At 60.3% G+C, this 57671-nt stretch carries 47 protein-coding genes and 2 pseudogenes (1 of these 49 only partly in view); 10 read left to right on the top strand and 39 right to left on the bottom strand.

The features are described from left to right. The 6 genes from AB8B20_RS29205 to AB8B20_RS29180 all read right to left on the bottom strand — a co-directional run. Positions 1–50, bottom strand: partial view of an acetyl-CoA C-acyltransferase gene (locus AB8B20_RS29205; RefSeq protein ID WP_439070654.1) — the 5' portion only. 1138 nt of this gene lie to the left of the window's left edge; only the first 50 of its 1188 coding nucleotides appear in the window; it begins with the start codon at positions 48–50; the stop codon falls past the left edge of the window. 41 nt (positions 51–91) lie between these two features. Continuing rightward, the gene (locus AB8B20_RS29200; protein WP_439070653.1) at positions 92–1222 is read right to left on the bottom strand and encodes an acyl-CoA dehydrogenase family protein; all 1131 of its coding nucleotides are present in this window, start codon (positions 1220–1222) and stop codon (positions 92–94) included. A gap of 21 nt (positions 1223–1243) precedes the next feature. Then, on the bottom strand, positions 1244–2425 hold the full coding sequence (locus tag AB8B20_RS29195; protein ID WP_439070652.1) for an acyl-CoA dehydrogenase family protein: 1182 nt from the start codon (positions 2423–2425) through the stop codon (positions 1244–1246). 6 nt (positions 2426–2431) lie between these two features. Then, positions 2432–3175: an SDR family NAD(P)-dependent oxidoreductase gene (locus tag AB8B20_RS29190; RefSeq protein WP_089267531.1), complete on the bottom strand. Its 744-nt coding sequence runs from the start codon at positions 3173–3175 to the stop codon at positions 2432–2434. A 51-nt stretch (positions 3176–3226) separates the two neighbouring features. Next, a complete protein-coding gene (locus AB8B20_RS29185) occupies positions 3227–4780 on the bottom strand; it encodes a class I adenylate-forming enzyme family protein (protein ID WP_439070651.1) in 1554 nt (517 codons plus the stop codon). Between the two features lie 61 nt (positions 4781–4841). Further along, the gene (locus AB8B20_RS29180) at positions 4842–5516 is read right to left on the bottom strand and encodes a 2-hydroxychromene-2-carboxylate isomerase (protein ID WP_439070650.1); all 675 of its coding nucleotides are present in this window, start codon (positions 5514–5516) and stop codon (positions 4842–4844) included. 144 nt (positions 5517–5660) lie between these two features. Here AB8B20_RS29180 and AB8B20_RS29175 point away from each other — a divergent pair, with 144 nt between their 5' ends. Continuing rightward, complete coding sequence (locus tag AB8B20_RS29175; protein WP_439070649.1) at positions 5661–6200, top strand: winged helix-turn-helix transcriptional regulator; 540 nt, start codon at positions 5661–5663, stop codon at positions 6198–6200. 45 nt (positions 6201–6245) lie between these two features. On the opposite strand, the gene AB8B20_RS29170 is transcribed toward AB8B20_RS29175, so the two are convergent. The 6 genes from AB8B20_RS29170 to AB8B20_RS29145 all read right to left on the bottom strand — a co-directional run bounded on the left by AB8B20_RS29170 (position 6246) and on the right by AB8B20_RS29145 (position 12706). After that, positions 6246–7445, bottom strand: a complete 1200-nt coding sequence (locus tag AB8B20_RS29170) for an ABC transporter substrate-binding protein (RefSeq protein ID WP_439070648.1) — start codon at positions 7443–7445, stop codon at positions 6246–6248. A gap of 531 nt (positions 7446–7976) precedes the next feature. Further along, positions 7977–8960 (bottom strand): Bug family tripartite tricarboxylate transporter substrate binding protein, encoded by a 984-nt coding sequence (locus AB8B20_RS29165; protein WP_439070647.1) that lies wholly within the window; start codon positions 8958–8960, stop codon positions 7977–7979. Between the two features lie 158 nt (positions 8961–9118). Further along, positions 9119–9763, bottom strand: coding sequence for a glutathione S-transferase family protein (locus tag AB8B20_RS29160; protein WP_176454722.1), 645 nt, complete (start codon positions 9761–9763; stop codon positions 9119–9121). Beyond that, the gene (locus AB8B20_RS29155) at positions 9763–10503 is read right to left on the bottom strand and encodes an SDR family NAD(P)-dependent oxidoreductase (RefSeq protein WP_089267535.1); all 741 of its coding nucleotides are present in this window, start codon (positions 10501–10503) and stop codon (positions 9763–9765) included. Before AB8B20_RS29155 ends, AB8B20_RS29160 begins: the two co-directional genes overlap by 1 nt. A 1-nt stretch (position 10504) precedes the next feature. Then, entirely contained in the window at positions 10505–11713 is a 1209-nt protein-coding gene (locus AB8B20_RS29150) for a CaiB/BaiF CoA transferase family protein (protein ID WP_439070646.1), read from the bottom strand. Positions 11714–11839: 126 nt separating this feature from the next. Then, the gene (locus tag AB8B20_RS29145; RefSeq protein WP_176454723.1) at positions 11840–12706 is read right to left on the bottom strand and encodes a helix-turn-helix domain-containing protein; all 867 of its coding nucleotides are present in this window, start codon (positions 12704–12706) and stop codon (positions 11840–11842) included. A gap of 293 nt (positions 12707–12999) precedes the next feature. On the opposite strand from AB8B20_RS29145, the gene AB8B20_RS29140 reads away from it, so the two are divergent. From AB8B20_RS29140 to AB8B20_RS29130, 3 genes are all read left to right on the top strand, one after another. Further along, a complete protein-coding gene (locus AB8B20_RS29140) occupies positions 13000–13824 on the top strand; it encodes an enoyl-CoA hydratase-related protein (protein ID WP_439070645.1) in 825 nt (274 codons plus the stop codon). Positions 13825–14350: 526 nt separating this feature from the next. Next, a complete protein-coding gene (locus AB8B20_RS29135) occupies positions 14351–15511 on the top strand; it encodes an IS30 family transposase (RefSeq protein WP_439070644.1) in 1161 nt (386 codons plus the stop codon). 227 nt (positions 15512–15738) lie between these two features. Next, positions 15739–18933, top strand: coding sequence for an ATP-binding protein (locus AB8B20_RS29130; protein ID WP_439070643.1), 3195 nt, complete (start codon positions 15739–15741; stop codon positions 18931–18933). Between the two features lie 20 nt (positions 18934–18953). On the opposite strand, the gene AB8B20_RS29125 is transcribed toward AB8B20_RS29130, so the two are convergent. From AB8B20_RS29125 to AB8B20_RS29115, 3 genes are all read right to left on the bottom strand, one after another. Next, positions 18954–20537 carry a Dyp-type peroxidase gene (locus AB8B20_RS29125; protein ID WP_439070642.1) on the bottom strand — a complete coding sequence of 528 codons (1584 nt, stop codon included), beginning with the start codon at positions 20535–20537 and terminating at the stop codon, positions 18954–18956. 6 nt (positions 20538–20543) lie between these two features. Then, positions 20544–22151: a hypothetical protein gene (locus AB8B20_RS29120; RefSeq protein ID WP_439070641.1), complete on the bottom strand. Its 1608-nt coding sequence runs from the start codon at positions 22149–22151 to the stop codon at positions 20544–20546. Between the two features lie 455 nt (positions 22152–22606). Beyond that, the gene (locus AB8B20_RS29115; protein WP_439070640.1) at positions 22607–24148 is read right to left on the bottom strand and encodes a cytochrome P450; all 1542 of its coding nucleotides are present in this window, start codon (positions 24146–24148) and stop codon (positions 22607–22609) included. A 251-nt stretch (positions 24149–24399) separates the two neighbouring features. Between AB8B20_RS29115 and AB8B20_RS29110 the strand changes: the two genes are divergently transcribed. Beyond that, positions 24400–24672, top strand: a complete 273-nt coding sequence (locus AB8B20_RS29110) for a hypothetical protein (protein ID WP_147421613.1) — start codon at positions 24400–24402, stop codon at positions 24670–24672. 117 nt (positions 24673–24789) lie between these two features. Here the strand turns inward: AB8B20_RS29110 and AB8B20_RS29105 are convergent, their stop codons facing one another. The 11 genes from AB8B20_RS29105 to AB8B20_RS29055 form a co-directional block, all read right to left on the bottom strand. Further along, on the bottom strand, positions 24790–24927 hold the full coding sequence (locus AB8B20_RS29105) for a hypothetical protein (RefSeq protein ID WP_176454725.1): 138 nt from the start codon (positions 24925–24927) through the stop codon (positions 24790–24792). A gap of 64 nt (positions 24928–24991) precedes the next feature. Beyond that, on the bottom strand, positions 24992–25732 hold the full coding sequence (locus AB8B20_RS29100; RefSeq protein ID WP_089267544.1) for a Crp/Fnr family transcriptional regulator: 741 nt from the start codon (positions 25730–25732) through the stop codon (positions 24992–24994). Positions 25733–26242: 510 nt separating this feature from the next. Further along, positions 26243–26890 carry a hypothetical protein gene (locus AB8B20_RS29095; protein ID WP_439070639.1) on the bottom strand — a complete coding sequence of 216 codons (648 nt, stop codon included), beginning with the start codon at positions 26888–26890 and terminating at the stop codon, positions 26243–26245. Between the two features lie 20 nt (positions 26891–26910). Then, positions 26911–28164, bottom strand: coding sequence for an efflux RND transporter periplasmic adaptor subunit (locus AB8B20_RS29090; protein ID WP_439070638.1), 1254 nt, complete (start codon positions 28162–28164; stop codon positions 26911–26913). After that, positions 28161–31343 (bottom strand): efflux RND transporter permease subunit, encoded by a 3183-nt coding sequence (locus AB8B20_RS29085; RefSeq protein ID WP_439070637.1) that lies wholly within the window; start codon positions 31341–31343, stop codon positions 28161–28163. The genes AB8B20_RS29090 and AB8B20_RS29085 overlap by 4 nt, the downstream gene beginning before the upstream one ends. A gap of 72 nt (positions 31344–31415) precedes the next feature. After that, the gene (locus AB8B20_RS29080) at positions 31416–31760 is read right to left on the bottom strand and encodes a hypothetical protein (RefSeq protein ID WP_439070636.1); all 345 of its coding nucleotides are present in this window, start codon (positions 31758–31760) and stop codon (positions 31416–31418) included. A gap of 91 nt (positions 31761–31851) precedes the next feature. Then, positions 31852–33225, bottom strand: a complete 1374-nt coding sequence (locus AB8B20_RS29075) for a sensor histidine kinase (protein WP_439070635.1) — start codon at positions 33223–33225, stop codon at positions 31852–31854. A gap of 93 nt (positions 33226–33318) precedes the next feature. Further along, positions 33319–34437 carry an RNA polymerase sigma factor RpoH gene (gene rpoH, locus AB8B20_RS29070; protein ID WP_244558540.1) on the bottom strand — a complete coding sequence of 373 codons (1119 nt, stop codon included), beginning with the start codon at positions 34435–34437 and terminating at the stop codon, positions 33319–33321. Between the two features lie 58 nt (positions 34438–34495). Next, positions 34496–34933, bottom strand: a complete 438-nt coding sequence (locus tag AB8B20_RS29065) for a hypothetical protein (RefSeq protein WP_439070634.1) — start codon at positions 34931–34933, stop codon at positions 34496–34498. A gap of 124 nt (positions 34934–35057) precedes the next feature. Then, positions 35058–36440, bottom strand: a complete 1383-nt coding sequence (locus AB8B20_RS29060; protein ID WP_439070633.1) for an ATP-binding protein — start codon at positions 36438–36440, stop codon at positions 35058–35060. Next, the gene (locus AB8B20_RS29055) at positions 36400–37077 is read right to left on the bottom strand and encodes a response regulator transcription factor (protein WP_231081042.1); all 678 of its coding nucleotides are present in this window, start codon (positions 37075–37077) and stop codon (positions 36400–36402) included. The genes AB8B20_RS29060 and AB8B20_RS29055 overlap by 41 nt, the downstream gene beginning before the upstream one ends. Positions 37078–37950: 873 nt before the next feature. Here AB8B20_RS29055 and AB8B20_RS29050 point away from each other — a divergent pair. From AB8B20_RS29050 to AB8B20_RS29035, 4 genes are read left to right on the top strand one after another with little or no spacing between them, the layout of a single operon-like run. Continuing rightward, positions 37951–39027 carry a type III polyketide synthase gene (locus tag AB8B20_RS29050; RefSeq protein ID WP_439070632.1) on the top strand — a complete coding sequence of 359 codons (1077 nt, stop codon included), beginning with the start codon at positions 37951–37953 and terminating at the stop codon, positions 39025–39027. A gap of 4 nt (positions 39028–39031) precedes the next feature. After that, positions 39032–39769 (top strand): methyltransferase domain-containing protein, encoded by a 738-nt coding sequence (locus AB8B20_RS29045; RefSeq protein WP_439064283.1) that lies wholly within the window; start codon positions 39032–39034, stop codon positions 39767–39769. Further along, positions 39766–40914 (top strand): NAD(P)/FAD-dependent oxidoreductase, encoded by a 1149-nt coding sequence (locus AB8B20_RS29040; RefSeq protein WP_439070631.1) that lies wholly within the window; start codon positions 39766–39768, stop codon positions 40912–40914. Before AB8B20_RS29045 ends, AB8B20_RS29040 begins: the two co-directional genes overlap by 4 nt. Continuing rightward, the gene (locus AB8B20_RS29035) at positions 40911–42449 is read left to right on the top strand and encodes a DHA2 family efflux MFS transporter permease subunit (protein ID WP_439070630.1); all 1539 of its coding nucleotides are present in this window, start codon (positions 40911–40913) and stop codon (positions 42447–42449) included. Before AB8B20_RS29040 ends, AB8B20_RS29035 begins: the two co-directional genes overlap by 4 nt. Before the next feature lie 137 nt (positions 42450–42586). On the opposite strand, the gene AB8B20_RS29030 is transcribed toward AB8B20_RS29035, so the two are convergent. After that, on the bottom strand, positions 42587–42889 hold the full coding sequence (locus tag AB8B20_RS29030; protein ID WP_439070629.1) for a DUF3551 domain-containing protein: 303 nt from the start codon (positions 42887–42889) through the stop codon (positions 42587–42589). Positions 42890–43747: 858 nt separating this feature from the next. Between AB8B20_RS29030 and AB8B20_RS29025 the strand changes: the two are divergent. Beyond that, positions 43748–44738 (top strand): annotated as a pseudogene (locus AB8B20_RS29025) (IS110 family transposase). A gap of 303 nt (positions 44739–45041) precedes the next feature. Here the strand turns inward: AB8B20_RS29025 and AB8B20_RS29020 are convergent. From AB8B20_RS29020 to AB8B20_RS28965, 12 genes and pseudogenes are all read right to left on the bottom strand, one after another. Further along, positions 45042–46049: a helix-turn-helix domain-containing protein gene (locus AB8B20_RS29020; protein WP_439070628.1), complete on the bottom strand. Its 1008-nt coding sequence runs from the start codon at positions 46047–46049 to the stop codon at positions 45042–45044. Positions 46050–46228: 179 nt separating this feature from the next. After that, complete coding sequence (locus tag AB8B20_RS29015; protein WP_439070627.1) at positions 46229–46870, bottom strand: response regulator transcription factor; 642 nt, start codon at positions 46868–46870, stop codon at positions 46229–46231. After that, positions 46867–48009 (bottom strand): sensor histidine kinase, encoded by a 1143-nt coding sequence (locus AB8B20_RS29010; RefSeq protein WP_439070626.1) that lies wholly within the window; start codon positions 48007–48009, stop codon positions 46867–46869. Before AB8B20_RS29010 ends, AB8B20_RS29015 begins: the two co-directional genes overlap by 4 nt. Further along, positions 48006–49160: a sensor histidine kinase gene (locus AB8B20_RS29005; RefSeq protein ID WP_439070625.1), complete on the bottom strand. Its 1155-nt coding sequence runs from the start codon at positions 49158–49160 to the stop codon at positions 48006–48008. Before AB8B20_RS29005 ends, AB8B20_RS29010 begins: the two co-directional genes overlap by 4 nt. A 125-nt stretch (positions 49161–49285) precedes the next feature. After that, entirely contained in the window at positions 49286–50716 is a 1431-nt protein-coding gene (locus AB8B20_RS29000; protein ID WP_439070624.1) for an alginate export family protein, read from the bottom strand. Next, entirely contained in the window at positions 50682–51587 is a 906-nt protein-coding gene (locus tag AB8B20_RS28995) for a glyoxalase (protein WP_439070623.1), read from the bottom strand. The genes AB8B20_RS29000 and AB8B20_RS28995 overlap by 35 nt, the downstream gene beginning before the upstream one ends. A 20-nt stretch (positions 51588–51607) precedes the next feature. After that, complete coding sequence (locus AB8B20_RS28990) at positions 51608–53242, bottom strand: MFS transporter (RefSeq protein WP_439070622.1); 1635 nt, start codon at positions 53240–53242, stop codon at positions 51608–51610. Continuing rightward, positions 53239–53661: a DoxX family protein gene (locus AB8B20_RS28985; RefSeq protein WP_439062584.1), complete on the bottom strand. Its 423-nt coding sequence runs from the start codon at positions 53659–53661 to the stop codon at positions 53239–53241. Before AB8B20_RS28985 ends, AB8B20_RS28990 begins: the two co-directional genes overlap by 4 nt. Continuing rightward, positions 53658–55544: an amidohydrolase gene (locus tag AB8B20_RS28980; protein WP_439070621.1), complete on the bottom strand. Its 1887-nt coding sequence runs from the start codon at positions 55542–55544 to the stop codon at positions 53658–53660. Before AB8B20_RS28980 ends, AB8B20_RS28985 begins: the two co-directional genes overlap by 4 nt. Positions 55545–55607: 63 nt before the next feature. Then, entirely contained in the window at positions 55608–55898 is a 291-nt protein-coding gene (locus AB8B20_RS28975; RefSeq protein WP_439070620.1) for a XapX domain-containing protein, read from the bottom strand. Between the two features lie 31 nt (positions 55899–55929). Next, positions 55930–56577 (bottom strand): hydrolase, encoded by a 648-nt coding sequence (locus AB8B20_RS28970; protein ID WP_231079480.1) that lies wholly within the window; start codon positions 56575–56577, stop codon positions 55930–55932. Positions 56578–57002: 425 nt separating this feature from the next. After that, positions 57003–57610 (bottom strand): annotated as a pseudogene (locus AB8B20_RS28965) (tyrosine-type recombinase/integrase). Between the last annotated feature and the right edge of the window lie 61 nt (positions 57611–57671).

Below are 57671 nucleotides of genomic sequence, written 5' to 3'. Positions count from 1 at the left end.
GCCTTTCCTATCGGGGTGCGGGCGGTCGATACGATTACGGCTTCGGTCATTTATTATTTCCTTGGCTGGATGGGACGGGCGTGACCGCGCGTCATGCGGCGTGGGCGAATCGCATCAGATGGAAAGCGGGGTCGCCGAACTGGATGTCGATGGCGCCGATACGTTTGAAATAGTGACCGACCTTGAGCTCGTCGCTCATGCCCATGCCACCGTGCAGTTGGATCGCCTGTTCGCCGATGAAGCGCGCAGCATATCCGACCTTTGTCTTCGCACCGGAGGCGAGCTTCGTGACATGGGCGTCGTTGGACGCCAGCGTCAGGGTCAGATGCTGCATCAACGAGACGGCTTCCTGCAGCGCGATAAACATGTCGACCATTCTGTGCTGCAGCACCTGAAACGATCCGAGGGTCACGCCGAATTGCTTGCGGGTCTTGCTGTAGTCTAGCGTCGCCGCATTCAGCTCGGTCATTGCGCCTATAGCCTCGGCACACAGTCCGCCGATGCCGCGGTCGCGACAGCTCTCGAGCGCGACGACTCCCTGGCCTTCGCGTCCGAGCAGGTTGACCGCCGGGATGCGAACATCCTTCAGCGTGACCTCGGCGGCGCGCCTGCCGTCGACCGTCCGGTAGCTTTGCATGTGTAGACCGGCCGCCCGGCTGTCGACGATGAACAGGGACACGCCGTCACGATCGCCATCTCGGCCGGACGTTCTCGCGGAGACGATCAGCCGGTCGGCCCACGGAGCACCGATCACGGCGGCTTTCGTTCCCGACAGGACGTAGTCATCACCACTTCGGTCCGCAGACACCGATACCTTGTTGAGGTTGTACCGAGATCCAGGTTCGGCCCAGGCCAACGCCCACGTCGCCTCGCCCGCTGCGATCTCGGCGAGCAATTCCCCGCGTTGGTCGTCGGTCCCCAATGCCTCGATTAGCCCTCCCGCCAGCACGACCGTCTCGAAATATGGCTCGACGACGAGGCTGCGGCCGAACTCCTGCATAACGATCATGGTCGTCAGCGGGCCGTTCCCGAGGCCGCCATATTCCTCCGCGAACGGTGCCGCCAGAAGACCGAGGTCGGCGAACTTTGCCCACACCGCGCGACTCCAACCATCTTCGCCCGCGACGATCTTCGCTCGGTCATCGAAGCCGTATTCATCCTTCAGGAACCGTTGCACGCTGTTGCGGAGCAATTCCTGGTCTTCGGTCAGTTCGATGTCCATGGACGCCTCTCCTGGTGCGGGTCAAAGACCGAGCACGGCTTTCGCGATGATGTTGCGTTGAATCTCGTTGGATCCGCCGTAGATGCTGAGCTTGCGCGAGTTGAGGTATTTTTCCGCCGACGTATGCCCATAGTCAGGCCCGGGCATGAAACGGTTCCCGCTGACGGGATGCTCTCGAAGAGCAACGCCGTAATTGCCCATCGCGCGGTGCGTGAGGTCGGTAATGCGCTGGAAGATCTCGGTGCCTCTGATCTTGAAGAGCGATGCGGCCGGGCCGAGATCGATACCGCGCGACATCTGCGCGACAACCCTCAATTCCGTCGCTTCGAGGGCCAGCACATCCAATTCGACACGGGCGATCTCACGGATGAACTCCGCGAAACTCGGATCGTCCTCGGGAATTTCCGCCCTGACGATGTCCTTGAGCCGCCGCAGGTACCGCGTCGAACGACCGATACCCGCCATGCTGGTGCGTTCGTTGCCGAGGAGGAATTTTGCGTAGGTCCAGCCCTTGTTCTCCTCGCCGATCAGATTCTCGATCGGCACCCGCACGTCCTCAAGGAAGACATCGTTGACCTCATGTGAGCCGTCGATCGTGATGATCGGCCGAACCGTCACACCCGGCGTTTTCATGTCGATCAGCAGGAACGAGATTCCTGCCTGGGGCTTCCCGGACGGATCGGTGCGGACGAGGCAGAAGATCCAGTCCGCGTGCTGCGCGAGAGTGGTCCATGTCTTGTGCCCGTTGACGACATAATGATCGCCATCACGAACCGCCTTGGTCCTGACCGAGGCTAGATCCGACCCCGAACCCGGCTCCGAGTAGCCTTGGCACCACCAGTCCTCGCCCGACAATATGCGTGGCAGGAACCTCGCCTTCTGCGCCTCCTTCCCGAACGTGTAGATGACCGGGCCGACCATCGTCACGCTGAAGGCGAGCGGAGGAAGCGTCCCCGCACGCGAGGTCTCCTGGTCCCAGATGAAGCGCTGGGTGAGAGACCAACCGGGTCCGCCATACTCCTTCGGCCAGAGCGGCGCGATCCAACCCTTCTTATGTAGGATCTTGTGCCAGAGAAGCGATTGCTCCTTGGTCAGGTCGGTCTCCGGGTTGGCGACGCGCATTTCCTTGGGGTAATGCTCCGCGATAAAGGAGCGAACCTCATCGCGGAAGGCTGCATCTTCGGCAGAGAGATTCAGCTCCATGGCAAGCTACCACTTCTCGCCAAATGGCCGGATCTCGTGCTCGAACGTCCACGCGTCACGCGGCTGCTGGTAAAGTGCCCAGTAAGCCTCGGCGACAGCAGCCGGCCGCATCAAACGGTTCGGATCGAGGTTTTCCATCGCCTTCGGCCCTTCGCGGCTGGTGATCAGCTGCCGCACCCATTCCGTATCCACGCTCGAGTCGATGATCAGGTGCGCGACGTGAATGTTCTTTGGGCCGAGCTCCCTGGCCATCGATTGCGCAACGGCTCGGAGACCGAACTTGGCGCTGGCAAAAGCGGCGAAACCGTTGCCGCCCCGCAGGCTTGCCGTCGCGCCCGTGAAGAAGATGTTGCCCTTTCCGCGCGCCAGCATCGCCCGCGCCGCCTCGCGGCCGGCCAGGAAGCCGGAGTAACACGCCATCTCCCAGACCTTGCGGAACACACGTTCGGTCGTCTCCACGATCGGAAAGTTGACGTTAGCACCGATGTTGAAAACACAGATCTCCAACGGCGCATGGGCGTCGGCGTCGGCGATGAATTTCACCATCTCCTCTTCCTTGCGCGCATCGAGAGCACGCCCAAATACGGTGCCGCCCGCGGCCTCGATCTCCTTGATCAGCGGCTCGAGCTTCTCGCCCTGGCGGCGCCCCACGAAGACCGTGAAACCTTCCGCAGCGAATTTCTTGGCGATCTCGCCGCCGATGAAATCACCTGCGCCAACGACGGCTACTGTTGCATTGCGTTTTTTCAACTGAGTTCTCCCGGATGCGAGTACGCGGCGGCGAACGCCACCGCAATCTGCTTAGCTGCGCAGCGATTCCGCCAGCTTGTGCTTCAGAATCTTGCCCGTGGATGTGGCCGGCAGCGCCGGCAGCACGATGATCTCCGACGGGCGCTTGTAGGATGTGAGCTGAGGGCTGACATGCGCCATCAGATCGGAGGCCGTTGTCTCGGTCCCCTGAAGAAGCTGCACAAAGGCGACGACCTCTTCGTTACCGTCCACCGGGCGCCCCACGACCGCACACTGCACGACCGAGGCATGCGTACTCAACACCGCTTCGATCTCGGCGGGGTAGACGTTGAAGCCCGAGCGGATGATCATTTCCTTGGTGCGGCCGACAATGAAGAGACAATCCCCCTCGAAGCGGGCCAGATCGCCGGTGTTGAACCAGCCATCCGGATCGATCGCCTTCGCGGTCAGATCCGGCGCCCGATAATAGCCGCGCATCACATTCCGCCCGCGGACATGGAGCTCGCCGACCTCGCCGGCAGTCTTGTGCGATCCGTCGAGACCCAGAATCTTCGCCTCGATACCTGGCAGCAGAGGGCCAACCGCCTGATCATCGCGCGGCGCATCAATACGTACGCCGGACAGCCCGGGCGAACATTCAGTGATGCCATAGCCATTCAACAGTGAGAGCCCGAGCTCCTGCTCCACGCGCGACTTCAAATCCAGATCGAGCGGCGCACCTGCGACCGCAATGAGGCGCAAAGAGCCCGGATCGAGCTTGCTCAAGCCGGCGATCGATTTGTATTCCAGCAATCGCTGATAGGTCGCCGGCACGCCGTTCAGAATCGTGATGCCTTCGTCAGAGATCGCCTTGGCCAACGCAGCCGGATCATACTTGCTTGCCAATCGGACGGACGCGCCCGTCATCAACGTCATCACCAACAACGAAATGCCAACGATATGCGAAATCGGCAGGACGATGTACTGCTTGTCGTCTGGCGTCATGCGACGGATGTCGGCCGTGGTCTTGGCGCTGAACAGCAGATTCTCGTGCGTCAGCATCACGCCTTTGGGCGTGCCGGTCGTACCCGACGTATAAATGAGAACGGCCACCTGATCTTTCGGGCTGTCCTCCACTCGCTCGGGTGACGTGCCCTCGTTGAGAGCGGTAACGGCCACCTCCGATAGCGGGCCGATCCGATGCGTTTGGGCTTCATACCGCGCGGCATGGCTCGCAGCTTCCTTGGACACGCCGGTTGTCAGAAGAACGCGGCGCGCCCCGCTGTGATCCCTGATCTGATCCAATTCCCGAGCGGACAGCCGCGGATTGACGACGATCGCCCAGACATCGAGGCGACTTGCCGCGAGCAGCAAACCTGCGAGCGGAATGCTGTTTTCGCTGACGATCATCAGGCGGTCGCCGGGCCTGATGCCGAGCTTGGTGAGGTCAAAGGCAATATCCGCGATGGCCTTATGCAACTGACCATAGGTCATGCTGTCCCCGTCGTCGATCAACGCTATCCGATCGGGTGTTTCGACAGCATGGCAATCAATGACCTGGTCGATGCGGCGCGGCAACGCGGAAAGTATGCGCGCTGCCTCATCGGTTTCCACCGTCTTAAACATCTTCGTCCTCCCGGGAAAAGAGCCGCTTGGTCGCAGCTTCTGGATTGTATGGTCAGGTAACCTAGGCCGTCCTCGTTTTCAGGAAAGAAGCCTGCTCAACGATCGCCTCTTCCACATCCCTGAGACTGTCTTTGCCGAAGAATATCTCGTTGCCGACGAAGAACGTCGGCGACCCGAACGACCCGCGAGCAACCGCGTCATTCGTGTCCTTGATGAGTTTCTGCTTGATGTCGTCCTGCTGCGCCCGCGCGATCAACCTGTCGATGTCGATGCCGGAGGACTTGAAGGCCGCGGCGAAGACTTCGGGGTCGTCCATCTTCTTCGGCTCTTCCCACATATGGTGGTAGGCCGCCCTAAAATACGGATCGAACACACCTTCGAACTTAGCCGCGACAGCGCCGCGCATGAGCATAAGCGTGTTGACCGGGAAGAACGGATTGCTGTTGAACTTGGTGATACCGTGGCGCCGGATGAAGCGCTCGGACTCCAGCCTCTGATATTCAGGCTTGTTCTTGATGCCGCGCAACGACTCCGCAGGCGACATATTACCGGTAGCTTTGTAAATCCCGCCCAGCAGGACCGGAATATATTGAAATTTGACCTTGGTGCGTTGCTCGATACCCGGGAGCGCGGCTTCGGCGAGATAGGCGTTCGGGCTGCCGAAATCGAAATGGAATTCCGGCTGTGATCGATCGGTCAACGGCGCCTCCCCTTGTATCTTGATGGGCACGATCAAATGTCCGCCCTGACCGAACGCTAAAGTTCTATTTTAGAACTGTCAACGGCGAAACCTGCTTTGAAACTGTAACGGCGACAACGGTATTGTTTTGAGGTCCATGCCAAAATAGAATGCGCGGAATGGGAATGCCGGAGACGTGGGATGAAATGGGATTCGCTTGAGGAAGAGCCGTGTTCGCTGGCCCGCACCGTCGCGGTGATTGGCGACCGCTGGACGCTTATGATTTTGCGCGAATGCTTCCTGCGCAAGCGTCGCTTCGACGCCTTCCAGACATCGCTGGGAATTACACGGCACCTGCTCGCCGACCGCCTCAAGAAGCTGGTTCGATTCGGTGTGCTTCGGCGCATTCCCTATATGGATGCACCCAAGCGATACGAGTATATTTTGACCCAGAAGGGACTGGACCTTTACCCGATCATCATGTCGGTCGTTCATTGGGGTAACATCCACATGGTCGACTCGCGGGGGCGACCGATGCTTCACGAGCACAAGTCATGCGGCAAGCACTTCGATCCACTCATGATCTGCTCAGAATGCGGCGAGCCGGTGCTTGCGAAGGAAGTCCACGTCCATCCGGGGCCTGGCGCTCGCGAAACGGCAATGCCGAGGACGCAGATTGCCAATACACAGGTTAAGGTGCAGACGCCGAAAGCCACCGCTTCCAGGGCAAAACGCGCCTGAGGCCAAGTCCGGACGAAGAACAAGCCGGACTTGGCGACGACTGCGTTACTCCGAGCTCGCGTCCAGAAGACCGCCGAACTGGTCCCAGGAATTCCCGTTCCAGCGCTGCAGCTGAAGCTGGGTATAGGCCATGCTGTTCTGCGGTCCGGTATTGATAGTAATTCCCGGCATCAACGTCGGCAGGGACAGGCCCCGAATATTGCGTGCCTGCTTCACGATATTCTCGCGGGAGTAATCGCCAGCGCATTGTTTCAGAACCTGCTCCAGTATCTGGCCCTGCTCCGTGCCATACACATAGTTCGCATCGCCAATGTCGGCACCGGGCAGATATTTCGCGAAGTGGGCTTTGTACCACTGGACTCCGGGATCATCCGCCCATTTGCTGTCGCTCGGATCCTTTGCGATGGTCGCCGCGACGATACCGATCGCCTTGTCGGGTCCTGCAGGTACGATTGTCGACGAGACCGAGCTTGAGACGTAGTTGATCAGGAACAGCGGCTTCCAGCCTATTTCGGACGCTTTCTTGATCGCCTGCGCGGCGAATTTCGGCGTGCCGGCAACCAGGAACGCTGCCGCGCCCGAGGCTTTCAGATTCACCACATGGGAGTCGATGGTGGGCTCACTCAGTTCATATGCGGATGCCACGACCTTCTTGTCGAAAGCGTCCTTGAAATACGCCTTAAACGCCGCGAGGAAGTCCTTGCCGAGATCGTCGTTCTGATACAATAGCGCGATCTTCGCATCCGGCAGCACCTTCGAGATATATTTGGCGTAGATCTTTCCCTCGGTGTCGTAGCTGGGCAGGCCCGTCGTCGTCATCGGGAATTCTTTGAAGTTCGTGAACTTGTTGACGCCGCTCACCACGAACAGGTGCGGGACCTTCTTCGCGTTGACGTATTTGATCGTCGCTCCAATTCCAGGCGTGCCCTGCGGGCCGAACAGGAACGCAACCTCGTCGCTCTCAACCAGCTTGCGCGTTTGTTCGACCGTTTTCGGCGGGCTATAGGCGTCGTCATAGGTAATGAGATTGACCTTTTTGCCGCCGATGCCGCCGCGATCGTTGATCGAGTTGACATAGGCAATGAGCCCCTTGCCGGTATTGCTCAAGGGCGACGCAGGTCCGCTGAACGGAAAGGTCGCACCGATTTTGATTTCGGTATCCGTGACGCCGACTGTCTCGGCTCGCGCCTGCAGTCCGAACAGCGTCGCTGCCATTGCAACGCCAACAAACATTCTTCTCATCATTGTCCGCTCCCTCCAGTGCCGCAAGCTTGACTGCCTGCCATTTAAATGAAGAGCTCTCGCCAACGTCGCCGAGCGAAACAGCCCTGCACATGACCCATCGGTGACAGCGACAAGCGCCCGGATCGGCCATCCCCGAGGTGCCGTGGCTCGTCAGGGCAGAGACCGGCCAAGCCCGGCGCTGCTGCGTCGTTCAAACCCGGCAGCCCTCGAAATGAGTTTGGCTATCGATCGATGGGCCGATGACGCGCGATCCCACCGGCACCGATCACCGCGCCACGTGCTGCCGCGCGCGGCATGCACCGCCATTGGGATCGCAAACCATCAACGCTGTCGTGATCCGGCGCATCATATCCTCCCCTGGCTCGCCGCAATGATCGCGGCGGCGTGCAATCATTCGATCGCAATTATTAGTCCATAATCTTGATGATCAAGGTCAGTTCTTTTAAAGAACTTGTCAATCGCCAAATTGTCGCCGCGCAAGTGGAAGCTGACGCGACGCCGCCCGTCGATGAGACAGGGCTAGATCGGACGCTAGGTTTTCCGATCTGCGATTGCCTGCCTTGCAAGCTCGATCCAGACTGGCGCTTCCCGCGCATAGAGCTCGCGCGTCGCCTGCATCGACATCGGTCCTTCATCGATTCCAAACGTCTGGAACATCGTCCTGACCTTTTCGGTCTGCGCCGCCCGCATGATGAGATCCGACAGGCGTTCGACAATGGCCGTTGGCGTACCGGTGGGCACCGCGCAGCATTGATAGGTCAGCAGACCGAACAAGGGCGAATCCGCCCCCTGCTCGGCAAACGTCCTGACTTCCGGAAAGGTCGTGAGCCGCTTGCGCGGCACAGCGACGACTGCACCCGACCCGCTCTGCAGGACCGGCTGCGCGCCGACGATCGTACCGACACCGCCGTCGACCGTCTGTGCCAGCATATCGGTGAACATCGGTGCCTCACCACGGTAGTGGATCGGCTCGATGTTCAGGTCATATTGCTTGTTGAGCGCGAGGATCGTGAGGTGCGGAGGTGAGCCGACCCCGAACGTTCCGAGCGTCATGCGCCCCGTCGCGCGTGCATGACGAACGACGCCGTCGAGGTCGGTGATGCCCAGCTGCTTGCGCATGATGAGCGGCAGTCCACCCGTCGGCATCGCCGAAACCAGCTGAAAATCCTTATCCGTGTCGTAGGCAAGATCTTTGACCAGCACGCGGTTCACGGTCATCGCGCCAGACGTATTGAACAGGATGGTATAGCCGTCCGGCGCTGCCCGCTTGACCTCGGCCCCGGCAATCGAACCGAGCGCGCCGGTCTTGTTCTCGACGATCACTGGCACGCCGGTCTGGCTTCCGATGAACTCGGCATACATCCGCGCATAGACGTCGGTCTGTCCGCCCGGGGCGAAGCCGACGACGATCCTGATCGGTCGCTGCGGCCAGGTGTCCGCCGCCGATCGTGCGATCGACGGGACTGCAACGGTGGACGCCGTTGCGGCCAAGATAGACCGGCGCGTTATTTTCATTCTTCATCCTCCCTCTGATAGGCGTCGTCATTTTCCGTCCGCGTCATTGAGGCCTGTTCGGCTGCGGATCGTCGTCTTGAGACCGGCGCAATTTCGCTTACGCGCGGCCAGCGTCGCCGGTGTTACGGCTGCAACGCCGCCCGGTCTTGTCGGAGCGATCAGCCCGGCTTGTTGGCCGCCGAGGCATCCCGATAGGCGGGGCGATTCAGCACACGGTCGAGATAGGGCGTCGCGCTGTCGCAGATCGCTACCTGATAATCGATGGCCCAGGTCAGACACGTGGTCAGCAGGATGTCTGCGGTGGTGAACTGTTCACCCAGGAGATATTCCCGCCCGTCGGACAGCGCCGCATCGACGTGCTTCAACTGCTTCCTGAAATACTCCGCAGCCTGGGCGACAACGCCCGGTGCATCACCATAGATGTGAGACAGTCCCTTGATCTGCCCATGCCGCCTCATGACGTACAGGCTCGTGGAATCCAGCTCGGTGACGATGAAGAAACACCATTCGAGCCACTTCGCGTAAGTCTCGGAGTCTTTCGGAATGAGGGAGGCGGCCTGGTCGGGATAGGTCTTGGCTAGATAGGCGATGATCGCAGCGCTCTCGCCGATGACGAGCGTGTGGTCCTGCAACAGCGGCACCTTTTGCCGGGGATTGAGGGCCGTATATTCCGGCGTTTCGGTCTCCCCCGTCCGCGGCAGGATCGGCTTTCGGGTATAGGGAAGCTTCAATTCATGAAGCGCCCAGTGAGGTCGGATGGTCCGGCTGGTGCCAACGCCCCACAACACGAGTTCCGGGTTCATCACCATTTCTCCGCAGCCGGCCGAAGATCGAGCTCATGCGTCCATCCGTCTCGCTTCTGCGCATGGGCGAACCAATAGGCTTCCGCAATCGACGCCGTCGTGGTGAGGCTGTCGGGCTGACGGGCGGCAGGATCCAGGCCACGGCTCCTCATCCGCTCATGGATCGCCTCACTGTCGACGCCGGCATCGATCAGCAGGTGCACGACGTGGATGTTCTTCGGTCCGAGCTCTCGCGCCATGGCCTGCGCAACGGCCCGCAGACCGAATTTCGCTGCCGAGAAAGCGGCAAAGCCGCTGCCGCCGCGCATGCTGGCCGTCGCGCCGGTGAACAGCATCGTGCCGGCGCCGCGCGGCACCATATGCTTCGCTGCCTCACGTCCCACCAGGAAGCCGGCATAGCAGGCTAGTTCCCAGGCCTTGAAGAACAGCTTCCCGGTCGTTTCGAGGAGTGGCTTCTGCACATTGGATCCGGCATTGAACAGGCACACCGCGATGGGGCCCATCTCATCTTCCACCGTCTGGAACAGCCGCTGCACCTCCTCCTCGTTTCGGGCGTCGATCGATCTGGCGTGGACATCGTGGCCCTGCGCGCGCAGCTCCTCGACCAGGCCCGCAGACTTTTCAGCATCGCGCCGCGCGATACAGATCGCGTATCCCCCCTGTGCAAATCGCCGCGCGACGGCCGCACCAATTGCATCCCCCGCTCCCACCAGGAGCGCCACCTGCTTCTTGTCAGTCATGTCAACGTCCCTCGCCTTCAATTCGGACGACCTTCGACAGGATCATCTCGGTGATTGCCGCATCGTCGAATCCAAGATCTCGCAGGATCTCCCGACTATGCTCGCCAATGCGTGGTGCCGGCCCGCCGATGGCCGCCGGGCGCTCTTCGAACCGGGCCGCCGGTTTCGGCTGACGGACGCGGCCGACGGACGGCTGCTCCAACTCTTGGATGATGCCGCGCGCCACCACCTGCTCGTTGGCGACGATCTCGCTACGGCGCAGCACCGGTGCACATGGCACGTCCGCGGCGTCCAGCCTGGCAAGCCATTCGGCCGTGGTCCGGGTGGCGATGTATTCCTGCATCTTGTTGATGCGCGCGGTGGCATTGACCGAGCGCCCCGCAGGCGTCGCGAACCTCTCGTCCTTGACGAGCTCAGGGTCGTCGGTGGCGCGGCAGAAGCCCTGCCACTCGGAATCCGAGATCGTGCCTGCGGTGATATAGCCGTCCACGGTCTTGAAGATCAGATCGGGGCGATCATTAGGATCCGGCGACGAGGCCTCCGCGCCGACGACGGTGTGTTGCATCATGCCTTCAGGCCACAGGAACGACAGCATGGCGTCCAGCATCGCGACCCGAATGTGATCGCCGCGTCCAGTCTTCTCGCGCGCATAGAGCGCCGAGGACACGGCCTGTGCCGTCAGCACAGCCGTCGTCTTGTCTGCGACGATGGTCCGTATCATCTGAGGTCGGTTGGTGCCGGCCTGCGACTGGATGTCGGCGAAACCCGACAGCCCCTGGACGATCGGATCGTAGACGCGTTTCTTGGCGTATGGCCCGGTTTCACCGACCCCGCTGATCGATACGTAGATGAGGCGCGGAAATTGGGCCCGGAGTTCGTCGGCTCCCAACCCAAGACGCTCCATCGTCCCCGGGCGAAAGTTCTGCACGAGGACATCGGACTGGGCGACGAGCTTCTTGACGATCCGCGCACCGGCTTCGCTTTTGATATCGAGCGAGATCGAGCGCTTGCCTCGGTTCGACGAGATGAACAGCGCCGAGAACTGCCCGGCCTTGTCGATGGCGGCCCGGCTGCGGCGCGTGATGTCACCGCCCAGCGGCTCGATCTTGATGACCTCAGCGCCCTGGTCCGCCAAGAACATGGTTGCAAATGGACCCGACACGACGCTGGTCAGATCAAGTACGCGAACTCCCAAAAGAGGCCCTGGCATGCGTTCCGTTCCCACTGCATTCGGCGCACGACGCACCGTTGAGTGGATCTGTTAGAAGAACGCGGGCGACCAGGCTTGCCAGATAGTGCCGGATCTACGTGAAAGCGACATTGCTTTCCGACTTTGCTAATGCCGCACCGCGGCGCGAAAGCCCGACGGACAAAGACCAGTGTGCTGTTTGAATTTCGTCGTGAAATGTTGCGAATGGCTGAAGCCAACTGCAAGGCCAACTTCCGTCAGCGAACACTTCTCACTAATAAGAAGGTATTTGGCGCGCTCAATGCGCCGACCGATGACATACTGATGCGGGGTATCGCCGGTACTTTCGGAAAATGCCCTAATGAAATGTCGAGTGCTCAATCCGACCAGCGAAGCCATCTCCATCAATCCGATCGACCGACCGAGGTTTTCCTCGACGAACTCGGAGATCCTTTTAAGATTGCAGTGGGTGAGACCGCCTCGGTTGCCAAGCGGCGTCTTGGTGCCGCTCATCCGCTTTAGAACAGCGAGTGTCTGGGTTGCCCACCCCTCTGCCATCATCGCATAGACATCGTCGTCATGATGCGGCTCGCTGCACAGTTCTTCCAGTCCGAAGGCGATTGCCGGGTTATCGAAGCCCAGTCTCGGCGCTGCCGCAAAGCTCGGAAGTCGTTCCGATATGAACGTCTGGTCGAAGAACACGACTGTATAATCCGACCTTGCCGATGTGACGGTGAATTCGCCATCGATCTCCAAGCCAGCCGGATAGACGGCCAAGTTGCCGGCAAGTTGCTGGTCGAACGACTTACCATCCATCTTGCCGCGCAGCTTCCGCGCACCCCTCCTATAGAAGAAGAGCGCTAGTTCTGGCTGCTTGAAATGCCATTGAACCTGCTTCGACACGTCCCTGCGGAAGCTTTCAATCCGGATTACGGGCGTGCGGACGACGGTGTTAGACAGCACGCGACCGCCGACGATCCTGATGAATTCTCCATTCTCGGATACATTGCTCATGCGACTATCTCCCCTGCGCGTCGATGCACAACTCGCTCGGCAACCGCAACGCCTGGATGGCTCGAGATGAGGATGCTGTTTCCACGCGACCGGGCACAACATCGCTCCGTCGGAAGTCCATCGGACTTCACGGACAGACCGCGCATCTATTTCCTCCCGACGGACATTCAGCTGACCGTCTTTGACAATCGGCTCAAGCGGAGACGATCCTGCCTTGCAGCCTCTTGCTCGAAGACTATAGTTCTATTTTAGAACTGTCAATTTTCAAACAGTGCACGACGGGGAGACTCTTCATGACGACCTTGACGCCGGTTTCGGTCGAAACGGGAACGGACGAATTGCTTTGTCATATCGACCGTCGGGTCGCCGTGATCACGCTCAATCGCCCGGCGGCCCGCAATGCGCTGTCGGACAAACTCACACCCGCCCTGCGCCGGATGATCGCATACTGCTCGACCGACAATGGCGTACGCGCGGTGCTGATCACCGGCGCCGGCGAGGCTTTCTGCGCGGGTGGCGATGTGAAAGGCATGGGCGACCGCAGCAGCACAGACGAACTAACCTTTGGTCAGAAAGTAACGCGTCTGATCGAACGTCAACGCACTTTGACCGGCGCGCTCTTCGAGATGCGGAAGCCGACGGTCGCGGCCCTTCCCGGTGCGGCTGCAGGCGCAGGCCTCTCGCTCGCATTGGCCTGCGATATCCGCATCGCAGCTGAGCAAGCATTCGTCAGTACGACCTATGCCAGAATCGGGCTGAGCGGCGACTACGGCATCGCCTGGCTACTCACGCGAACGGTGGGAGCCGCCCGCGCAAGAGAACTGATGTTGTTGTCCGACAGAGTCGATGCACAACGCTGCGAAACTATGGGATTATTCAATCGGATCGTAGCGGCCGACAGGCTTGCCGAGGAAGCGTTCATGATCGCGTTGAAATTGGCGAATGGACCCACGAAGGCCTACAGCGCCATGAAAGACAACCTGGACGAGGTGCAAAACGTCGGCTTTACCGCATCGCTAGACAGGGAGGCCGAGCGGCTGGTCCGCTCCGCGCAGACCGAGGAGCATCGCGAAGCCGTCAGAGCGTTCGTCGAGAAGCGTCCAGCGGTGTTTCGGTGAGCGCAGATGGCAGACAATACGCGTTGCCTGAGATGCCGTTACCAGATGTCTTTAGATCGACACTGCAAATACGACGACGGGGTCGAGGTGAGAGTCTACCTATGCAAGATCTGCACGTATATTCACGTCGAGACCGCAAAACTCGACGACGCTCATAACTGGCACGGCGTGCACTACGTCATTTGACGCCGACCACTTTTCGTTCACCTGTTCACCGCTCTTCCACATCTAACTGTACACCACCGTGAGTTCGACACTGATACCGAGGATGTGCGACGATGTAGACCTACACCAGAACCGCGACCGACGTCGCGAGCAATGAAGTATGGGTCCAGCTTACAATCGCCAAGAATTAATCGCACGGCAGCCTATCGCTAATTGAAACCAACGTGTTGATGCTGTGCGGCCATCCGAGCGGCAACGATGCTACGAGGGAGATTTCGTGGGTCAACGATGTCCGCATTGCGCGGCGGGCTCAATTGGTCAGCGCAACACTCTAATCTTATGGGAAAGATGGAGTGCAGGCATGAAACAGCGACGTCGCATCTATTACTCGGCAGCCCAGCGATCTTTGATCTGGGATCGTTGGCAGGCAGGCGAGCCGATGAGTTCGATTGGGCGTCGGTTTGAACGGGATTCTTCATCGGTTTTCTCGGTTATATCTCCGTCCGGAGGCATCCGTCCGCCAGATCGGCGTCGCGCCGAACGGGCTCTTAGCCTTACTGAGCGAGAGGAGATCTCCCGATGGCTCAGCATGCGCCGCTCCTTGCGATCGATAGCGCGTCATCTGGGACGATCTGCGTCGACGATCAGCCGTGAGGTTCAACGCAATGGCGGAACGGATCGCTACCGTGCTGCGCAGTCTGATCACAGCGCGTGGGATCGGGCCCGTCGCCCCAAGCTTTGCAAGCTGGCTTGCCGTCCTTTCCTGAGACGGACAGTATCGAGACTACTGCAGAGACAATGGTCGCCGGAGCAGATCGCCGGCTGGCTGAAGCGCACACACCCGGCGGAGCCTGAAAAGCAGGTGTCACACGAGACGATTTATCGCAGCCTATTCATTCAGGCGCGCGGCGTGTTGAAAAAGGAGCTTCTCGAGCACCTGAGGGCGAAACGCACGGTTCGTCGTTCTAGGCACGCGAGCATGAAACGGACCGGACTCGGCCAGATCAAGAACGCCGTATCCATCAGCGAACGACCGCCGTCTGTTGAAGATCGTGCGGTCCCAGGCCATTGGGAAGGCGATCTGATCGGCGGATCGAGAAATAGCTACATCGCAACGCTGGTTGAACGCCATTCGCGCTACGTGATGCTGATCAAGGTTGCGAACAAGAACACCGAAAGCGTCGTCTCTGCGCTGATCAAGCAGTCACGGCGATTGCCTGGCGAACTCTACCGGTCCCTGACCTGGGATAGAGGCAAGGAGCTCGCCGACCATCAGCGACTGGCATTGGCCACCGACGTCGACATCTACTTTTGTGACCCTCGCTCCCCATGGCAGCGCGGATCAAACGAGAACACCAACAGATTACTGCGCCCATATCTGCCGCGCGGCACCGATCTGTCCTTACACAGTCAAGCCAAGCTTAGCGCCATCGCAAGACAGCTCAATGAGCGGCCGCGAAAAACCTTGCTCTATCAGACGCCAGCTGAGAAGTTCGCCGAGTGTGTTGCAGCGATCGGTTGAACTCGCCGCCGATTGCTGTCACTCATATGTTCGTCGACGCTTGCAGCATGGCGCGCCTATTGCACTGTCCCCATCCAAATCGGGCGAACCGTCCGATTTGGTACTAGGCGCAACTGGCCGACGCTTTCCAGATCACACCGCGCTCACCCTGGCCTGAGACATAGCTCCCGACATTGCCATGATCGCGCAATTGGATAGATTGCTTGCTCCGCCGGAAAGGGTGAAAGGTGGCATCCAAAGAAGGGCACAACCTATTGGACGATTCCGCGAACCAATGCGCGTATTGCGGGTTCACGATGCAATTGGATGCACGCTTTTGCGGTGGCTGCGGGCGGCCAAGGGCTGCTCCAACTGCGCTTGGCGTTCATGCACTCTCATTCCTGCAATCGCAAATCCCGCCAGAACTCGCTGAGCGTATCATGCGGTCCGGCACATCCATGCTGGGCGAGCGCAAACGTGTCACCGTCCTGTTTGCCGATATCCAGCGGTCGACCGAACTCATCGACCAGTTGGACCCAGAAGAAGCGCTGGAAGTTATTGGCCCAGTGCTCAAGCGGCTGATGGACGCCGTGCATGAGCACGATGGGTTGGTCAATCAAACGCGCGGTGACGGCATTATGGCGCTCTTCGGCGCCCCCATTGCGAGCGAAGACCACGCCGTCCAGGCCTGCCGCGCAGCACTGGCTGCGAGAAATGCGATCATCGAATTCAATCGTCTGCATCAGCGCTCGATCAGTATCAGAATTGGCCTGAATTCTGGACAGGTCATCATTCATTCGATCGGCAACAATCTGGCGATGAACTATGACGCCGTTGGAAAAACGGTTCACCTCGCCGCCCGAATGGAAGCGCTTGCCTCCCCTGGCTCGATCAAATTGTCGTCCGACACCTTCCAACTCGCGAAGGGCTTCATCAGCGCATTGCAGCTCGGGCCCGAACAAGCCAAAGGGGTCGCCGAGCCGGTGGAGACCTATGAACTGGTGTCGATGCGGCCGCGCACCCGCTGGCAGGCCCGCTCATCCGGCGGCCTCAGTCCGCTGATCGGACGTCGGACAGAATTAGATTTCCTCAAGAAACTGCTGGATAACGCCGCTGCGGGACACGGACGCGCGGTGACCATTGTCGGCCCTGCCGGGATCGGCAAATCGCGTCTGGTCCATGAGTTCATCGCCAGCGTTCCAGAAGAATGGCTCGTCCTGCAGACGACCTGCGCTTCTCAACGCGCGAACTCCAGCTACTATCCCGTCAGCACGTTGATACGTGAGCTCTTCGGCGTACGCGCCGAGGATAGCCCCGCCTCAGCTGCCAGCCGGACCAGCACCCGTATTGCCCGCCTCGATCCAAATCTGCCCCCACATCTTCCGGCCATCCTCTCGCTCCTGGATCTCAACAGCGAGGACGAAGACTGGAAAAAGCTTGAGCCATCCGAAAGACGCAACAAGGTCATCGACGCCATGAAGACGCTCGTCTTCTCGCAGGAACGGCTGACGCCCTTGCTCATCCTGATCGAGGACATCCACTGGGTCGACGCCGAAACCCAGCTCATTCTGAACAGCATCATGGGGATGCTCGATAACGCCCGGGTCCTCGTGGTCGTCACGCAACGCCCGGAACGCATCTGGTCAGGCCGAGCGGTCGAACGCCTTGACATCGCGCCGCTCAGCGAACCGGACGGTGATCAACTGCTTGTATCGCTGTTGGGCGATGACGGAAGTCTGGGCTACATCAGACGACGTGTCCTCGCGAAAGCGCAAGGCAATCCACTCTTCGTGGAGGAACTGGCCCAGGCACTCAAAGATACGAAGGTGCTAGTCGGCGATCCGGGCCGCTACAAAGTCAGCGATGGATCGTCTAATATCAAAATCCCCGAGACCATTCATTCCGTTCTGGCATCGCGTATCGACCTACTCGATCAAGCGACGAAATCGCTTTTGCAAATGTCCGCCGTGATCGGCAAAGACATCTCATTGATCCTGCTGTCCGGCATGGTTGGAACTGATCCCGACGAACTGGCTCCTCGTCTTCTGGCGCTGGAGTCGGGGGATTTTCTCAGAATGGCCACTGCCTCCGGCACCGTCGAATATTCGTTCAAACATGAGCTCACGAGAGAAGTGGCCTACGGCATGATGCTACTCAGCGTCCGTCGCTATCTCCACGCCAAGGCGATCGAAATTATCGAGCTTCGATTCGCCGACCGTCTCGACGAGTATATCGACCGACTTGCCGACCACGCGTTTCTCGCTGAGCTATGGCAAAAGGCAGTTCCGTATCAGCTGCGGAGCTGCCGTCGAGCAATCAAGCGTGGTGCCAATCAGGATGCGATCGCCATTTACGAGCGTGGCCGCGAAACGCTGGCGCATTGGCCGCCGTCATCGAAGAAAACCATCTCTGAAATAGATCTGCATCTGACGGTTATTACGGCGCTCGAACCAATCGGCATGCATCAACGTATTGCCGATGTCTTGCGTGAGGCGCGCCGGCTGGCCGAAGAATCCCGGGAACCATGGCGGATTGCGGCGGTGAATTGTCAGTTGACAGTCGCACTCTGGAGACTTGGCTATCACGTCGAAGCCATGACCGCTGCCCAAACGGCACAGTCGATCGCAGAGAAGATCGGCCAACCCGTCCTAACCTTTGCCGCTCTCCACAATGTGGGCATCATCCACCATGAAACCGGCGACTTCACGCAATCGCTTGCGTATCACGAAAAATGTCTCGCGATCGAAACGCCAGAGATCGACGAGAAGCGCGCTGGATGGGCCGCGCTTCCCAGCGTGATGCTTCGGACTTTCATGGCCGATTCACTGATCGATCTCGGTGACTTCTCTCGCGCAGAGGCTCTTGCAAAAGAGGCAAGGCTGTTGGCGGTGGCGGCGAACCACTCGTATTCACGCGCCAACATTAATCATGTTTTTGGTCGGCTCCGGATCGCGCAAGGGCGCCCTGTCGAAGCGCTCGCGCTGCTGAATGAGAGCTGGCAGACATGCCTCGATCTTGAGATGAAACAGATGTACCCGGTCTTCGCGTCCCGGATGGGCGAAGCCTATCTCGCATTGGGCGATGTCGAATCTGCGCTCAACATCCTCGCAGTGCCTGAAAAGCTGGATATTCCGCTCGCTGAACACGCATTCGGCTGGCGCTTTCTGTTCATCGCTCAAGGTCGTGCTTTCCTTGCCGCCGGTCGCAGCAAGGAAGCCAAAGCCGTAGCTGAAAGAGCGCTAGCACTGGCGGAAGAGCGCGGAGAATTGCCGCAGCAAGTCTACGCCAAGAAGCTTCTGGGCGACATTGCCCATATTCTCGATACGAGCAACACGACCACCGCAGAACGATACTATCGCGAAGCGCTCGGTCTCGCCGAACAGTGCTCCATGCAGCCTTACACGACGCTCTGCAACGATGCGCTTGCCACCTTGGTTGCCTGAATCAGACCCTGGCTGCGAGCTCAATCGGCCAGGGTGCGGATGGCATTGATACCCGGCAGGAAAAAGTACGCCCCACCGCGCACCGTGACAAAGGGGCGAGGTTTTTCGATATGGAGATTGAACGGTCTCTGCTGAATGACGAGTTCATCTCCGTCATGGGCAACATGGCTAATCGGATCGGTCCCGACGGGCAGTCCTCCGAACTGAGGATTGTTCAGCCACGAATGCTGGATCATCTCGAACTGACCGGCGATATCGGCGTTCAACGCGATAAACGCCGTCCCGCGCCGAGAACCCTTGCCGGTTGTCTCGTCCTGCTCGCCGCGCCTGGCTCCATACGGCCGGCCGCGCCTGATAATGCGATGCATCTTGGACAGCTTCAGTGCGACATCCGGGTCGGAGCCAATGGCATCGCGCGGATTGGCACGGCGAATATGCGCGCCAATCGGACAGGCCATCCCTGACCCGTCTTCGTAGGCGTAAAGAAAATCATTGCGTTCGGGTGCCGACGGTGAATCGGCGCCGGCACGCACCAGCGGCGCACCGTTGCGGTACCGGCCGATCAGCCGTGCCGCAACCTCCTCTGTCGCCTCGACATCGGCTTTGCCATGCATTCGGATAGCGAGGCTGGCAACAAATTTCTCGAAGGCGTCCACGTCCTGCTCCAGTTGCCGGAACACCAGATAGGTTCCGTTACGCAGCAGATCGCGCAGATTGGAGCCGGGCTTCACGGATTGGCTGCTGATGCGCTCCCGACGTTCATTGCGATAGCCGAGCACAAATTCGCCTGGCTTGACCAGGGAGATGCGGCGGTCTTTTGCGCTCAGGACCTTGTCTCCTTCGCCACTGCCCGCGGGGGTGTGACCTGACTTGGCTTTTTTCTCGTTCTTGGCGTTTTCCTCGCTCCGGATCGCCAGGGGCGACCCCTCGATGATCGGCTGCGAGATGCCGTCGACGAAGCCGAAATGCTCCTTGGCATCGTCATAGAGGCGGCCATGGACGATGACGGGCCGGCCGTTGCCTTGGTCACCAGTCACAACAACGTCAGCAGCGCCGTTCATCGCGTGCAGCTCTGCCTGGACAAGGGCCTGCAAAACATGTTCTTCGGATGCATAAAGCAACAGCATGCCGTGCACCTCGGCGGACGGCCCCCATCCGCCCCACTCCCATCGGCGTGGTGAGCTTTCTCCCGCGTCACCGAGAAGGCCGGAGCGTCGGGGCATCCGTCTGCCAGACGTCGGCTTCGGCGCCATGCCTTCGAGAAATTCCACGGAGAAGTCCGACAGCCGATGCTCGTCGAGATCCAGTTCCTGGAGGCCGCTGGCAGTGATGGCCAGATTGATCGCCGTCCGATCGCCAACACGCATGGCCTTAAGTGCCCGGATGTTCGTCGGCGGTAACTGCAGATCCGTCGCGCCGTCATCTTCCCCCTCAATCTTGTCCGCGCGCATCAATCGCTCGGCCAGATCGCGCAGCCAGCGCTTGGCAGCATCCCGCTGGCCTGGAAGAAAGTGCCAGGCTACATAGGCGGAGTACGGCAATTGCGGATAGCCGCTTAACAACAGCCCCTGCACATCATGCCATTCGATTTTTTCCGTGTTCATGGTTTTTCAAAGACGTTGGAGGAATCGATCGATAGCCGGCGAACTCAACGGAGCGAACAGATCTTGTCTGGTATCGGTGTTCGCATTGATGCCGACAACACCGAGCATAGGATAGGCGCCGTACCAGACGATGGTTTCCACCTGGCTCTGCCGCACATAGGCCTTGAACGGCCTCGCATCCTGCGCGCCTTGCCAGAACAGAAAACGCGTGGGCGGAAAACCGTAGCGTTTCCCTGCCGCGTTCACGAACGTATTGGTCCAGATCGCATTCAGCCCCTTCACGGCGGCCAGATCGATGAACTCGTTGAGGTAGCTCTCCCAGGCACCGCCGAAATTGTCGAGAAATAGCAGACGCCGGCCACCATCGATCAGCACCCAGCGCGCCGAGAGGATGGTTGGGATGCCGCCAAGCTCACCCTTGTTGAACCAGAATTTCGCGAGAACATTGACGGCGAACAGGACCAGTCGAAGGATCCAGTATCGAAGGACACCCGGCTTTACACAGGTGATGCTGGCTAGATGATTCTGGTACCGGTTAATTCCGGCTTCCTCGCGCGCATATTTGCGCGCGTTGTCGCGAGCCCGGATCAAAAGACCTGCGGGATGTTCAAACGTCGTCCTGTCGCGATACTCGAGTGCCCCAATCACGCACAGAGCCAGCAGTCCGACGAGATAGCCGGCCATCACGCCGCTCCATCCCAACAGAACCATCAGAAGCCAGCCGTAAGTGAGCGATCTGGCCATTCCAGCCACGTTGCTGATGACCGTTTCCGGCAGCAGCGCTGCAACGAGCAGGACGCCGACCGAGACCAGAAGGAACATGGCGAACTGGATGACATCCAATGCCATACGCCGCAGATTCTCGCGCGTCTTGCTGAGAGGCTGAAGCTCGACCATCAACTGCAGCGATGTCGTGCAATACCAGCCGACGAGCAACAGCCCCCCAATACAGACAAGCTGGAACATGACCACCAGCACCGCACCCAGCGACATCAGGATTCCACTCGGACCATCCACCAATATCCCGGCCCATGTCGGTGATCTGTCAACGCCGGAGATGACCGCGAGCGTGACAACACCGATGAGCACACCGAGCAGCGCGTATCGTGTAACGACCGCCAATTGCAGCGGAAAGCGCCAGAACAGATGCTGGTCGCGGGTATTTTTGCTCGCACTCCGGAGAAGAAGTTCTGCCGCCCGGACCACCAGCCACATCACGCTCAATAGCATCAAGCCGGTCAGCGTTGCCGGCTGTATGAATTCGGTGAGCTGTGAGACCCACGGCAATGCCGATACCTTTGTATCGAGATGCTGCGTTGCGTGACCGACCGTCTCAAGCCATAGCGGCAACACCGCGTAGAGCGCTGATGGTCGATAGCCCAAAGCCCAGCACACGAGTGCGCCCAGAGCGCATGCCAGCAGCGCAACGACGATACCAGCCGCAACGGCGATCTGGGTTCGAAGCGTCATCTGCCATGGCAATTGCGCCGGCTGCTCTGCCCAGCGATTGTCGGCACTGCCGCGAATGCACTCTCGTGTCACGAGATCGAGCAACCCAGCCGGGCGACCGGGCAAGATCGCATCGACGAGAAATCGCGCCGAAAGAAACGACACGATTCCCTTCCGAACGCTGTTCTCGCCTTTGACCTGCACCACCGTGCGGCCGGGACTGCCACTAAAGAAGGTATTCGCACCGACGTCATGGCGCTCCCAATACTCCCGGACCAGATTTGGGGTCGTTGTTCCTGACAAGGGATAGCCGACACACCGGCGGTAGACCTCGTCGAAACCAATTGGTGCATACTTTAACAGCTCATCCAGAAAACCCGCTCTCGGGCCATCGAACGTTGCCTCGAATACGAGACAAGGCCCGCCCCCGTCGGCAGCGTCCAGGATGACAAAACTACAAAAATGCAGACCTGCAATCTTGTCGAATGGAAACAATGGGCAGCACTCAAGAAACGCTGCCTCACCGCCAAACTGCGGGTCGGCATTGTCGCGAAGATAGCCCCTGCACCATTCCACTTTGGACGGTTCGATCGGCGTGATGATCGTTGTGAAATTCGGATTCAATGGACGGGTTCCGATCCATTCGCATTGAACGTCACGCGCAGCGAGCGAGGTGCTGGCCCGTCGTAGCCGACCTGACCGCCCTGTCCGGGCGCGCGCGCCAGACCCGGCAGGCGCATCAGCGCGCGCACTATCTCCAGCATGACCACGTCAGCAATGTATTTGCCGAAACAGTGGCGCGGCCCGAAACCGAAATGAAAGTAACTCTCGATGGGACGATCGCGAAATGTGAGCGGGTCTGGAAATGCTTCGGAATCGAACATGGCCGCCAGCGGCGGTGCCAAGACAAGCGTCCCGGCAGGCACCCGCCGGGCCCGCGGGGTGCCGTTGGCGATGATCGTATCACGCGGGCATGTTCGCACCAGCAAAGGCAGCATCGGACGAAACCGCATGGCTTCATAGATGCAGCCACGTAACGCCTCCCGCGCCGCTGCGAGCTGGCCATTCGGCGCATCAGCCGTGATCGATGTCTGATCGTGGTGGATCGCACGCTCGAGTGCGGCGGACAGCTCCTGGGCATGCGGCAGCGCCCCGGTCTGCTCCAGCAGTTGATCCACGGCATGGGTGACACCGCGGGTGATAGTGGCTCCACCTGTCGCGACCAGCCCGGTCAGATAGCAGCGAATCCACTCTTCATCGAACCAGGCAGGATTGCCCGACTGACCATGGCGGCGCTGCAATCGTGCCAGCAGGCTGTGAGCGGGAATGGATGGGTGCGATGCAGCGGCAATTGTGGGGCCGCCGGATCCAAGCTGCTGCGTCAGTTGACAGGTCAGATCTGCGATATCGGCGCGAGACCGGCTCCACGGAAGCGAACCAACTGGCGGGTTGACCATAATGATGCCGGCCAGATTCCGCATGACGCCTGCCATCCGCTGCCGGTCTCCATTCAGTGGAGGGACGCCAAAGTATTCGGCCAGGACGGCAACCATCACCGGCTCCGCCAGATCGGCGACAACGTCGATCTGGCCCGAGTCCTTCAATGCCTCGATGCAGGACTGGCAATTCTCGGAAGCGATCGTCCGGATGAGCCGGGCATCAGTCTTCTCGACCACGCTCTGCAGCATTTCCCTCTCGCGGGCATGCTGCTCTCGCCCATCGACCGTCATCAGAAACGGTCCCCAGGGCATTCCGGGCTCGATGGTGTCGCCCAGTTCAAAGTCGTCGAAGCGTTCGAGCACCTCGCGTACATCGCTGGCCTTTGTCGCCACAAGGACGCTGCCGACGATCGCGATGGGCCGCACGACGCGCAGCACCGCGAAGACCGCCTTGAACAACCGAAGATGGGAGAGCACGTGGCAGGACAGCCGATATTTGACGAGCTCGCCCCACATACGCAGGCGTCGTCCGAAGCGATCCACAGCGCTGGCGCCACCTGGATCGAGTCCATTGGGATCAGTCAGCTTCGAGCCGGATGTGCCGGTTGCCGACTGATCCGGCGTATCGTCGCCGACCACCTGATCCCGGAATAGGTTCAATGAATGTTGATCCTGGCCGTCTGCCGGCAGCACCAGATCCTTGGTCTCGCGAATCCCATGCATCGGTGCGCCTATTCGGCTCGGGTTGGAGTGCTCAGCATTAGAACAAGAGCGTTTGTAGTTGTAGAACTATCTATATTCCATCGAAGATAGCTCGCCAAAACTAGGATTGTTATCATAATTGCAAGCCGCAATAACCAGCCGCTGGCCAGCGCCATCATGGCCGACACGTTAGCTGCCGCATTTCCCCGCGTCAGTGAACTAGATCACAGACAGCCGTCCATTCATTCGCATAGTAGCCTTATGGAGGCCAAATGCGACCAACGACAACACAACAACTTGCCATCGAAGCCATGCTCAACAGTCTGCTGGGGCCGCGTGTTTACGACCGCTTGTGCTTGGGTATGAAAGTCGGAGGAATGGATGAGGACGTCCTCTACGTCTTTGTCTCCAATGAAGCCTGCGCAGCGGAGATCGAAGCGGTTCACACGGATGATTTTGCCCTGGCCGCCGAGCACGTGCTGAATCAGCCCGTCCGCTGCGTGAACGTCATCCCATACGATTTCTCGGATCTATCGAGCCCATAGCGGACGCCCCTCACCTTTCACCTTTAAGGGGAACCAACCCTTCGCGTTAGCGAGCTCACTGTCGCCACACGCAGACGAGCCGCCCATTCGGGATGGGGGCTCCCACCGATCTGGCGTCTAGAAGCTCTTTATCGGGTTGCCGAGCAGCACCGTGACAGCCAACACTACAACGACGCCATAGAGGATAAACACCCCGAGTGTGAGGCGCCGGTAAATGCGGCGATAGGTTTGCTCCAATTCGTCGACGGATGCCATGCCGAATACCTCCTGATACCCGGCCACTAATGGGCCAAACACCAACGAAGTCATGTGAACCACATCACACCTTGAGCGGCCGCCCCGACGCATCAAGGGTTGCAGGCTCGGCTTCGGCAACAGCCGCTAGCGCCTTCGGCTTGAGGATGGCGATGCTGCCGGGCTCAAGGCGGATCCACCCTTTCAAGGACCAGGCACGAAGTTGCTTGTTGATGCTTTCTCTAGTCACTCCGACCATCTCGCCGATCTCTTGTTGAGTGACGATAAACGGACGGCCGACGTCGGAAGGCTCGTGCTTCGAGGCCAAACCGATCAGCAGGTTCGCTAGCCGCGCAGGCAGGTCCTGCAGAATGACATGCTCGACCTGTTCACTCGTCCAGCGCAGACGGGCGCAAAGCAAGTGAATGAACTTCATGGCCAGCATCGGTTGGGATTCGATAAATGGAAAGAAGTCTCGCCGGTCGATCACGATAAGCTCGCAATTGGTGTGAGCAATCGCATCGGCCGTTCGCGCAAGCCCGTCGAGCAACGCGATCTCCCCGAATACCTCACCTTTCGTCACAAGATTGAGGATGGCGCTGCGTCCCTCAGATGAGGCGACGCTCATCTTGACGGCGCCGCTCACCACGACGAAGAGACTATTGCCGGGATCTCCTCTCACAAAGACGGTCGCGCCGCGTTTGAACTTTCGGAAGCTCACATACTGGCATAGTTGATCCAATGCCTTAGCGTCGAGATCAATGAAAAATGGATGACTGCGTAATATCGACAATCGGGGGTTGATCTGAGAAACGCCTCGCGCCATCACAAGTGCTGCTCCATCCCAGAAAAACTCAAAACAAGGCTAGGCACACTGGTATTGTGAAACGAAGCCCCCTCTCAAGAGTCATAGTCTGCCATGAAGACTTTAAGAAGTAACGCAGGATTTTATGGCGAGCGATGGAAGAAAACGACGAGGATTTTTGCACTGACGCCAATGACTTCTTTGCGCCGAGAAGCTGCTATTCGAAGTCAGCCGGCGAACTGTATAAAAAATGTCTGTTTCTTATGCAGCAGTTCAGTTTACGTCAAAGGTCGCCACCGAATGGACAGGCTAGGAAAGGCCACTTTCACCTGCTTCGCGCTATCTCGCGTCTTGAACCACACTAAGCATGCCTGCTTTGCGGCAGGAGAAGCCATCGGCATAGTTTGGCACGTGGCCGGGCGCCGCTGCCGTTTCGTCTTCGATCTAACGAGACAACACGAAAGCGAGAAACGCGATCCAACAACGCTTCCAGACTGTCGATATCGTTGCGAAATCGCATCCTAATATATCTCAGCAGCCCGAAAGCGCGGTTACCCCTGGCGTCGCCGTGGCACCCGTGGCATTGGCAGCCGCCATCATGCCGGGAGCGGCAAGGTCCATCGAGACGGTCTCGTTGCAGGCCGTCGCGTTCGGTGTAGGCATCGTCGCCGACGGCGCGATACTGGTGTCGCCGAGGATGGCAGTCGGCGCCTCAAGCGTGCCGGGTAGGACGCTGGAAATCAGCGGAGTCGTGAGCGGCAACGATGAGGGGTCGCTTGGGCTGGTATTCCCGTTCAGAACACAGCTGCTGGAGTCCAGCGGGCTACCAACCGGCGCGGTCGGCGTGGCCGTACCGGTCGCGCTACCGAGGTTCGTCGTCGAGATCGTTCCCAGGGCCGCAACGGGTGTCAATGCACTTGGCGCTGTGGTTGGCGCGCAATTGATAACGGTGCCCGGCGTTGTTGGGTCCGACGCCAGCGGCACCGGAGCCAAGCTGGTATCTGCCGCCCCCGGAAGCGTCGCCGCGGAGAACGGACTCGGGCCGTTGAGCGGCGAGGAAACCATCGTACCAGGAGTGGTCGGAAGCCCCATCGACGTCGAGCCCATGGTCGAGACCTGCGCCAGAACCGCGTCGCAGCCTAACAGCGATAGGATCAAAACGCCCAGCAGTCGCACCATGGCTACGTTTCCTTTCTTGCTCACGCCGCCTGCTTGTGGGCCTTCACCTTCTGACCTTCGGCCAGATTCACCATGGGATTCAGGACCACCTGGTCGCCGGCCTTGATGCCATTGCGTACTTCGACGGAGGTGCCGAAGTCGCGCGCGATGGTGATCTTGTGCATATGGACGATGCCATTCTCCACAACGGCCACTTGCGTGCCATCGGCGTTGAAGATCACAGCATCTGCGGGCACGATAAAAGCAGACGTCTTGCGAGGAACATGCAGATTCACGGTGCAATAGACGCCCGGGCTGAGCGCCCCGTCCGGGTTGGGGATGTCGACTTCGGTCAACAACGTCCGGCTGCCGGGCTGCAACGCAGAAGCGATCCGCGTGACCGTGCCGTCAAACACCTGATTGGGAATTTCCGGGACTTGGACGCTCGCTTTCACGCCGGGAGTCACACCGAACGCCGCGTCCTGCGGCACGAATAGCTGAACGCGGATGACATTGCTGTGCATCAGCGTATACATAAACGTGGATCCGGACTGAACTAGGCTGCCGTTATCGATATTGCGCTGGGTGATGACGCCGTCAAACGGCGCGGTCACGCGCTGATAGGCCTTCTCCTGCGTGAGTATTCGAATTTGCGCCTCTTGCGCGGCGATGTTGGACTGCGCGACTCCGACCGCCGCCTGCTGGGCTGCCAGCGTCAGCCGGTCGTTGTCGCCCTGCTGCAGCGTCAGCCAGCCCTGTTTCACGAGCCTGCTGTCACGGCCGTTGGTGGCGTCCGCCAGATCGCGGCTGGCCTGGGTCTGCTGCAACGCAGCCTGGTTCTGTTTCAGCGTGGCCTGAGCCTGAGTGATCTGGTGATCGAGTTCCGGCGCGGTGATCTCGGCCAAAAGGTCGCCAGCCTTGACCCGATCGCCAATGTCTACATAGCGTTTTTCAACATAGCCGCTGGTTCGCGCAAAGATATTCGCCGCTTCGAACGCCGTGGTGGTGGCCGGCAGTGAGATGTCGTTGCTGCCGGTGCTGTCGCTGATAACCGCGATCTTAACGTCCGGGACCAGATCGCGGAGTTCCTTTGCTGCGTCCGCAACGGCCTGCTGCGCCTGCTCATGCCGCCAGAAGCCGAAGCTGAGACCACTGCCGAGTAACAACAGAACCGCCAGAACCAGCATCAGTCGGGCCTTGGAACGAGGCCGCACCGGCGGCGGATCCGCCTGCCGATTTACCACGGATGGCTCTTCTTGCGTCCGCGCCTCATGCAACCTCTGAATCCCGGTCATGAACTTGCCTCCTCAAAGACGCCGTGTTGCGGCTGGCCGTCGACGCGTTTACGCAACAGCGAAAACAAATACGGCACGATCAAAAGCGTGGTCGGCGTCGCAAACAGTAATCCGCCGATCACCGCACGGGCGAGCGCTGCATTCTGTTCCTCCCCGGCACTGCCGATCGCCATCGGAATCATGCCGACGATCATCGCCGCCGCGGTCATCAGCACCGGCCGGATCCGGGTGTGGCCAGCGCTGATTGCGGCCTCGAACGCAGAATGGCCTGCGAGTTGCTGCTCGCGCGCGAAGGTAACCAACAGGATCGAATTCGCCGACGCGACGCCGACCGCCATGATCGCGCCCATCATCGACGGCACGTTCAGGGTGGTACCTGTGATGAACAGCATGGTGACGATGCCGGCCAGGGTCGCCGGCAACGCCAACATTACGACGAAGGGATCGCTGAAGTTCTGGTAGTTCACCACCATCAGGAGGTAGACGAACACAGCCGCGAACAGCAAACCGATACCGAGGTTGACGAAGGCATCGTTCATGCTCTGGATCTGCCCCAGTACGACAATGCTGTTTCCGGGCTTCATCTCCTTCTGCAAATCGGCCGTTACCTTGTTGATGTCGGCGGCGATCGCCCCGAGATCGCGGCCCTGTGCGCTGGCATAGACGTCGTAAACCGGCTGCACGTTGGCCTGGTTCAGGTTGGTGGGCAGCGGCTCGCGCTTGAAGGTCGCGACGTTGCTGAGCATTCCCGGCACCGGCTGGCCGCCGACGGTCAGCGTGCTCGACACCGGCGTATTCCCGTAGGCGTTGAGCGAATTGACTCGGTATTCGGGTGTCTGCACGGCGAGATAATAGGGAATGCCAGATGTCGGATCGGTCCAGAAGTTCGGCGACACCTGCGACGAGGAACTCAGGCTGACATTGATATTCGTCGCAATCGTACTGGCATTGAGTCCCAGCTGCGCCGCGCGGGTACGGTCGATCTCGGTATAAAATGACGGCGCGTCAGTTTCCTGCTGAAGATGCGCATCGACAATGCCGGGGATCGCCGCGATGCGCTCCCGCAGCTTCTGCGCGATAGCAAGGTCACCAGGATCGTAGCCTACGGTTCGGACGTCGATCTGCGCCGGCAGCCCGAAATTCAAAATCTGCGTTACGATATCGGCAGCCTGGAAGTAGAACACATCGTCGGGGAATGCCGCAGGCAGCACCTCGCGCAGCTTGCGAACGTAGTCAGCGGTCGGCTTGTGACCTTCTTTGAGCTCCACCTGGATAATGCCGTCATTGACACCGATGGTTGAGCCGTCGGTAAAGGCAAGATTATAGGGTCGGGCAGGCAGGCCAATATTGTCGACGATCAGACTGCGCTCGCTCACCGGAACGATCTGGCGGATCTTGTCCTCTACCTGCTGAAAGATTTTTTCGGTGGCGTCGATCCGCGTGCCGGCGGGGGCACGAACGTGGAGCTGGATCTCGCCGCCGTCGATCAACGGGAAGAAATCGCGGCCGACCGAGACCAGCATGACGCCGCCGAGACCGATGATCAGCACTGCAGCCACCGGCACGGCGACGCGGTTCTTGAGCAACTGGGTCAGCAGCGCGACGTAGCCAGTACGCATCCGCTCGAAGCCGCGCTCGAACGCACCCGACAGCCGCGCAAACAGCCCCTTCGGATGACCATCGTCCGGGCCGTACTTTTCGTACCGCAGCAGCAACCCGATAGTAATCGGGGTGAGCGTCCGCGACAGGCCGTAGGATGCCAGCATGGCGAATACGACCGCCAGGCCAAGCGGCGTGAACAGATATTTCGCGGGGCCATCGAGGAACACTACCGAGGTGAAGACGCAACTTATAGCCAGCGTCGAGACCAGCGTCGGGATCGCGATGCCGGCTGCGCCATGCAGGGTCGCGTCCGGCAGCGTCATGTGCTCCTCGGTCAGTAGCCGATGCGTATTCTCGATCGTCACCGTGGAATCATCGACCAGAATGCCGACCGCGAGCGCAAGGCCGCCGAGCGTCATCGTGTTGAGCGTCTCGCCGAGGAAATATAACACCACGAGCGACGACAAGATCGCCAGCGGGATCGAGATCATCACCACAAGTGTTGAACGCCACGATCCCAGGAAGAGCAGGATCATCAGCGCCGTCAGGCCGGCGGCGATCGCGCCTTCGTGCAGCACGCCCGTCACCGATGACTTGACGAATACAGACTGATCGAACAATTCGTTGATTTTTAACCCGGCAGGCGCTGCTGCCCGCGCCTGTTTAAGCACGTCCTTGACTGCGTTGACCACGGTCAGCGTCGAGGCGTTGCCGTTTTTGATGATACTCAACAGCACCGAACGCCGGCCGTCCTGGCGCACGATATTTTGCTGCACTGCCGACGCGTCGCGAACCTGGGCAACGTCCTTCAGAAAGATCGTCGCGCCGTTGACAAACTTGACCGGGATCATGTTGAGGTCAGCGATGCTTGCGGGCGTCGCGTTTGTACGCATCGTATACTGCTTGTCACCGATCTTGGCGGTTCCGGTCGGCAGCGTCAGGTTCTGAGTATTGACCGCGTTGACGACATCGAGCGGCGTCAGTCCGCGCGACAGTAGCTTGTCAGGGTCGAGATCAACCATAATCTGGCGATACTTGCCGCCAGCCGGGGTAGGTAGCGTCACGCCATGCACCGGCGCCAGCTGTTGCCGGACTCTGTAGATGCCGAAATCATACAATTGCTGTTCGTTGAGCGTATCGGAGTTGAGGCTGAGCTGCAGCACCGGAACGCTGGAGGCATTGAACTGCACCACGATTGGCGGCTGGATGCCAGGCGGCATCAGCGCACGGATCGCATTTGTAGCCGAAACGATCTGCGAAATTGCGAGGTCGAGATTGACGTCGGGTTGGAAGTAGATCTTCTGAATCGAGAGCCCGTTCAGAGTTTGTGCTTCGATATTCTTGATGCCGTTGACGTTCGCGCTGATGGAGTACTGACTGTAAGTCGAGACCCGATCTTCCATCTCAGGTGTCGAGAGACCCGTATAGCTCCAGATCACCGTTACGACGGGAATTCGGATCTCTGGAAAGATGTCGGTCGGCATCGAGCGGATGGCAACGCCGCCGAGAAACAGAATCAGCACCGCCACCACGTAGTAGGTATACGGAAATCTCAGTGCAAACCGCACGATGCCCATTGCTCGCTCCAAGATTGTCCGTACGTGGAATAATTCTGCGACTGCCCCTAAGCGCCGTGTGAAGGCAGAACATCAGCACCGGCAGATGTTCAGCGACTTGTCGAGCTGCTCGTCCAGCAAATGCTGCTGCGCATCGAACTTCGAAAGTCGCTGCTGTTCGTCCGCGTTCGCATCTTCGTCTGACAGAAAGCCATTCGGGGTCGGCTGGGCATGCCCCACCGGAGCCGGCAGGGGTTTCGATGCAACGATGGGTTCACGGGCCATCGCGGCATTCGGAGCTGCTGCGATGGCGATCAACGCGATGAAGACTGCCGACACTACTGGCATGAGATTTGAGCGCATTTGATCATTCCTTCCTTGACGCCCGACCGGATTGGCAGTCCAGCGGCGCGCGACAGTTGGGTCTTCGGAAGACATAATGATGCGATGCGGAGGGCCAACTAAATAACGATTTAGGAAACGGCGCACCGAGCAACGGACAGCGATCTCGCCGCGATGTGATCGCGATCTAGACTTTTGTCTCGGAAGCGTCAGGGAATCCAATTTCGATCACGCACCCCGCCCCCGAAAAGATCGTCAACCGAAAGCCGTGCAATTTGGCAATCGTGGCAACAAGAGTGAGGCCAAGCCCAAGACCTGGTGTCTTGCGAAACGCATCGGAGCGGTAGAACCGCCGCAGCACCGCACTGCGCTCGTCTTCGCTTATCCCCGCGCCGGTGTCCGTGATGCGCAGGATACTCTCGCCGTCGCCGGACACGGTCGTGATCTGGACCTGCCCACCCCGCGGCGTGAACTTGACGGCGTTATCGACCAGATTGGCGATCGCCTCCATCAGCAGGTCACGATCTCCCTCGACGATCGGGGTATGAACGATATCGATGCGCAACGTGATGCCCTTGTCTTCGGCGATCGGCGCATAGAGATCTCGGACCTCGTGCAGCAGTTCCTCCAGTGCGACCTTGCCGAATCCGGTGGAGCGACGGCTGTTCTCGATCTCGGCCAGCCTTAGCAGTGCTGCGGCAATCGCCAGCGACTGGTCCATGCTCAAGATGGCCTTGTCGACCACAGATCGCAGTTCGGGCAGCGTCCTGGCGTTGTTCCGGCCGCGCTCCAGGGCCAGGCGTGCCCGGGTCAACGGGGTCCGCAGGTCGTGCGCGATGTCATTGCCGACTCCGGCAATCGTGTGGATCAACGTTTCGATCTCGTCCAGCATGCTGTTGACCATGGCGGCGAGCTGAGTGAACGGATCGCGGCCGCGATCAACCGGGAGCCGTTCATGCAGACTACCCGCCACGATGCGCTGAATGCGCTCATTAACTCCGGCGATCCGACGTTCGGCACGCAGACTGAGCAGTGCGCCCAGCGCGAGGCATAGCAGCAGAGCCGGGATCAGACCGAGAGCCAGAGCCTGGCTGACAACCATCGACAGCTGAATCGCTTCATCGACATAGCGGCCGATCACCAATATTTCGCCGTCCGGCAACTGCTGGCCGATGGCCTGAACGGTTAGTTGCTCCGGGCCAGCGGGGCGCGGCCTTATGATCTCGACGGTCTGCACCGTGGCGTCCAGCCGCAGCATCGCCGGCGGGCGCTCAAGATTGCCGGCGACCCGGCTTCCATCTGCCCGGAACAGGCCGACGAAATGCACGTCGCGCGAATCCTCGCTGAGTTGAAGATGAAGCGCGTCGAGCCTGCGTTCATTCGGCAATGCCGCTACCGTTTGCAGCTGCAAGGCGATGACATGGTCGGAGCGGGTCACTAGCAGGCGGTCGGTCTTCCAATAGATGAAGCCGAACAGGACCAGCACGAACAAAGAAAGTGCGACAGCCGCGACCGTAGCGGCACGGAAGGTTGAACTACTCGCAAACTCGGCCAGATTCATCGCGTGAGCGGCCCGTGAGGGATATTTGGGCCGCCAACATAACGGATTTCCCACGCTTGCGCGATTCGTCATCGTCCGCCGGAATGACGCAATTCAATGCGTTGCCAGCGCCGGGGCGCGGGTGTGACGTCGATCGTGCGAAAGCTTGCGCGCCGCCGACTGCACCTTCTCGAACGCCCGCTGCTCGATCTGGCGGATTCGCTCGCGCGACAGCCCATAGTGCTGCGCGAGGTCTTCGAGCGTATCCGGCTCGTCGACGAGATGACGCGCCTCGAAGATGTGCCGCTCGCGCGCATTGAGTACGTCGATCGCGCGCACCAGAACCTGGCGGCGATGATCGATTTCGTCCTGCTCGACCGTCATCAGTTCTGGCGTGGGCGCCTGGTCGATCAGATAGTCTTGCCACTCGGCGGCACCCTCGTCATCGTGCACCAGCGCGTTGAGCGAAGCATCACCGCCGAGCCGACGGTTCATGTCGACGACATCCTTCTCGGTCACGCCCAGATCGCTGGCTATCAGCGTCACCTGGTCGGGCCGCAAGTCGCCGCCTCCCAGCGCCGAAATCCTGCTCTTGGCCGAACGCAGCTTGAAGAACAATTTCTTCTGACTCGCGGTGGTGCCAATCTTCACCAGCGACCATGAGCGCAGGATGTAGTCCTGGATCGCCGCACGGATCCACCACACCGCGTACGTGGAGAAGCGGAATCCCTTGTCCGGGTCGAACCCGTCAAGGGCCTGCATCAGGCCGAGATTGGCCTCCGACATGATCTCTGACAGCGGCAGGCCGTAACCACGATAGTTCATGGCCACCTTGGCAGCGAGGCGTAAGTGGCTGGTGACAAGTTGCTCGGCTGCAGCACGGTCGCCGTGATCGCGCCAGCGTATCGCCAGCACGTATTCCTGCTCGCGTTCGAGCATCGCAAAACGCCGGATATCGGTTCGGTAATTCAAGGCGGTGCCGGCTGCCGCGGGCGACCGCAGCCCGATCGGAGCCGCCAGACCAGACGCCGGTGTGGAATATTCCGTCGACGTTCCATCGGTATTCATATCAGCCCCTCCGCTATGATTGATCTGTTGCTGATCAATGTCCGGGGCCGATGTCACGGCCTTTGCGGACGATCCTGAAAAGATAGCGGCGGCGATCACGGGAACCATTAAATTACAGGTTAAGGATATAAATTCGAATTCAGATTCGGCTTGCGGCACGAACAAGGCGAGCGTGACGTGGCTTCCGCAACGTCACGCCCGCGATGCCTTGCAGGACGGTTCGTTAGCTGCAGCCGGCGACCCAAGGATAATGGTGGGGATGCAGCGGGCCGTAAACATACGGACAGCCGTAGCCGTAATCATCGTAGTAGCCGGGGAAGCCGAAGCCACGGCCGGTATGTCTGACGAGGTGATGTCCGGCAAAAGCGTGCGATCCGAATCCGCCTCCTGCGAAACGCTGGCCGCCTATTCCGCCGAGATGCTCGCCGCCGATTCCACCCACATGACCGGCGGCAATGCCTGCTATATGGCCGCCGCCGGCTCCGAAGCCCCCCATGTGACCAGCACCGAAGCCACCGCCAAAGCCGCCCATATGGCCGCCACCGCCGGCGAAACCACCTCCGTGGCCACCTCCGCCGCCGCCGCGTGCATCAGCGGCGGTGGCTAACAGGCTCAACGCCAGCGCAGCCGTTGCGAGTACCTTGAATGTACGTCCTTTCATGATCTCATCCTTTCCATCGAGGCCGTTGTTGCCGAAAGCGCCCATATGGCATCGAGGCAACAGCGCGATCTACGAAACATGGTGAGGGGACACGGCGAGACGACTAAAATGTCCTTCAGACAGATCACCTTTCCGGCAATGGACAGGCGATCTCCGCGACGCAGCCGGGACCGGTCGACAGCGTCAACCGGAATCCATGCAGCTTGACGATCGCGGAAACCAGGCTGAGGCCAAGACCGGTGCCAACAGTCCTGCGACTCTTGTCGGAGCGATAGAACCGCCGCAGCACTGCTTCACGCTCGTCTTCTCCAATGCCGGGTCCGGTGTCCGATATTCTGACAATGACATCGCTGGGCCCTCGCACCAGAGCCAACCGGACGCATCCGTAGGGCGGCGTAAACTTGACCGCGTTATCCACCAGGTTGATGATAGCCTCCTGCAGCAGATCGCGGTCGCATCGGACAATGGCATCGTCCTCGACATCGACGCGCAGGCTGACCTGCTTGTCTTCAGCGATCGGTTCGTAGAGGTCGCAAGCCTCACGTAGTAAACCCGCCAGCACCACATCGCCGAATCCCCTGCGGTCGCCATAATGCTCGATCTCTTGGATACGTAGCAGGCTGGTGACAATGGTGAGCACTTCGTCCACGTCAGTGATCGCGCGGTCGGCGACCGCCTGCAGGTCCGCGACCGTCGAGGCATTGGCGCGGCCGCGCTCGAGGCCAACGCGGACACGGGTCAGTGGCGTGCGCAGGTCATGCGCGATCTCGTTGCCGGTCCCTGCCATTTCGGTGACCAGCACCTCGATCTCGTCGAGCATGCCGTTGGCGATGATGGCCAGCTTATCGAAGGGGTGGTCGAGGTTGGCCGTGGGAAGTCGCTCGCGTAGGTCGGCATCGATAATGCGCCTGACCTGTGCATGGAGTTCATCGACACGACGCTGCACCCGCAGGCTGAGCACGCCACCGATCGCCAGACTAAGGGCGCCCGCCACCGGCAGACCGAGCAGCAGGGCGCGGCCGATCGCCGCCGCCAGTTCTTTGAGCTCGCCGCTGTGGCGCGCGATGACCAACACTTGGCCGTCAGACAAGCGACGACCGATGGCGCGCACGGACATCGACTCCGGCTTATGCGGATCGATCCTGATCACCTGCGTCGCATGAATCCGCGCGTCGATCGCCAATTGCGGTGGAATATCGCGCAGATTGCCGGCAATCCGTTTTCCGTCGGCGGTGAACAGACCGGCCAACCGGGTCCGACGCGGATCCGCCGCCAGGCGGTCCTCGATGGCGATGACCCTGCGCTCCGGCACGTCCGAAGCGATCGCCTCGCTCGCCTCCGCGATCGAAGCGTCCATGTCGGCCCGCATCGAACTGCCAGCCTCCCAGTACACGAAGGCTGAGAACAAAAGAATGCAGAGCGCGATCGCGATGGACGTCCACCGGAACGTCGTCGTGCGGACGAAATCAGGAAGGCGCACGAAGAATAAATCCTGCGCCGCGGACATTGTGGATCATCGGCGGATCGCCCGGCGTGTCTACCTTGTGCCGCAGCCGCCCCATATGAACGTCGACAAGATTAGTGTCCGGGACGAATTTATAATTCCAGACCTCCTCCAGCAACATCGCCCGCGTCAGTAGCTGCTCGTTACGCTGCATCATGTATTCGAGAAGGCGGAATTCCCGCGGCAGCAATTCGATCTCCCGCTCGCCACGCCGCGCTGTGCGTTCGATCAGGTCGAGTTCGAGCGGTCCCACCCGCAACATGGTTTCCCGCGTTTCGATCGGACGGCGCAACAGAGCCTCGATCCTCGCCACCAGTTCGACTATCGCAAAAGGCTTGGTCAGATAGTCATCGCCGCCCATACGTAATCCGCGGACGCGATCATCGACCGCTCCGAGCGCGCTCAGGATCAGTACGGGCGTGCGAATTTGGTCATGCCGCAGCGCCTCGACGATGGTGAGTCCGTCCATTCCCGGTAACATGCGATCGACGATCATCAAGTCCGGCTTGATGAAGCGGGCCTTGTCGAGTCCTTCGATGCCGCTCGCCGCATGTTCGACCTCGAAGCCGCGCTGCGTCAGTTCGGCCGCGAGTTCCTCAGCGGTCTCAATGTCGTCCTCGATCAGCAGAATCTTGGTCATCTGGAGTATCTCGGGCACCGTTTGATCTGAAGACACGACAAGGTGCGACCGCGCCGTAGCATAGCGGAAAACGTCGTCATTTTGTCGAAAGTCGGTCATTTCGTCCATCCGGTCGGTACAAGCCTCACCGCTGCGACAGGGACCAAGGATCCCGGGATCGCGTACGGCGTTGCTCCGGCATCGGTATGCCGTGTCGCCATGATCTGCCGGGCCAGGCCGCGGAGCTTTTCTTCGTGTCCGCAGCAGAGCACAGCCTGCGCCATGTCGATTGCGTCCGGCTCTCGCGATACCAATCCCGCAATCACATCCTGATCCCTACCCGCCATCGGCCGGAGATTGATATCAGCGACCATCTTGTCGGACGCAGAACAGCTGTTGAGAGCGAGCGGACTCGCTCCAATGAACGCGGCTGCAGTGGCCGGGCGACGCTCAATCGCTGCCGATTGAAACGGCGGCGACTTGTGCGGCGGACGCGCCACCGCAAATGCGGTTGCAGCAAGCAACAGCGATACCCCTAGCGAGATCACACATTGTCGAACGAACGACGTCAGAATTCCAAGCATCGACCCACCTGCGAGCGCCCCTTACTGATGCAGCAGTCATCGGAACGCGCCCAGCCGGACGGCGGACCAATGCCCACAACATCTTCGGAAGGCTTGTGTTCTTCAATTAAATACGAATTTAACTTGCGACGCAGCGACGTCCCATGCGCAACGATTGCCGGCCAGACACCGCCATCGCCCCCCGGCAGCGGCCGAAGCAGAGCGTCGGTCGATTCTTAAATCGCAATTTAATCGCTCCGCGGACTTTCTTCGCTATCTCGACCTTCATCGGCCGGCGCTCATTTCGGCGGAGGCATACGGAGGGATTCCCTTGCCAGCAGTTTATATCAATCGTGTCGCAACGGCTGTGCCGCCTTACGACGTTCATGACGCCTTTCGCCGCTTCGCACAGTCTACGCTCCATCTGGCCAACCCGCGTCAGGCGCGGCTGTTCGAACGCATGGCCGACAAGTCCGGTATCGAGCACCGCTTCTCGTGCCTTACGCCGAGCAATCGACCGGAAGGCGACCATTTCGATGCCGGCGGCTTCTATGCCCGTAGTGGTTTTCCCGATACGGCGACGCGGATGCAGCAGTATGAGCGGCACGCGCCCGAACTGGCGCAAGCCGCCGTCGATCGCCTGCATCTCGGAGCAGATCGTGACCGCATCACGCACTTGATCATCACCAGTTGCACAGGTTTCTCCGCGCCCGGCCTCGACCTCGATCTCATCGCGCGTTGCGAGCTTCCAACGACGGTCGAACGTACCGTTATCGGCTTCATGGGCTGCTACGCCGCCATCAACGCCCTGAAGCTGGCCTATCACATCGTCCGCTCCGAGGCGTCGGCGCGCGTACTGGTCGTGAACCTCGAACTCTGTACGCTGCATCTCAAGGAAAACGCCGATCTCGAGCAGATGCTCTCGTTCCTGCTGTTCGCCGACGGTTGCGCGGCAAGCCTTGTGAGCGCCGAGCCGTCCGGCATCGCACTCGACAGTTTCCGTGCCATGCTGGTCCCCGATACCCGCGATCTGATCACATGGAACATCCGCGATGCCGGCTTCGACATGGTTTTGTCGGGACGCGTTCCGGCCGTTATCCAGGACGGCCTACGGCGGAGCGCCGATGAAATCCTGGCTGGAGCGCCCGCGGCGGCGGTCGACCTGTGGGCGGTGCATCCCGGCGGCCGGACCGTTCTCGACGCGGTGGAGCGAGCCTTCGCGCTGGCGCCGACCGCACTGTCGGCGTCGCGCGACGTGCTGCGCCGTTATGGAAACATGTCGTCGGCGACGGTCATGTTCGTGATCGAGCGACTGATGCGTTCGGGCGCACGCGGCCGCAGCGGGTGCGCAATGTCGTTCGGGCCCGGACTGATCGCAGAAACCATGCTTTTTCGAACCGCGGCCTGAGCCCATGAGCACATTCAGCACCACCCGCGCTGCAGCGACGGACCTGTCGCAGCGAAGTACCGAAGCCGAATGGCTGGACAGCGCCGGCGCAAGTTCGGAAGAGCTCGAACTTGTGCTGCGCGACCTCGCCCGCTTCAACGGCGCGATGCTCGGGCACCGGGCGGTGATCGCCTGGCTGGACGCCGCCATCCAGCGGATACCTGAAGGCACCGAGCTCACACTCGTCGATGTCGGTTGCGGCTATGGCGACCTGCTGCGGGCGATCCGCAGCTGGGCCGCCGGGCGCGGCCGGCAGATCAAGCTGATCGGGCTCGATCTCAATCGCGAGACGGTCCGCATCGCGCAGTCGGCGACAGGAAACGATCTCAATATCGAATATCAGGTGATGGACATCTTCAATTTCATCCCGCCCTCCCCCATTGACTTCGTCGTCAGTAGCCTGCTCACGCATCATATGTCCGACGAGATGATCGTGACGTTCCTGCGCTGGATGGAGAGGACCGCGCGACGCGGCTGGATGATCTACGACCTGCAGCGCCACCGGGTGCCGTTCCATTTCATCGGCCTGATGGGCTGGCTGACGCGGCTGCATCCCATCGTCATTCACGACGGCCGGATCTCAGTTGCGAGAGCCCTCACCCGCGCGGAATGGACGGCGCGGTTACGCGATGCCGGGATCGCGCCGCGCGTGGTGCGCCTGCGATGGTTCTTGTTCCGCTTCGTGATCGGACGTGTGCGATGATTCAGGTCGAGACGATCGTCATCGGCGGCGGGCCGGCCGGCAGCGCGGTGGCCTGCGGTCTGGCCAGGTATGGCCACGACGTCATGCTGATCGAGCGCACAGCGACCTCCCAGCATAAAGTGTGTGGCGAATTCCTGAGCGTCGAGACACAGCTGCTGTTACGGCGGTTGGGCGTCGATCCGCTGGCGCTCGGCGCGGTACCGGTCGATGAGGTGGCGCTCTATTCCTCGCGCCGCAGCGTGACCTCGGCACTACCGTTTCGCGGGCTGTCGCTGTCGCGCTATCGACTCGACGCCGCGCTGCTGCGACACGCGCATTTCAGCGGCGCACGCCTGCATCGCGACGTGACGGTGAAATCGGCGAGACCCGATGGATCCGGCTGGCTGGTCGTGTGCGACAACGGCCATACGGTTAGTTGCCGGAACCTCGTACTGGCCACCGGCAAGCTGGGTCTGCGCGGCATCGACGACACACGCGACGGCTCGCAGGTCGGGTTGAAAATGCACCTGCGGCCTGCCCCCGACGTTCGCCGAGCGCTCGAGGGCCGGGTCGAGCTTTACTTTCTGGAGGCCAGCTATATCGGCCTCGAACTGGTCGAAGACGGTATCGCCAACCTCTGCTTGGTGCTGCCGGGTAAAGCCATGAGCCAGTTCGGATCCGGCTGGCCCGCGCTGCGCAACCATGTGGCGGCGGCACTTCCCGCACTGGCGGAGCGGCTGGCAGACGCCGAACCACTGTGGGACAAGCCGAAGGCCGTGGCCTGTCCCAGCGGCGGACATCTTCATCGCGAGCGAAACACTGCAGCCTATCGGGTCGGCGACCGTCTCGCCCACATCCCGCCCTTCACCGGCGACGGCCTTGCCATCGCCCTTGGATCGGCCGCGCTGGCAGTCGCGCATATCCGGGAGGGCCTTTCACCTGATGTGTATCTGGCGGCCGCGCGAAAACTCACGGCCGGTCCGATCCGGCTGGCGAGCATCGTCTCCTGCCTTGCCGGGCATCGCATCAGCCGAAACCTGATGTTCGCCGCGGCCACGCGCGGCCCGGGCCTGATCGGCTCGATCGTCCGCCGCACCCGGTTGACCCGCGCGATGGATGGCCTTGACCCTGCCGTGCTGCCTGCCCCGCCGCTCGTAAGCCCATGACGACCCTGCGCACCGAGCTGCCCCTCGCGGACACCCGGACATGGCTCGGCTTTGTCCTGATGTGTCTCGGGATGTTCATGGCGATCCTCGACATTCAGGTGGTCGCAACATCGCTGCCGACCATTCAGAATGCCCTCGCCATCTCCCCGGAGACGATGAGCTGGGTCCAGACCTCCTATTTGATCGCCGAGATCATAGCCATTCCCCTGACGGGCTGGCTGACGCATGTGCTCTCGATGCGCTGGCTCTTTGCCTCCGCCCTAGCGCTGTTCACGCTGGCGTCGATCGGCTGCGCCGCGAGCGGCACCTTCGCCGCCCTCGTGTCGTTTCGTGTGCTGCAGGGATTCGCGGGCGGCACGCTCATCCCGGCGGTGTTCGCCGCAGTCTTCCTGCTGTTCCCGCCGCGCAGCCAAGGCATCGCTACGACGATCGCCGGCATCGTGGCGGTCCTGGCGCCGACGGTCGGACCTGTGGTCGGCGGCTGGATCACGCAGACCTGGTCCTGGCACTGGCTGTTCCTGATCAATGTCGTTCCCGGGCTGATCGCCTGCGTTGTGGCGCCTCCTCTGCTGCCCCGGCAGCAGCTGAACTTTGGCGACGTTGCGGAAATCGATTGGCGGTCGCTGGTTCTGATGGCGATGTCGCTAGCCACTCTGGAGATCGGACTGAAGCAGTCACCCCATGATGGCTGGGTGTCGGTCACCTGCACGGGCCTGTTCACAATCAGCGCGCTTTGCGGCGGCCTGTTCGTCCGACGCACATTGCGCGCTGCCCATCCGGTCGTGCAGCTTGGCCCGTTCCGAAATCGCTCATTCGCGATCGGATGCGCGTTGAGCTTTTGCCTGGGCGTGGGCCTGTACGGCTCGGTCTATCTCATCCCGGTTTTTCTGGCTTACGTCAGGGGTCACGACGCCCTGCAGATTGGTTCGACGATGCTGGTGACCGGTGCCGCGCAACTGGCGATGTCGCCCATCGCCGTCGCGCTGGAACGGCGACTCAATGCGCGCTGGCTGACCGCTGCAGGTTTTGCGGTGTTTGGTATCGGACTCGCCCTCAGCATGTTTCAGACCCGCGACACCGATTTCAACCAGATGTTCTGGCCACAGATCGTTCGCGGCATCGCTATCATGTTCTGCCTGTTGCCGCCGACCCGCCTGGCGTTGGGCTCGCTGCCGGAAGCGCAGGTGCCGGCAGCGAGCGGCCTGTTCAACCTGATGCGCAATCTGGGCGGCGCGATCGGCATCGCGCTGATTGACACCATCCTATACAGCCGCGCCCACATCTACGCCTCTGCGTTGCATATGCGGTTGTTATCGGGAGACCGCACGGCGGCAACGGCCATTGGCCTCGATCCCGCATTGCTGACAAGCGGTCTCTCCGGCCCACCCACTCCTGCCATGGAAGCCCTGGTCCGGCCCACGATCGAAAAGACGGCCTTTGTCTGGAGTGTGAACGATGCTTGGGTGATGCTGGCAGCAACGGCGCTGCTTGCCGTGCTGCTGGTGCCATTCGCATGGGGCAGGCGCGAGCGGTAGTTCGGCCCGGGCGAGCGGCGCTACCGCCGCTATCTCGAGAAGCAAAATACACGTTCCACGGCGTACCCTTCTTCAAGATGATCTCGTTTCCCGCACAAGAGATTTTATCGACCGGGCCGGGCCACTCGCGAAGGCGCTCAGTACCGGGCACGCCACCCGTCAGGCGTTCGCTCATAACTACCGCGGAAATCGATGTTCTCCACACAGTTGGCGTGCATGTCGGCCGCGGCCTGCAGACATTCCTGATAATCATAGTAGCCGCAGATCTGCGGTGCGCCCCCTGGACCATTGGATGAGCCTGGCAACAGACAGAATGGCGACGCGTCACGGTGCAGTGGCGTAGCTTCGGCGGGTTGCGATCTCAGCGCTGCAAACGAAAGCGCGACGGCAATGGCAAAGGCCGCGGTGAGATACCTGGGTTGTCGATCGAAAATCATCATTCATCTCCATCTGCTGTGAACCTCAAATCGTGCCGCTCGTGGTCCCGCAGTCGCGTCGATCGGAAAATCGCGGTTGCAAAGCCTGCGAGACGGGCAGCCGAGGGCTACGTTTCCGAGATCATCGTGCGCTGGAAATGGAAGATTTTCTTCGCACAGGTCTCATACAGAAGAGATAGGAAATTCTATGTATTTCCCGAATAAATACGTGTTTAACTTTCGAACGCGCTTGGAGCGCCCCGATCGACGTTGCGCATGAAGGTCTGACTGACAGCGGGAAATCGACCTCTGGAATTTCCCGCAAGGTTTTAAAGAGGGTGCCATCATCTTCGGCACAAAGCAGCCATTCACGCTGAAAAAAGGGTAACTAATGCGGATGGAGGTTCTGCACTTGATCAAGGCAGATCAGGTCGAAGCACTCCTTGCCCGTCACTTACTGGCTAGGGCTCACGCCTTCCCCCGTGCAAACTTGAGGGTGTATCGACGCAGGTCGGATCACACCTACATTTCACACCACGGCGCGATGCCAACGGATATTGACGTGGTTGTTGTCCGAGAGGGCAAGAACTGGAAGGGCGCGCGGTAGGTTTTGTGCTCGGAACGATAGGTTTGGAAAAGTATTTTAAGACTCAGTCAAAGCCCCCGAAATTCATAACGGTAAAGAGTAGCTCAAGAAGTCCGCGTGCGTTTGTTTTGCACCTAGCAACCGTTGGCAGTCTGCACTCGGGCCAATCGCAACCGGTGTCATTTGGCACTTCGCTGCCCCCGAATTTTCCGAAGGTCTGCTAATGGGATGGACCGGCTGCTTCTCCCGCGCGGCAGTCGGCCTAGACTGCTGCATTTCAACCGGAGAAGCAGCCCATGGATACGACCATTGCGCCACTCGCCTCGATCGGCATCGATATTGGCAAGGAAGTCTTCCACCTCGTCGGATTCGGCACCGACGGCAAGATCGCGTTCCGTCGCAAGATCAAGCGACTAGCCCTTGTTGAGACGTTCAAGAAGCTGCCGCCATGCATCGTTGGCATGGAAGCTTGCCTCAGCGCCCACTTCGTCAGCCGCGCCTTGCGACAGCTCGGCCATGAGCCGCGGATCATTCCGGCGATCTATGTGAAGCCATTCGTGAAGGGGCAGAAGAACGACTACAACGACGCTGAGGCAATTGCCGAAGCTGCTTTAAGGCCTAACCTGCGTACCGTCCGGGAGAAAAGTCAGGATCAGCTTGATCTGCAGGCCTGCCACCGGGTTCGCTCTCGGCTGGTCTCCCGCCGAACAGCGACCATCAACCAGATCCGAGCCTTCCTCATCGAACAGGGCATTGCCGTGCGAACCGGCTCGCGCGCCTTGCGCACCTCACTATTCGAGATTCTGAAGAACCGCAAAGACGAGATGTCGCCACGCATGAGCGATCTGATCATCGGGCTCCATGAGGACTGGCTCCGGCTCGACGAGCGCATAGAGACGACCACGCGCGAGATCGAGGAGATCAACGGCCGTTGTCGCAGCGATCGGCACGGGCGAGGCTTTCAACCGGGGTCGGGATTTTGGCGCCTGGCTTGGGCTGGTGCCTCGACAGTACAGCACCGGAGGGCGCTCGATCCTGGGCGGCATCTCCAAGCGTGGCAGCCGATACCTGCGAACCCTCTTCATCCAGGCTGCCAAGGTCCTTTTGATGCGACCACAGAACTGGCGGAAGTTCAGCTTCGGAGAGTGGCTGACCAATGCCGCGCCGAGGATGCATCGCAACAAGCTCGCCGCCGCTCTGGCCAATAAGCTCGCCCGCATTGCCTGGAGCGTGCTCTATAGCGGAAAGACCTTCGACACCCACAGACTTGAGGTCGAAACCATCTAGGCTATCGACCTCCAAATCAGTTCGCGATTGAGAAGCTGCATGGAACGGATCGATCGACGTGCCCAGAGCCTGGTGGCGCAAATGGTTATTCGAAAACCTGTCCGCTAATGAGGCCAAAGGTGCGTGCGTATCCCCATCAAGGCCACGGCCCGCGAGCCGATCAACAGGCCGGATACATATCAGCGACTTCCGCTATCCACGCAAACTTTCACTTGCGATCAGCAGCCGGTCCATACATTGCGCCAGGAGCTGACATTGTCGGTAGCGCGTAACATGGACGCGCGGCACGCCACCTCACTCAAACTATTTCTCACATTCAGAAAATCGCGCTGGAGAACCTGCATTGCCAGTTGCGCGGCGCCAAGCCCCCGGCGGCAGCCCAGTCGAAGCGGAAAAGACGCGGGTGAAGTGGCTTTGATCGGCAAAGCCGCAAATCAGTGCGATATCGGCCAACGACATACCGGTCTTCATGAGAAGGCCACGGGCCTGTTCGACGCGCTGGGACAGGATCCACTGGTGAGGCGCCTTGCCCGTCGCCTTCTTGAAGCCGCGGATGAAATAGCCGCGCGACAACCCGCAGGCCTGTGCGACATCTGCAACCCGTACATTGCCTGCAGTATTGCTGCTCAGCATTTCGACGGCGAGCGCCAGTTGCGGCCGCGACAGCGCGGCGCCTTGCGATGCGGGTTCAAGGTTGGTCGCGCGGTTGTATCGCTCGATCAGATGTATGCCGATCGTCGTTCCGAGCTGATCCAGAAACAGCGGACTCGCTTCGCTACTCTTTTGCAGCAGTGGCTCGACCACACTGACAAGCCTCAGAAGGATGAGGTCGGTATCGCCAGCGTGACACGCAAGGTCCACGGCGCCGCCGCGCCAGCCGTGTTCCTGCGCCAGTTCGATCAGGAACGGCTGGGAGACCTCCATCAAGAGAAAATCGAACGCACCGCGAAGATCGGCACGATAGTCATCCGCAAGGTTACGAATATAGATCGAACCTTCCTTAAATTCGTGGTTCGTTGCGTGATGCTCGTGAAAAATGCGGCGCCGGTGACCCCGGCCCTGTGAGATGCCGATCAGAAAGCCGCGATCGTCAGCTGTCGTCGATACCTGACCGAGATGGGGATCGTCACTGCCCTTGCGGAAAAACTTGATGCCGGCGCCGCGCAACTCCTGGTCCTTGTGAAGCTTGCTGGCAGGACAGCCGAACACATCGATTTTCGGCGATTTTGGCTCGAGCGAGATTTGCGACTGCTCAAGCGCGCGAAACGGTCCCGCATATGATGCATTGTCGGGAGTTCGGGTACCCGTCATCATACACCTCATCACTGCGTGCCGCAGATCGCACGGACGTGTTCACGCGTCCTGCCGACATGCCGCGGGTTTCAATTCAGCCACGCACATCGTTGCGCGTCGTCGTCGCTCCATTCCAGAATGCGGAATTGTATGCGGACAGACAATTGGAGCATGGTGGAGGCTGACTAGACCTTGGTCTAGGCGAGCGACGGCGGCTCATATCCCAACCGGTCAGCCATCCGCACGATGTCAGCGAGCGAGTTCGCCCGCATCTTGCGCATCACCGTGCCGCGGTGGAGCTTGATCGTGGCCTCGCTCAGGTCCAGCGCAGCCGCAATCTGCTTGTTCATCAAGCCGGCGGCGACATGCGCGAACACCTCGCGTTCCCTGATCGTCAACGTCTCGAAATCCGCCTTGAGGCCAGCGATTTTCTCGGCCGCCTGCTTCGTTGCACGATCGCGCTTCACGGCCGCCTCAACCGCAGCAAGAAGATCCATCGCGCGAACGGGCTTCGTCAAGAATTCGATAGCGCCGGCCTTCATCGCCCGCACCGACATCGGCACATCGGCAAAGCCACTAATCACGATCACCGGCGTTGTGACATGCAGCGCAGCCAGATCATCCAGAAAATCGAGACCGTTACGGCCGGGCAGATGCACGTCGAGAACGACGCAGCCGAATTTGTCCCGGTCGTCTTTGGCCAGGAACTCCTGCGCCGAGGCAAAGCACTCGACCTGAAGACCGACAGAGCGCAGCATGCCGTCCAGGGCCTCGCGAATACCCTTGTCATCGTCAATGACGGCGATAACTGCAGTAACTGGCTCCAGATTTTCGATCACGGTGCCACCTGCAGCGTACGTGGCGGCAGCGTGAAGCGAAAGCGCGTGCCGGTGGGCACGCGTGGCTCCGCCCAGAGCCTTCCGCCATGGGCATCGATGATGGAACGGCAAATCGACAGCCCCATGCCAATGCCATCCCGCTTGGTCGTGAAGAACGGATTGAAGATCATATCGAGATGATCGGGGTCGATACCCACCCCCGCATCTTCCACGGTGACGCAGACCTCTCCCAATGGATCCATCGCCGACACGACAGTCACACGCCGTTGTTGATTCTTCGATGAATTGATGGCATCGGCCGCGTTGGACACCAGGTTCAACATCACCTGTTGCAACTGCACCCGATCGCCAACGATCGACGGCTGGTCAGGCCGAAGATCAACGTCCAGCGCAATTTCCTGTCGCGACAGTTCCGGCTGCACGATCAAAAGAACGCCTTCGATCATCTCATTGAAGTCGAGCGGCTCGAACACCACTGGCGCGTTGCGCGCAATCGCGCGGACGCGCTGGATGATCGCTCCGGCGCGATGCCCCTCCGCGATGGCTCGCTCCGCGGCGGCGCGGGCTTCGCCGACATTGGCCTTCTCGCCCTTGAGCCATTGCACGCAGGCCTCGGCATTCATGACAACGGCCATCAGCGGCTGATTGACTTCATGCGCAATGGACGCGGTGAGCTGTCCCATCGTGGTGATCCGCGACATGCGCGCCAATTCCGCCTGCGCGACCTGAAGCGCCGCCGTGCTCTCGCGCAGCTTGCGGTCGGCGCGGTCCTTGTACAGGGCCATTTCGATCACGGTGCGCAGTTGCAGATCCTCGAACGGCTTGAGCAGATAGCCGAATGGCTCGGCCTGACTGGCGCGCCTGACCGTCTCGTCATCGGCATAGGCCGTGAGGAATACTACCGGAATTTGGCATCTGGCGCGGATCTGCCGGGCGGCATCGATGCCGTCTATATCGCCTTCCAGACGGATGTCCATCAGCACCAGATCGGGGCGATTGCTGATCGCAAGCTCAACGGCCGCCTGGCCGCGGGCCGTCACCCCGATCACGGAATGACCGATCCGGCCGAGTTGCTCGCTGATATCGCGGGCAACTATGCGATCGTCCTCGACGACCATCACGCGAGCGCGCGTTGTCATGGCGCGAGCCTCGCGCGACGACCAGCCTGGAATGTAAGGGTACAAGTCGTGCCGCCCGTATCGTCGACAGAGAACGTGCCATGCAGCTGCTCGACGAGATCGCGCACCAGCTGCAGACCGAGTGATCTGGTTTCGATGAAGTCGAACTGCTCGGGCATTCCAATGCCGTCATCCGCGACGGTCAGAATGCATGTCCCGTCGTCGCGGCTGCCGAACCGAACCTTGATATATCCGCTGCGGTTACCGGGAAAGGCGTGTTTGAACGCATTGGAGACGAGCTCGTTGATGATGAGGCCGCAGGAGACAGCGCGATCCATATCCAGTGTGACGTCATCGCTTTCGGCCGTGATCTCGACGCGAGCCCGCCCATAGGCGCGGCGCAGATGCGTGCACAGACTGAGTACATGGGTCTGCATCTGGATCTCAGCGAAGTTGCCGGCACGATACAGATTTTCATGCACCAGCGCCATCGACCGCACGCGGTTGCGGCTATCCGCAAACAGCGTCGCGGTGATCGGGTCGGTGATGCGCGACGCCTGCAGGTTCAGGAGACTACTGATAAGCTGCAGGTTGTTCTTGACGCGGTGATGCACTTCCTTGAGCAGCGCTTCCTTTTCGTTCAGCGATGCTTCCAGTCTTTCCCGTACAGCGTTTCCGGTTGTGATGTCCATCATCGCGCGGCGGAGCTCGAGCTGGTTCATGATCTGCCGCGCGAGCGCCTGCAGCGTGAAGCGCTGGCGTGTCGACAGACCATCCGGGCGCGGCGTGTGATCCAACACACAAACGGTACCGATCGGCAGTCCGTTCTGTGTTTCGAGCAGCGCGCTGGCATAGAAGCGGAGCCTGGGACCCCCGCTCACCAATGGATTATGCTGGAAGCGTGTATCCGAAGACAGATCGGGGATCACGAAAAGATCCGTCTGGCGGATCGCCTGCGCGCAGATCGAATGATCGAGCGGCAGTTCCCGATCGCCGTGCCCGATACCGGTAAGGGTCCAGTGCCGGTCGCCATCTATCAGATTGATGGCCGCGATCGGCGCATCGCAGATATCCGACGCGATCTGCACGAAGTCTGCGAAATCCACATCAGATGCAGAATCGAGAATATCGTATCGATGCAAGGCCGCGATGCGATCGCGTTCATTCCACATGTCAGGCACTTATGTCGGCGTCATCCGAACCATCACGCCAAAACGGGACCGATGGCGGGCGAGCGTGTAACCTATTCCGCCGCGGCACAAAATGAAACCACGCCCCATGGCCTCCGGACGTCCGGTTACCACCCATATTTGAGCTCCAAACCCAGATAATTGCTGTCGTGCCCACCGGCGTTCCGCACCGTGTCGCCAATGGCGTAATGCACCGCCTCGACGGCTCCGGTCAGGTTGGCGTTGAAGACGTAATCCGCTCGAAGCTGCGAATAGACCCCCGTCCAGCGGCCGCCCTGCCCAGCCGTGCCCGCGACGGCAACGTTGGGCTGAACATAAACGGCATCGGCAACCGTCTGGCGCCACTGCATGCCGAGCCCGGCGGTCACCGTCAGATTGGCAATGGGCTTCACCGTCAGTGTCGGCTTGAGATGGATCAGGTTGGCGTAGCCGGTATAGCCTGCCAGCGAGAAATAGTAGCCGTTCGGGAACAGCGGATTGAACGTAGAGATCGTGTTGTCACCCGCACGCCCGTCACCTGACGCCGCATCCGCCTGCAAGCCGATCCTTGGCGTCCATGCGGCGTTAGAGAATGTGTAACCGGTGCGGCCGCCCAGTGCCCAGGCCTCGATCTCCTTAGGCCCGACATGCCCTGTCTGCCTCATCGCCTCGAGATCCCAATCGAAGCCATTGGCATTACCGGCAAAGCGGACGTCGAAGATGTGCCGCGTCTCTTCGCCCAGGGCGTCGAGATAACGCGCAGACGACCGCTCGAACAGGGAGTAGTAGCCGGAGAGTTCGTTGTCGCCGAACACCTTGCGTTCGATACGCGCAGTGCTGAAGCGGAAATTCTGGCCGGAGAAGTCGTCGAACACATCGCCAAAGCGATATTGCACCGGCTGGCTGACAAAGCCGATGAAACGCCACAACCCGGTCTCGTAATCCGCCCACACCGCATCGAAGGACTGCCGCACATTCGGCCCGTCGCGCGAGGACACAAAGCGTTGCAGATCGAAGGCAAAATCCTGCCGACCGACGCGCGCCTTGAAGATGCCATCACCCAGCGCACCGCTATAGGCGATAAATGCCAGTCTCAGATCGAGCTGGTTCTGGTCGACCGGCGAGACGCTCGCCTTGTCAATGGTGCGGACATCCTCCAGCTGCGTGAAGATCTGCCAGTTCTCGTTCAGCCGGATGTCGACATTTATCTGTAGCCGTTGCAGCAGATAGGAATCGCCGCGCGTATTGCCGACGCCGAAATTCGGAGCGTCGTTGAACTCAAATCGCTCGCGCAGACTGGCACCTAGCGAGATATAGCTTTTCGGATCGGTGACAAAGAGCGGGATATATTTCAGAGCGTCGAATGGCTCGGTGCGCAACGCCGAAGTGGCGAGCGCAGACCAGTCTTCCTGCCAGCGATTAGTTAGAAGCTTCGGGCGCGCTGGCGTTACCGCTGAATCGTCTGCATGCGCAGGCGGCAGCAGGACCGCGCTAAAGGCCAGCGCGGTCGCGGCTATCCAAGCCTTACTTGCCGACGGCAGAGTGAATCTCGGCAACATAGCCTCCGGGGAATTTTACCAGCGCTGCGCGGCGCGCATCCGCGACGTAGGGCTCGACCAGCACCGTGGCACCGACCGTCTTCGCTTTGGCCAGCGTCTCGTCGAGCGACGGCACTTCATAGCCGGTCAGCTCATGGCCATAAGGATAAGGAAGCACGCCGTCGGTCACCAGCACAGTCATCTTGCCGAACTTCGACGTGATGCGAACCCGACGGTAGGTATCGTTGGGGCGGCCGATCTCGATGCCCGGCGCCTTCGCCGTGTCGGAGACAACGTTGCCTTTCGAGAAAGCGACAAAGCTCTTCACGAACTGGTCGGCCCGGCCGGCCGGAACGTAGACGCGGTTTTCCGGGACCGTCTGCAGTTCCGGATAGGACGGCGCCGTCGTGTGCCAATAGAGCTGCATGTTGATGCCGCCCGGCCATTGCACAACGACGTCGCGGCCGATCGGATCGGGAAACGTCTTGACCAGCACGTCGGCGCCCGCGCCTTGCGCGGCTCTGACGGCGGCATCGATATCTGTAACGAGATAGCCGGTGCGCTCATGGCCAAATGGATAGGGAATCGGAGTCTTGAAGCCAAACACCGAGACCGACCCTGCTGGGGTCAGCAGAAGCTGCGACGTCGTGCTGCTCGGTGTCGGCGTCACTGTCGCAACTACCTGTTTGGTGCTCTTGCCACCAAAAGTCGCGACGAAGCTTTCGACAAAGCGATCGACCTCGTCCGGCGCAACATAGACGTGCGTCGTGTCATATTGCGCGCCGACGGCAAAGCCGACCTTCGCCGGCGCCTCGCGCGACCATGCATCTTGCGGCGCGGCCGATAGCAACGCGATGGAAAGAATGGCGGCGGTGAATTTGAACAAACGCATCATGGCAGTCCTTGTGGCGACTAGTGCTGGTTGACCAGTTCGGGCTTCGACGTCGGGTTTTTCAGATCCAGCGTCAGAAAATGCCGGACCACGGGGGCGTCGGGCCCGATGTGATATTGCGTCATCTCGCGCTGCACATCGGCATCAGCCTTCGAGACGCGGTGATGCTGCCGCAGATGCTCCGCCCATGATTCCACCAGGAACCATTCGACGATCTTCTCCGGATCGGCGGCATCCTCGGTGATGCCCCAGCCATAAGCGCCATCGCGACGACGCGCTTCGGAGAGGCGCTTGAGCCCGGTGAAGAACGGCCCGCGGTTTTGACGCGCGATTCGATATTCAATCAGGATCAGGACGGGCCCACGGTCATGTTCGACCTCGTCCGACGTCAGCGGCTCCGGCCAGTAATTGGACGGCGCGAGATCGGCTTCGCCCGTCGGCAGCTTCACCCGGTGCATGATGAAGGCGGCGACGGCGAGACCGCATGCGCTAACCAGCAGCGTCGCCGGCAGGCTCAGCGCTTGGGCCACCGCGCCCCAGCCGAGGCTTCCAGCAGCCATGGCACCGTTGAACACCATCAAATAGACAGCGAGACCGCGACCACGCACCCAGTTCGGCAGCACCGCCTGCGCGACGCCACTGAACGTCGTCAGCGCCGTGATCCACGCAGAACCGAGCAGCAGCAGAACCGGCAGCGCAACCCATTTCGGCGGCGCGCAGGACAGTACAGCCATCACACACGCCGACAACAGCGCGGCGATCAGCAGCAGCGCGTCGGAGTCGAGCTTCGCGCGGAGCCGCGGCAGCACCAGCGCACCACCGATCGCGCCAGCACCAACCGCACCAAGCAGCACGCCGTAAAAACTGGCATCGCCACCCAGCAGATTACGCGCCACCAGCGGCAGCAGAGCCCAGATCGAGCTGGAGAATGCAAAGAAGATCGTTGCCCGCAGCAGCACGATGTGCAGTTCACGGCTAGAGCGGGTGTAGCGCAATCCGGCCCGGAACGCGCCGAAGAACTTCTCTGACAACACGTCATTCTCGGCCTTGGCGCGCGGCCACCACAGCAGTGCTGCGATGACGAACATGTAGCTGATGACATCGGCGCCATAGGTGACGGCGGCGCCGAATGTGGCCAGCAGGATGCCGCCGGCGGCCGGGCCGATCGAGCGCGAGACATTGATGCCCAGTGAATTCAGCGCGACCGCGCTCTTGATGTCCTGCCGCGGCACGAGCTCCGGCACGATCGCTTGCCATGTCGGCCCGACCAGTGCGGCGCCGATGCCGCCGATGAAGGTCAGCCCGATCAGCAGATTGACCGTCAGCAGCCCGTAATAGGACAGCATCATCAGCGTCGTGCTCACCAAGGCGAGCAGCACCTGCACCGCGATCAGGAATTTGCGGCGATCGAGAATATCGGACAGCACCCCGGCGGGGATCGCAAACAGGAAGATCGGAAGCGTGCCCGCAGCCTGGATCATGGTGACCGCTGCGGGCGCCGCCGACAGGTCTGTGACGAGCCAGGAGCTCGCCACGTCGCGCATGAAGCTGCCGGTATTGCCCATCACCGTCGCGACCCAAATCACCGCGAAGATGGATTGGCGGAATGGCGCGAAGGCGCTGGTTGCCTTTGCCGGCTCGGCGGCTCCGCTCATGGTTTTGCCTTCCTGGCCCGGTCATTAAGGTCATGCCATGCGACGAGCAGGAAGCCGCCGCACAGGCCGATATGTTCGAAAAACGAATTGGCGCTCATAAAGCGCTCTGGCGGAGCCAGCTCCCAGAACCGATTCGCCAGAAATGTCGCCATCAGCGTAAAACCTGCCAGCGAGAGTGCACCGAGCCAGCGCCACACGCCACCAAGAATCAATAGCGAGGCAACCAGTTCGAGCCCGATCGTCGCCAGCGCGAAGGGCGCCGCCGGCTGCAGTCCGAAATGGTTCATCTCGGCAATCGCCCCCGGAAGGTCGAACGCCTTGACGAGCCCGCCCTGCAGATAGGCTGCACACAGGCAGAGCAAACCCAGCCAATGCATAACGGGCGCCCCGATCACGCGACGTGCGAGATTCGTGATCATACCGCCCAGCACGCGCAGCCGAGAGCGCCCCAGAAGCTTTTGAGATCGGCGATCGGCAGCTTGCTGGACCAAGCCGTGGCATGATCATGGCCATGCACGCCGCATGAATTCGCGCAGCCGCAGCTCATCGCCATCTTCTGCGCGACGACCTGTCCATTCGCATCGGGAGCGGCCCACGCGCCGTAGCCGCCGAAGGTGCGTACAGGTGACCAGTCCGGCATCGCCGGCGGCGGCGCATTCTCGTCGAGCTTGGCGAAATCACCGACGGCATAGACAACCTTTCCGCCGACGATTGTCAACACTGCGCTCGTGTCGGCAATCTCGTTCTCCGCGCAGGAGAAGAAGTCACGATCGGGTACGACGATATCGGCGAGCTGGCCAACCTGGATGCGACCCTTCTTGCCTTCTTCGTTCGAGAACCACGTTACGTTTTCGGTCCACATGCGCAACGCCGTTTCGCGGTCGAGGCAGTTGCGCTGCGGATAGAGCTGCATGCCGCCGACGGTACGGCCGGTGACCAGCCAGGACAGCGACACCCACGGATTATAGGAGGCCACGCGCGTGGCATCGGTGCCGGCGGAAACCTTGACGCCCTTGGCGAGCATCTTCGACACCGGGGGCGTCGCTTCTGCGGCGCCATGGCCGTAGCGCTCGACGAAATATTCGCCCTGATAGGCCATGCGGTGCTGCACGGCGATGCCGCCACCAAGGGCGGCGATACGGTCGATCGACTGATCCGAGATCGTTTCAGCGTGGTCGAAGAACCAGTTTAGCCCTTCCAGCGGCATCTCCTGATTGACGCGCTCGAACACATCCAGCGCACGGCTGATGGTCTCGTCATAGGTCGCGTGCATACGCCACGGCCATTTGTTCTGGACCAGAACGCGCACAACATCCTCGAGCTCGCCTTCCATTTCCGGCTCCATATCCGGGCGCGGCTGGCGGAAATCCTCGAAATCGGCAGCAGAGAAAACCAGCATTTCGCCAGCGCCGTTATGGCGGAAATAGTCGTCGCCCTGCTTGTATTTGGACGTCTTGGTCCAGTTCAGGAAGTCGTCCTTCTCGCCCTTCGGCTTTTGGGTGAAGAGGTTATAGGCGAGACGGATCGTCAACTGATTCTCGTCATTCAGCTTCTGGATGACGGCATAATCCTCGGGATAGTTCTGGAAACCGCCGCCGGCATCGATGGCGCCGGTGACACCGAGGCGGTTGAGCTCGCGCATGAAATGGCGGGTGGAGTTGACCTGATAGTCGAATGGCAGCTTCGGCCCCTTGGCCAGCGTCGCATAGAGAATGCCGGCATTGGGCTTGGCCAGCAGCAGCCCGTTCGGATTGCCGTTAGCGTCGCGAATGATCTCACCGCCTGGCGGGTTTGGCGTGTCCTTCGTATAGCCGACGGCGCGCAGCGCGGCGCCATTGAGCAGTGCGCGATCATAGAGATGCAGCAGGAATACCGGTGTATCCGGAGCGACGGCATTCAACTCGTCGATTGTCGGCAACCGCTTCTCGACGAACTGATGCTCGGTGAAGCCACCGACAACGCGCACCCATTGCGGCGGCGGGGTGATGGCGACCTGACGTTTCAGCATGTTCATGGCGTCGGAAAGCGAGCGCACGCCATCCCAGCGTAGCTCCATGTTGAAGTTCAGGCCGCCGCGAATGATGTGCAAGTGATTGTCGATCAGGCCGGGCAGCACGCGCTTGCCCTTGAGGTCGACGACCTTCGTCTTCGGTCCCGCCAGGGGCAGAATGTCCGCGTTATGGCCGACATGGGTGAAGCGACCATCCTTGATGGCCACCGCGCTGGCGACGGGATTGGAGCGATCGAGCGTCGTGAACAGGCCACGATGGAGAATGAGATCGGAGGTCTGCGGCTCGGTCATGGGGAGTTCCTTCGGCGATAGTGAATTGAACAGTCGATGTGATCGTGAGGTGGGTGCCGGAGACTAACCGTCGGCGGGCGGCTGCGGCGCCTTCTCGGCCACGACATGCGTATCGGAGCGCTGGCCCTTCGGCAGATGGCCGAACATGTGTGGCTTCACCTGTTCGAGCCAGGACTGCGCCACCGGCTCCTTCTGCCAGAGGCTGCGTACCAACGGCGGCAATTGCTCGCCGACGAGAATGCCGAGCAGGCCGACCAGCGCCACCACCGGTGGCGCCGGAGAGCGCACATTGATCAGACTGTAGATGACGCCCACCAGCAGGCCTGCGCTCAGCGAGATCATGTGTGCTTTCATGTCGTTGTCCTCGGTTGTGTGACGTGACGGCTTACTTGGCCGGGCCGCCTTCGGAAGCGTGCTCGCCGAGCGCCCACTTCGAGAAGCGGATCTGGATGCCGTAAGGCGAATGCGCGCGCTGGATGTCCATCATGCCCTCATAGGTCTCGCTGCGCGCCCAATCCTGCTGCAGCTCATAAGCGTATTGCGAGGACGTGATCGGCACCGCGCCAGCCTGGATGGCACGCTGCATGGCGCGCTCATGCGCTTCCGGCGAGAGATCGCCGCAGGCGTCGGCAGCAATGTAGATTTCAAAGCCTTCGCGCAGCATGTCTAGGGTCGGGAAGATCACGCAGGCTTCGGTCCACAGACCGGCGATCACGAATTTCTTGCGGCCGGTGGCGGCGACGGCCTTGCGGAAGTTCGGATCGAGCCACGAATTCATTGAGCTGCGATCGATGATCTCCTGTCCTGGAAACAGCGACACTACCTCGGGGATGAACGGGCCGGAAAACGACTCTGCCGCAACGGTTGTCAGAACGGTCGGAATCTTGAAGAGCTTCGCGGCTTTTGCAAGAATCTGGACGTTGTTCAATGTGACAAGGCGATCGTGCGACTGGACGCCCTGGAACATCGCGGGCTGAAAATCGATCAGCGCGATGGCGCTATTCTGCGGGGTCAGCATTTCCTGAAATGACATTCTGGTTCTCCGTGAAAGGATTGTGACGATTTCAAACTCGCGCACGCCGCAGGCGAATTTTCTTCAGCTGATGACGGGCGCTACTTCTGGTTTTACGAGCGACCGGTCTGGACCGCGAAGTCTCCACGCTATGTGCGCGAGAATGGCGGACAGCGTCTTGTCTGGAAGTCATCGACTTTGAATGATCGGTCGCGGCACTATGTCGTAGGCGACTTACTGCGGTCTATCGTGTCTCGCCAAACCGCGTGAACAATTACCGACCAAAGTTGTGCCAACTCCAGGATAGCTCGAACCTCGCGCCGAGGCCTCCGCTTCCTTCAAAAGAATTCAAGACGGATTGAGCTGCATCCCCGTCTTGATTCACAAGCGACTATTTCGTAGTGCCTGCTTCGCGCCAAAAAAGCCGCGTCACTGCATGATGCGCCTTAGATCCCTTTAGAGGTCCACCCCCGCTCAGACATGACAAGTGCATCATCTACCTCAATTCCAAGATACCGCACCATACTTTCGAGTTCTGTGTGGCCTAAGAGCAATTGCACCGCTCGAAGATTTCCGGTTTTCTTATAAATCTGAGATGCTTTTGTCCGACGCATCGAATGCGTCCCATAGCGTCTTCGGTCCAACCCGATACTGGTGACCCATCGATCTACGATTCTCCCGTATTGTCGGGCAGACAAATGAAGTTTTGAGCACATCCGACTCGGAAACAGGTGGTCGGCCGATGTCAGTTCTCGTTCAACGATCCATTTCTCCAATGCGGACCTTGTGTGCTCGGAGAGCTCGAACTGGACCGGCCGTCCGGTCTTTCTTTGGATGACCGTCGCCCGATCGCGCAGGACGCCCGATATCGTCAAATTGCTCACTTTGATCGACGTCAAATCGCAAGCGCGAAGCTAACTGTCGATCGCAAGGTTGAAGAGAGCAAGCTCTCGGAGATTCGAGGCAACCTTTAATCTGGTTCGTATTCCCAGACTTCTTTCGGTTTTAACGGAAGTTTTTGACCAACGATCTGCCCCTTATTCCAGACAGGCATAGCTAGACTCCATGCCACCCGTCCCAGCCCCACCACTCCCATCGAGCAAGAGGAATCTACG

The organism is Tardiphaga sp. 866_E4_N1_4, assembly GCF_052076075.1.
GTDB classification, from domain to species: Bacteria; Pseudomonadota; Alphaproteobacteria; order Rhizobiales; family Xanthobacteraceae; genus Tardiphaga; species Tardiphaga robiniae.
Note: the sequence above shows the minus strand (reverse complement) of the source record. Positions and strands in the feature narration are given on the sequence as shown.

Excerpts from the sequence above, each read along its gene's own strand:
- AB8B20_RS29140 (WP_439070645.1), top strand. The coding sequence starts at position 13,000 with ATGACGACCTTGACGCCGGTTTCGGTCGAAACGGGAACGGACGAATTG.
- AB8B20_RS29100 (WP_089267544.1), bottom strand. The coding sequence starts at position 25,732 with ATGGCGCGAGGCGTTTCTCAGATCAACCCCCGATTGTCGATATTACGC.
- AB8B20_RS29105 (WP_176454725.1), bottom strand. The coding sequence starts at position 24,927 with ATGGCATCCGTCGACGAATTGGAGCAAACCTATCGCCGCATTTACCGG.
- AB8B20_RS29075 (WP_439070635.1), bottom strand. The coding sequence starts at position 33,225 with ATGAATCTGGCCGAGTTTGCGAGTAGTTCAACCTTCCGTGCCGCTACG.
- AB8B20_RS29005 (WP_439070625.1), bottom strand. The coding sequence starts at position 49,160 with ATGTGGAATGAACGCGATCGCATCGCGGCCTTGCATCGATACGATATT.
- AB8B20_RS29125 (WP_439070642.1), bottom strand. The coding sequence starts at position 20,537 with ATGAACACGGAAAAAATCGAATGGCATGATGTGCAGGGGCTGTTGTTA.
- AB8B20_RS29135 (WP_439070644.1), top strand. The coding sequence starts at position 14,351 with ATGAAACAGCGACGTCGCATCTATTACTCGGCAGCCCAGCGATCTTTG.
- AB8B20_RS29200 (WP_439070653.1), bottom strand. The coding sequence starts at position 1,222 with ATGGACATCGAACTGACCGAAGACCAGGAATTGCTCCGCAACAGCGTG.
- AB8B20_RS28975 (WP_439070620.1), bottom strand. The coding sequence starts at position 55,898 with ATGAAAGCACACATGATCTCGCTGAGCGCAGGCCTGCTGGTGGGCGTC.
- AB8B20_RS29185 (WP_439070651.1), bottom strand. The coding sequence starts at position 4,780 with ATGTTTAAGACGGTGGAAACCGATGAGGCAGCGCGCATACTTTCCGCG.
- AB8B20_RS29170 (WP_439070648.1), bottom strand. The coding sequence starts at position 7,445 with ATGATGAGAAGAATGTTTGTTGGCGTTGCAATGGCAGCGACGCTGTTC.
- AB8B20_RS29115 (WP_439070640.1), bottom strand. The coding sequence starts at position 24,148 with ATGCATGGGATTCGCGAGACCAAGGATCTGGTGCTGCCGGCAGACGGC.
- AB8B20_RS29175 (WP_439070649.1), top strand. The coding sequence starts at position 5,661 with ATGAAATGGGATTCGCTTGAGGAAGAGCCGTGTTCGCTGGCCCGCACC.
- AB8B20_RS29045 (WP_439064283.1), top strand. The coding sequence starts at position 39,032 with ATGAGCACATTCAGCACCACCCGCGCTGCAGCGACGGACCTGTCGCAG.
- AB8B20_RS29165 (WP_439070647.1), bottom strand. The coding sequence starts at position 8,960 with ATGAAAATAACGCGCCGGTCTATCTTGGCCGCAACGGCGTCCACCGTT.
- AB8B20_RS29030 (WP_439070629.1), bottom strand. The coding sequence starts at position 42,889 with ATGATGATTTTCGATCGACAACCCAGGTATCTCACCGCGGCCTTTGCC.
- AB8B20_RS29060 (WP_439070633.1), bottom strand. The coding sequence starts at position 36,440 with ATGTCCGCGGCGCAGGATTTATTCTTCGTGCGCCTTCCTGATTTCGTC.
- AB8B20_RS28995 (WP_439070623.1), bottom strand. The coding sequence starts at position 51,587 with ATGCGTTTGTTCAAATTCACCGCCGCCATTCTTTCCATCGCGTTGCTA.
- AB8B20_RS29110 (WP_147421613.1), top strand. The coding sequence starts at position 24,400 with ATGCGACCAACGACAACACAACAACTTGCCATCGAAGCCATGCTCAAC.
- AB8B20_RS29080 (WP_439070636.1), bottom strand. The coding sequence starts at position 31,760 with ATGTCTTCCGAAGACCCAACTGTCGCGCGCCGCTGGACTGCCAATCCG.
- AB8B20_RS28985 (WP_439062584.1), bottom strand. The coding sequence starts at position 53,661 with ATGATCACGAATCTCGCACGTCGCGTGATCGGGGCGCCCGTTATGCAT.
- AB8B20_RS29160 (WP_176454722.1), bottom strand. The coding sequence starts at position 9,763 with ATGAACCCGGAACTCGTGTTGTGGGGCGTTGGCACCAGCCGGACCATC.
- AB8B20_RS29065 (WP_439070634.1), bottom strand. The coding sequence starts at position 34,933 with ATGAAAGGACGTACATTCAAGGTACTCGCAACGGCTGCGCTGGCGTTG.
- AB8B20_RS29145 (WP_176454723.1), bottom strand. The coding sequence starts at position 12,706 with ATGAGCAATGTATCCGAGAATGGAGAATTCATCAGGATCGTCGGCGGT.
- AB8B20_RS28980 (WP_439070621.1), bottom strand. The coding sequence starts at position 55,544 with ATGACCGAGCCGCAGACCTCCGATCTCATTCTCCATCGTGGCCTGTTC.
- AB8B20_RS28990 (WP_439070622.1), bottom strand. The coding sequence starts at position 53,242 with ATGAGCGGAGCCGCCGAGCCGGCAAAGGCAACCAGCGCCTTCGCGCCA.
- AB8B20_RS28970 (WP_231079480.1), bottom strand. The coding sequence starts at position 56,577 with ATGTCATTTCAGGAAATGCTGACCCCGCAGAATAGCGCCATCGCGCTG.
- AB8B20_RS29095 (WP_439070639.1), bottom strand. The coding sequence starts at position 26,890 with ATGGTGCGACTGCTGGGCGTTTTGATCCTATCGCTGTTAGGCTGCGAC.
- AB8B20_RS29155 (WP_089267535.1), bottom strand. The coding sequence starts at position 10,503 with ATGACTGACAAGAAGCAGGTGGCGCTCCTGGTGGGAGCGGGGGATGCA.
- AB8B20_RS29195 (WP_439070652.1), bottom strand. The coding sequence starts at position 2,425 with ATGGAGCTGAATCTCTCTGCCGAAGATGCAGCCTTCCGCGATGAGGTT.
- AB8B20_RS29035 (WP_439070630.1), top strand. The coding sequence starts at position 40,911 with ATGACGACCCTGCGCACCGAGCTGCCCCTCGCGGACACCCGGACATGG.
- AB8B20_RS29085 (WP_439070637.1), bottom strand. The coding sequence starts at position 31,343 with ATGGGCATCGTGCGGTTTGCACTGAGATTTCCGTATACCTACTACGTG.
- AB8B20_RS29010 (WP_439070626.1), bottom strand. The coding sequence starts at position 48,009 with ATGACAACGCGCGCTCGCGTGATGGTCGTCGAGGACGATCGCATAGTT.
- AB8B20_RS29000 (WP_439070624.1), bottom strand. The coding sequence starts at position 50,716 with ATGTTGCCGAGATTCACTCTGCCGTCGGCAAGTAAGGCTTGGATAGCC.
- AB8B20_RS29150 (WP_439070646.1), bottom strand. The coding sequence starts at position 11,713 with ATGCCAGGGCCTCTTTTGGGAGTTCGCGTACTTGATCTGACCAGCGTC.
- AB8B20_RS29055 (WP_231081042.1), bottom strand. The coding sequence starts at position 37,077 with ATGACCAAGATTCTGCTGATCGAGGACGACATTGAGACCGCTGAGGAA.
- AB8B20_RS29090 (WP_439070638.1), bottom strand. The coding sequence starts at position 28,164 with ATGACCGGGATTCAGAGGTTGCATGAGGCGCGGACGCAAGAAGAGCCA.
- AB8B20_RS29040 (WP_439070631.1), top strand. The coding sequence starts at position 39,766 with ATGATTCAGGTCGAGACGATCGTCATCGGCGGCGGGCCGGCCGGCAGC.
- AB8B20_RS29020 (WP_439070628.1), bottom strand. The coding sequence starts at position 46,049 with ATGACGGGTACCCGAACTCCCGACAATGCATCATATGCGGGACCGTTT.